Genomic DNA, 44,053 nt, shown 5'->3' with positions numbered 1-44,053 from the left:
GCCCAGGGGTCGGCGGCGCCGCGCTGCCGGCGGTGCGTGGCGGGCCCGGCCTGCGGCCCGGACGGCGGCCCCGACTGCGGCCCGGACTGCGGCCCCGACCGGGGCCCGGCCGGCGGCTGGGCCGGGACGGCGGGTGCGGTGGCGGCCGTACGGTGACCCGCGCGGCGGGCCTCGATCATCGCGACGGCCCGCTCGGGCAGCCACGCCGAGGCGGTCCCGCTCTCGTCGCCGCCCTCGAAGAGGTGCGGGGCCAGCTGCGCCTGGAGGTCGGCGGGGGTCGGCCGCTGCGTGGCGTCCATCTGCATGCAGGAGTCGATGAGCGGGCGGAGCTCGTCGGGCAGCCCGTCCAGGTTCGGCCCCTCGCGCAGCAGCATGAACACCGTCTCCACCGGGTTCGCCCCGTGGTACGGCGGATGCCCGGTCGCGGCGAAGACGAGGGTGGAGCCCAGCGAGAACACGTCACTGGCGCCCTTGACGCTGCGCGAGTCCTTCGCCTGTTCGGGAGACATGTACGCGGGTGTGCCGACGGCGACGTTCGTCATCGTCAGGCGGGTGTTCGACACCCCGCTCGCGATGCCGAAGTCGATCACGCGCGGGCCGTCCTCGACGACGAGCACGTTCGACGGCTTCAGGTCGCGGTGGACCAGGCCGGCGCCGTGGATGGACTGCAGCGCCTCGGCGATGCCGGCCGCGAGCCACCGTACGGCCTGGGCGGGCATCGGCCCGCACTCGTTGATGATCTCCTCCAGGGAGGGAGCCGGGACGTACGCGGTCGCCAGCCACGGCACGGCGGCCCGCGGATCGGCGTCGACGACGGCGGCCGTGTAGAAGCCGGAGACGGCGCGCGCCGCCTCCACCTCCCGGGTGAACCGCACCCGGAACAGCTGGTCCTCGGCGAGCTCGGTGCGCACCGTCTTGATCGCGACCCGGCGTCCGGATGCCGACCGTGCGAGATAGACCAGCCCCATGCCGCCGGCGCCGAGCCGTCCCAGCACCTCGAAGGGGCCGATCCGTCTCGGGTCGTGCTGCGTCAGCTGCTCCACCACTCGCCTCCACACCTCCCCGTACGGGCCCCTGCCGGACCCGCTCCATCACCCAGCACGCTCGATTCTGTCAGGCCCGCGCCGGGTCCGGCCCCGGCTCCCGTCCTCGTTTCACGCGCCGCTCTTCACGCGGGGCTCCGAGAGCAGCCCGAAGACGGCCCCCTGGTTGTCGGCGACGACCGCGATCCGCCCGTACGGCGTGTCGAACGGGTCCGCGGTGACGCGCCCGCCGAGCCGCTGCACGGTGGCGACGCTCTGGTCGCAGTCGGGGACGGCGAAGTAGGCCAGGAAGTGGGCCGGCATGATCTCCGGGAACGCCTCGGTGATCAAGGTGCGGCCGAGGACGGCGGTGTCCGAGCCGGGGGCGCTGCCGGGCGGCGACCAGACGCGGTAGGCGATGCCGGTCTCGGCGTCGTCCTGGTCCTCCGGGACGTAGCCGAAGACCTTGGCGTAGAAGGCGTCCACGGCGTCGCGGGCGCGGGTGTAGACCTCGGACCAGCAGTACGTGTACGGCTCCTGCTGGGCGTCGAAACCGTGGTGGGTGCCGGGCTGCCAGAGGCCGAAGACGGCCCCGCCCGGGTCGGCGGCCAGCGCGGCCGTGCCGTACGGGCCGACGGGCTGCGGGTCCATCACCATCTGGCCGCCCGCGGCGCGGATGCGCTGCGCGCAGGCGTACGCGTCGGAGGTGTACAGGTAGATGCCCCAGACGGTCGGCATGCGGCCGTCGGGCTTGGGGGCGAGGGCGGCGACGTTGCGGCCGCGGCTGTAGGCCTGGGTGTAGTGGCCGTACGAGGGGCCTGCGCTGTCCCCGAAGGTCCACCCGAAGAGCTCACCGTAGAAGCGCTTTCCGGCCTCGACGTCGGGGAGCGAGGCGTCGACCCAGCAGGGCGAGCCTTCCGCGAATGCGGCCATGGGGCGGGTTCCCTTCCGTTGCCCGCACGCGGTGCGGTTTCGTGCTGGTTCGGTGCGGTTTCGTGTGTATCAGACATGATCCGCCCGAAAACTTGTCCACACCCTGTTGATAAGACTATTCGGGGGATACGCCACGATACGTGTGCACCTGCGCGGGGCGCGCGGGCGGGGCGGCGTACGGGCGGGGGCGGGGGGCGGGGCCGGGGCTGAGCGCGGGCGGGCCCTGCGGCGGGGGCGGTGCGGCGCGGCCGGAATTCGACGGCGGGGCCTTCCGGCGGGCGCTTCCCACCAGGTCGGCGGGTGCGTAACCCCATTTGCAGGCGGCCGAATAGCGCGCCGATCCCCCCTCGGTAAGCTGACGGCATGACAGGACAAGTACGCACCGTCGACGGGCGTGTCGCCGGCCGGCGCGGCCAGGCGACGCGGCAGAAGCTGCTCGACTGCCTCGGCGAGATGCTCAGCTCCTCGCCGTACCGCGACGTCAAAGTGATCGATGTCGCCCGCAAGGCCGGCACCTCCCCCGCGACCTTCTACCAGTACTTCCCGGACGTCGAAGGCGCCGTCCTGGAGATCGCCGAGCAAATGGCCACGGAGGGCGCGCAGTTGACGGCGCTCGTCGAGGGCCGCAACTGGGTCGGCAAAGCCGGCTGGGCGGCCGCCGAGGAACTCGTAGAGGGGTTCCTGGAGTTCTGGCGGCGCAACGACGCCATCCTGCGGGTGGTCGACCTGGGCGCGGCCGAGGGCGACAAGCGGTTCTACAAGATCCGCATGAAGATCCTGAACTCCGTGACCAACTCCCTTACGGAGTCCATGAAGGAGCTCCAGGCCAAGGGCAAGGTCGACAAGGACCTCAGCCCGGCGGCGATGGCCGGTTCGCTGGTCGCGATGCTCGCCGCGGTCGCCTCGCACCAGAAGGGCTTCCAGACCTGGGGCGTCAAGCAGGCCGAGCTGAAGCCGAACCTGGCGCTGCTCGTGCACCTGGGCGTCACGGGGAAGAAGCCCACCAAGTGACGGCGGACCCTCACCGAGGGTCCGCCGGCCTTGGCCGTCTTGGCCGCCATACTCGCTTCGCTCGCCTTGCCCGCCTGACCCGCGTTGCCCGCGTTGCCCGCCTGACCCGCGTTGCCCGCCTGACCCGCCCGACCCGCGTTGCCCGATTTACCCGCCTGCCCGTTCGGCCCGCCCTGTGATCAGCGTCGCTCCAGGCGGAACAGCCTGATCTCGCGCTCGATGCGCGCCTGGTACGTCGCGTAGGGCGGCCAGAACTTCAGCACCGCCCGCCATGCCTCCGCGCGCTCGGCCCCCTCCAGCAGCCGGGCCCGTACGGCGATGTCCCGTCCCTGCCAGTTCACGTCCGCTTCCGGATGCTTGAGCAGGTTCCCGGTCCAGGCCGGGTGGCCGGGGCGGCCGAAGTTGGAGCCGATCAGCAGCCAGCTCTCGCCTCCGTCCCGCGGCATGCACGCGAGCGGGGTGGTGCGGGGTTCACCCGTCCTGGCGCCCTTCGCCGTGAGGATCACCCCGGGCAGCATCCGGGCGCTGAGCAGGACCTTTCCACGGGTCAGGCGGTGTACCGCCTTGTCCATGGCGGGGATGAAGTGCGGTGCGATCTTGGCGAACAGCATGGTCGAGGAGACCTTCTGCATGAGCCTGACGCCGGGAGCCATCAGAGCGCCACCTTCTCGTTGCCGGAGGCCGGGGTGAACAGCCCGGACCGCTGCGCGGCGTGCGCGCGGAGCCGGTGGACGGGGCCGAAGAGCAGTTCGTCGGCGGCCGCCCGCTTGAAGTACAGGTGGGCGTCGTGCTCCCAGGTGAATCCGATGCCGCCGTGCAGCTGGACGGCCTCGCCCGCGGTGATCCGCAGGGCCTCCAGGGCCTGGGCGAGGGCGAGCGCGCCCTGGCCGGGGTCCCAGGCGGCGTAGTAGGCGGCGGAGCGTGCCGCCTGGACGTGGACGTAGAGGTCGGCGAGGCGGTGCTTGACCGCCTGGAAGGAGCCGATGGCCCGGCCGAACTGCTCGCGCTCCCTGACGTACTCGACGGTGCGGGCCAGCGCCCGGTCGGCCGCCCCGACCGCCTCGGCGGCGAGGACGGCTGCGGCGGTGCGGCCCGTGGCGGCGAGGGCGGGGAGCGGGTCGGTTCCGTCGCCGCCACGCCCTTCCCCCAGCAACTCGGCTGGCACGTCACGCAGTTGGACGCGTCCTTGCGGGCGGGTCTCGTCGAGGGTGGGCTGCCGGGAGCGCACGAGGCCGGGCGCGTCCTCCCGTACGAGGAACAGCAGGGTGCGGCTGCGGGCGAAGCCGCCGGTGTGAGCGGCGACGAGGAGCAGGTCCGCGGAGTGACCGTCGAGCACCTGGGCGACTTCGCCGTAGAGCCGCCAGGCGGGGGCTCCGGGGATGCCGGGGATTCCGGGGGTGGTCGCGGGGTCCGGGACCGCCGCGCGGGCCTGCACCCCGCCGGCGCGGCCCCCGCCGGCCCAGTCCCCGGGGGTGTTCTCGCCGGTCAGCCCGAGGGCGGTGGCCAGGGCGGGTCCCGGGACGGCGAGCGCCGCCGTCAGCTCACCGGCGGCGAGCGGGGGCAGCAGGGCCGCCCGCTGGCCGGGGGTGCCGAGGGCGGCGATCAGCGGGGCGGCGAGTGCGGCGGTGGCCAGCAGGGGCGAGGGCAGCAGCACCCGGCCGGTCTCCTCGCAGGCCAGCGCCAGGTCGGCGGGGCCGCAGCCGACGCCGCCGTACTCCTCGGCGACGGCGATGCCGGGCAGGCCGAGCTGCCCGGCGAGCTGCCGCCAGAGTTCGCGGTCGTGTCCGGTGGCGGTGCGGGCGGCGGCCTTGACCTCGTCCGGACCGCAGCGTTTGCCCAGGATCTCGCGCAGGGTGCGGCGCATCTCGTCCTGCTCCGCGGTGAAGGCGGCGTCCATCGTCGGGCTCCTCCCCGTATCTGACGGGGCGTCATGTTAGGGCGGGCGGGGCGAGAAGCACAGGGGGCGGGGAGGGTGGCGTCGATCGAGGGAGGGGCGGGGCGGCGTCGAACGGTGGGCCGGGAAGGCCTCGGCCGTGGTCTAGCATCTGACACTCCGTCAGTTGTACCGTCCCCTCATGCCTGGACCCACTTCCGGACCCGCCTCCGGCCCCCTGTCCCGTGGCCCCGAGTCCCGCCCGCGCCGCCGGGTCGCGGTGGTCGGCGTCGCCCTCTCGGACTGCGGGCGGGTCGACGGCCCGACCCCCTACGCCCTGCACGCGCAGGCCGCCCGGCGGGCGCTGGCCGACTCCGGCCTGGACCGCTCCGTCATCGACGGCTTCGCCTCGGCCGGCCTCGGCGTCCTCGCCCCGGTGGAGGTGGCCGAGTACCTCGGGCTGCGGCCCACCTGGGTCGACTCCACCTCGGTCGGCGGCTCGACCTGGGAGGTCATGGCGGCCCACGCGGCCGACGCCATCGCGGCCGGGCACGCCAACGCCGTGCTGCTGGTCTACGGATCCACCGCACGGGCCGACATCAAGGCACGGCGCCGCACCTCGAACCTCTCCTTCGGGGCCCGGGGACCGCTCCAGTTCGAGGTTCCGTACGGGCACACGCTGATCTCCAAGTACGCGATGGCCGCACGCCGGCACATGCACGAGTACGGGACCACCCTGGAGCAGCTGGCCTCGGTGGCCGTCCAGGCCCGGGCGAACGCGGCGACGAACCCGGACGCGATGTTCCGCGAGCCGCTGACGGTGGACGAGGTCCTGTCATCGGAGATGATCGCGGACCCGTTCACCAAGCTGCACTGCTGCATCCGCTCGGACGGCGGCTGCGCGGTGCTGCTGGCGGCGGAGGACTACGTACCGGACACGGCGAAGGAGCCGGTCTGGATCCTGGGCTCGGGCACGTCCGTCTCGCACACCACGATGTCGGAGTGGGAGGACTTCACCGTCTCCCCGGCGGCGGTCTCGGGCCGGCTGGCCTTCGAGCGGGCCGGCCTGACCCCGGCGGACGTGGACCTCGCGGAGATCTACGACGCCTTCACGTACATGACCCTGGTGACCCTGGAGGACCTCGGCTTCTGCCCGAAGGGCGAGGGCGGGGCCTACGTGGAGAAGGGCCGCCTGCTGCGGGAGGGCGAGCTGCCCGTCAACACGGACGGCGGCGGCCTGTCGGCCTGCCACCCGGGCATGCGCGGCCTGTTCCTCCTGGTCGAAGCCGTACGCCAACTCCGCGGCGAGGCGGGCCCGGGCCAGGTCCTCAAACCGGGCGGCCACCTCCCCCGGGTAGCCCTGGCCTCGGGCACGGGAGGCTGGTTCTGCTCCTCGGGGACGGTGATCCTGGGGCGGGGGTAGGGGGCGGGGTCGCGGCGGGTCCGAATCAGGGAGGGTTTGGGGCTTTCCCGTCAGTCTCATCGTCCTTCCGCGTCGGGCCGGTCCCTCAAGGGCGCTCCTACGTCGCGTCGCTTCGCGATGGCCTTCGGCCACCCTTGACCGACCGCCCCGCCACGGAAAAACGAAGACCGACGGGAAACCCCCAAAAGAACGGTCACGGGGCAGGAGCCAAGAGGAGCGGCCCCGTCAGCGATGCCCGACCCCTCCCCGCCTGGGCGGGCCCGAGATCCGGGCCCACAACCACCAAATCCAGGGCCGGGGGAGGCCTGACCACACCAGACAGCGAAATGACGGGCGTCAGGGCGTGGTTGACGAGGTCACCGGGAGGGTGACGTCGGCAGGATGCGCCATGACGGTTCCAGGGGGAGGGCGTGGCCGGTGATCGACTGGGCGTCGTCCTGTACCCGGGCGCGGGTGTGCAGGGCGGGCAGGTGTGCCTCGGTGTAGTGCCGGTGGGCGTCCGGGCCGGTCCACAGGGTGGTGACGAGGTAGCGGGCCGGATCGAGGCGGGTGACCGTTCCGGCGAGCAGGCCGCCGGACGCGGCCATGCCCGGTCCCCACACCGTGCGCTGCACTTCGAGGAAGTGCTCCTCGCGGCCCGGAAACAGTCGGCAGTCGGCCACCCGCAGCAGACCGGCGGCCGCCAGGCCGCCGGGCAGGTCACCGTCCAGGTCGAGGACGGTCTCCCCGGCCGCGATGTCGATGCCGGAGTAGGTCTCCCCCTGGCGAAGTCCCGCTACGACGGTGTCGTGGCGGTCTCGCATGAAGCGCGCGTAGGTGTCCGCGTCGGTCCACAGGCCCAGGACGCGGGCGTGACCGGTGCGCGGATCCCAGCCGCCCACCTGCCCGACGAGCCCGGGCTGGTCACCGATCGCCGACCAGCCGCCCTGCGCCGCCGAGAAGCCCTCCCGCATGCCTTCCGGAACATCGCAACCGATCCACTTCCCCCACATACCCGGCCCCCCTCGGTATTCGATCTTTCGGTCATCGTCTCCCACGGCCGCGCCGGCGCAGGAGTGCGCCCCGGCGCGCGCCCGGCGCGCCGTCCCGTCCCCCGCGTCGGCGGCTGTCTCGTTATGGCTCCTGCGGTCACCCCTCGTGCATCATTGACGCGGGTAGCTCTTCACCTGTGACCGAAATCGTTCTGCTTCAACACACCTTCTGGTTGCGGAGGTTCGGGATGGCGGTACGGACACGCGTCCACCTCGTGCTGGTGCACGGTCTGTTCTCCTCGGCGAAGGTGTGGAAGGCCTTTCGGGAACTCGTCGACTCCGATCCGGACCTCTGCGACTGGGTCAGCGTCCACCCCTTCCAGTACGACTCCCCGCTCGTGCGGCTCCGGCCCGACCGCCGGGTGGCCGAGACCGATGACGTCGCCGACCAGCTCGGGACGTTCCTGGAGACCGAACTCGCCGACGCCGAGCGGATCGTGCTGGTCACCCACAGCCAGGGCGGCCTGGTCGTGCAGCGGTTCCTCGCCCGGAAGCTGTGGAACGGCGAGGGCGGCGACCTGGCCCGCATCAAGCACTTCACGATGTTCGCCTGCCCCAACACCGGTTCCGGCTTCTTCCTCACCGTCCGCAAGGCCCTCAAACTCTGGCGCAACCCGCAGGAGAAGCAGCTGCGGCCCTTCGACCGCGCGGTGACCGAAGCCCAGCGCACCGTCCTGAGCGCGGTCGTCCACGGCCGCGAGTACAGCGACCAGGAGTGCCCCATACCCGTACGCGCCTACGGGGGCTCCGCCGACGACGTCGTCCCGCCGGTCGTGGCCCGCGGGGTCTTCCCCAAGGGTGGGGTGGTCACCGCCGACCACTTCTCCATCGTCCAGCCCGAGGACCGTTCCGCCGCCTCCTACATGGCCGTGCGCAGCGCCCTGCTGGAGGTCGCCCGGGGGACCTCCCCGGAGGAGGAGCCCGGTGCGGCCGTCTCCGGCATCGCGCTGCCGCCCGCCCGTTCCCGTACTCCGGCCGAGACGTCGGGGCGGCCCCTGCTGCCGGCGCCCGGCGCCGGCGAGGCGGATCTGGCGCCCTTTCCGCCCCCGCCGTACGGGAAGCTGGAGGAGGGCCAGTTCAAGGGGCAGGACCGGCAGAGCCTGGTCGCGTCCCTGCTGTCGGGGCGGTCCGCCCAGCAGGTGAACGTGCTGGCGGGGCTGGGCGGGTCCGGGAAGAGCCGGCTGGCCCTGGAGGTCGCCGACCGCGCCCAGCGGGCCGGGCACCGCGTGTGGTGGGTGTCGATGCCCGAGCTGAGCCTGCGCATGCGGATGATGGCCCATGACCTCGGCGCCCCCTCGATCACGGTCGAGCGGGCCTGGCTGCTCGGCAGCGCCATGGACCTGGTGTGGAAGCTGCTGAACGACTGCCCGGACCCCTGGCTGCTGATCTTCGACAACGCCGACGACCCGGCCCGGCTCGGTCCCCGTGACGGCCTGGTCTCCGACGGGACGGGCTGGCTGCGCAAGCCGCAGAACGCCAACGGCACGGTCCTGGTCACCAGCCGGGTGCGCCGCCGCCAGACCTGGGGCGACTGGAGCACCGTCCACCAGGTCCTGCCGTTGCACGAGGACGACGGCGCGTCCCTGCTGCTGGAGCGCACCGGCGGGCTGGGCGGTACGAACGAGGACGCCCGCAGGCTGTCGCGGGAGCTGGGCGGGCTGCCCCTCGCGCTGCGGCACGCCGCGGACGTGATCAAGGCCGTCAACGAGAGCCACGTCTCCCTGGACACCGACATCCGGGACTTCGAGACCTTCCGCCGGACCTTCGCCGCGCGGGTCGGGACCTCCGCGGACCAGGCCGGGCCGGACCTCAGCGAGCTGCTGGGCCGGGAGATCGTGGACCAGGTCTGCGGGATCGCCCTGGACCTGCTGCGGCGCCGCAAGCTGGGCCAGTCGGCGACCCTGCTGAAGGTCCTCGCCTGCCTGAGCATCGCCCCGATCCCCTACCGCTGCCTGCTCGGCGGCCCCGCGCTCGGCCAGTCCCCGCTGTTCCCCGGCGCCACCCCGGCCCGGACCGCCGCCGCGCTGGCGGGCCTGGAGGACTTCGGCCTGGTCGACGCCTACGAGCGCGAGGGCGTCGCGGAACGCGACCTGGCCCACGTACTGACCCTGCACCCCGTCGTGCACGGCGTCCTGCGCGAGAACGAAGAGGTACGGGACCGGTCCGCGGACTACTACGGCCTCGCCGTGCGGATGGTGCTCTCGGCCACCCACCTGCGCAATCCGGACCACCCCGCCAACTGGCCGCTGTGGTCGGCGCTCGCCCCGCACGCGCTGGAGGTCGCCCGGGCCTGTCTGCTCGGCGACCTCAAACCGTCCGACCGCAGCGTACGGACGGCGGCCCTGGAGCTGGCCCGGCTGACCGCCCGCTACCTGATCGCGATGGGCCTGCTGGTGCCCGCGTACGACCTCGTCCACTCGCTGATCGAGGGGTGCTCCTCCTTCGGCTTCGACCGCGACGACCGGGAGATCCTCGGCCTGCGCCACGAGCAGGGCCGCATCCGCCTCGACCGCGAGCAGCTGACGCTCGCCGAGGAGGAGCTGCGGCTGGTGGTCGAGGCGCGCACCCGCATCCTGGGCGAGAACGACGCCGACACCCTCGCCAGCCGGCACAAGCTCGCCCGCGCGATCAACGAGCAGAAGGGGGACAAGGAGAAGAAGGAGAAGGTCGAGCTCATGCTGCGCTCGATCGTCGAGGCGGAGAACCAGGTGCGCGGCCCCGAGAACTACGACACGCTCGTGGTCCGGCACACCCTGGCCCGGGCGATGCTCGCCCTCGACCGGTACGAGGAGGCCGAGGCGGAGACCCGGCAGATCCTGGACATCAGCCGCCGCAACCACTGGCCGCCCTCCACACCCGAGATCCTGCGGGTGGGGGAGACGCTGACGCACGCCCTGCTGGGCCAGGCCCGCGAGGACGAGGCGGAGCAGGTCATCCGGGAGGCGCTGCGGGACGCGTCCCAGCCCGCGGACTCCAACCTCGTGATGCGCTTCCGGTTCACCCACGTCCTCGTCCTCCTGGGCATCCGGGGGCGTACGCCCGAAGCGGTGAACAAGCTGAGGGCACTGGTGCACGACCTCGACCGGGTGGTGGCTTCGGAGCACCCGCTCTCCGTGCAGGCCAAGGGGCTGCTGGAGAAGCTGGAGCGGGAGATGCCCGGCTGAAACCTCTTTGATTCGGGGGCAGTTGTGCGGAATTCCACCGACCGTTGGGCACTTGCGCATAGCCTGACGGTGCTTCACCCTGTGTGACGCGTCCCACACCGAAATGCGCGGAGGTCCGCCGATGAACGCTCTCCCCACCGAGACGAACAACGACCAGTCCCTGCAGTGGGGTGCTCCGGGGAGCGACCTGGAGGAGATGCAGGCGGAGGTCGGCAGGCGGATCGCGATGGAGGCGCTGGAGGCCGGACGCCAGGCGCTCGAACTCGACGCCAAGACCGCGTTCCGGGCCACCAGCGGGGCGCATCCCGGATAGCCGCACCGCTTGTTCTCTCTTCTCTCTGTTCTCTGTTCTCTGTTCTCGACGACCGGGGGGCGAACGAATGACGTCAGCGCAATCCACGGACGACCTGTTACCGGGACCACCGCACGATCCGTTCTTCCGCGCCGTCACCGCTCCGGCGTTCTCCCACGACCTGCTCGCCGGCCTCGCCGCCGGCCGGTACGCGGCGGTGCGGGTGCCCGGCTTCCTGTCCCGGGAGCGGTGCGAAGAGGTGCTCGGCGCCCTGAAGGCGCAGGTGTTCGACTCCTACGGCAGGGCGCGCATCCATCCGCCGGTCATGCGGTTCGGCGTCGGCGTCAGCGACCACATGGCGGACGGCGGGGTCGCCGACAGCTACTGGAAGGCCCTGGAAGGGCATCACGAGGCCTGGGAGGGCCTGGGCCTGTCCTTCGATCCGTTCCGCACCTGCCGGGAGGGGCTCGCCGCGCACTGGCCGCCCGGTGTGGAGATCGGCCGCCGGGGCGGCAGGGAGATGGGCGCCGGGGTGGCCCGGGAACCCAACCAGGGCTTCCAGGTCCATTTCGACGACGCGCTGCGCGAGTACGCGGGCGACCTCCTCGACACCCCCCTGATCGGCCAGTTCGCCTTCAACCTCTACCTCAGTGTGCCGCCCGCCGGCGGCGAGACGGTCCTGTGGCGGCACCGCTGGCAGCCCGAGGACGAGGCGCACCGGATTCCCACCGCCTCCTACGGGTACGACGAGGCGGTGGTGCGCGGCGCCGAGTCCATCGAGCTCACCCCGGAGGTCGGCGAGGCGCTGCTCATCGACCCCCGCTTCTTCCACGCGGTACGGCCCAGCCGCGGGGACCGCAGAATCGCACTGGGATTCGCGGTGGGCGTCGCCGCGTCCGGGCAGCTGCTCACCTGGGCCTGAGCGGCCCGCCGAACTGGCCCTATGAGCCATAAATACGTCAACCTGCTTACGACTGACGATTTTTGACGGGCCGTCGGCCGGGGGCTACGTTCGGGGAATGGACCTCTTGCGCTACGTGGCCTTCAGCACCGACCCGCTGGGCGGTAACCCGGCGGGTGTGGTGCTGGACGCCACCGGCATCGACGAGCCGACGATGGCCGCCACGGCGGCGGAGGTCGGCTATTCGGAGACGGCCTTCGTCGTCCCCCGCCAGGACGGCGCGCTCGACATCCGCTACTTCAGCCCGCAGACCGAGGTGCCCTTCTGCGGGCACGCCACCATCGCCACCGCGGTCGCCCACGCCCGGCGGCACGGCGTGGGCCGGCTGCTGCTGCACACCCAGGCGGGGCCGGTCCCGGTGACCACGTCGGCGGGCCCGGACGGCACCGTCGTGGCGACGCTGGTGAGCGTGGAGCCCCGTACGGAGGCCATCGCCGGGGCCGACCTGGACGAGCTCCTGGCCGCGCTGCGCTGGTCCGCCGCCGACCTCGACCCCGCCCTGCCGCCCCGGGCCGCGTACGCCGGCGCCTGGCATCCGGTGATCGCGGCAGCGAGCCGGTCCCGGCTCTCCGACCTCGACTACGACATGGCCGCCCTCGGCGACCTGATGGCGCGCCGGGACTGGGCCACGGTGGCCCTGGTCCACCGCGAGTCGGAGTCCGTCTTCCACGCCCGCAACCCCTTCCCGCCCGGGGGCGTGGTCGAGGACCCGGCGACGGGTGCGGCGGCCGCAGCCCTCGGCGGGTACCTGCGCGCCCTCGGGCTGGTCGCCGTGCCCGCGCTGCTGACCTTGCACCAAGGGGTGGACATGGGGCGGCCGAGCCTGATCAGGGTGGGCGTGCCGGCGGATCCGGCGGCCGGCATCGAGGTGACCGGCACGGCGGTCCCGATCGCCTGACGACCGGGCGGCAGGGGCGGCCGGGCGGCAGGACCGCCGGGTCTACGGCGCGTCGCCGTCGCGCGGCGGGGCGACCTCCACGACGATCTCGATCTCCACGGGCGCGTCGAGCGGCAGGATCTCCACCCCGACCGCGCTGCGGGCGTGTCGGCCCGCGTCGCCGAACACCTCCACGAACAGCTCGCTCGCCCCGTCCACGACCCCGGCCTGCCGGGTGAACCCGGGCGCCGAGGACACGTACCCGACCACCTTCACCACCCGCACCACGGATTCCAGCGGGGCCACCGAGTCGACGGCCGCCAGTGCCGCCAGCGCGCACTGCCTGCCGAGCTCCTTGGCCCGCTCGGGCGCGACCTCCGCGCCCACCCGGCCGGTCAGGGTCAGCTCGCCGTCCGTCAGGGGGATCTGTCCCGCGACGAACACGTACCTTCCGCTGCGCACGGCCGGTACGTAAGCCCCCTTGGGCGGGCTCACCTCCGGCAGCCGCAGCCCGAGTCCGGCAAGCCTCTTGCGTACGTCGTCGCTCACGGCGCCCCCTGGTGGCCTCGTCCCGGCGGCCCATGCTGCCACCGTGCCGGCCGCGCCGTGGGCGACTCCGCGCTTCGCCGACGCCACGGCGGCCGGTCTGGTAAGCGGCGGTGCCCGCCCACCGGTCCAGCGGCCCCCGCGCCGGAACTCCGTGCGTATCCATGGGGGCGCGATCTAGCCTGGTGCGCATGACCAGCGACTTCCACGCCACCCTGCACTCGCTCCGGGTGTGGGACACCCCGCTTCCCGGGTTCGATCCCGCGGCCGCTCCCGACGGGCCGGTGGACCTGTTCCGGGAGTGGTTCGTCCAGGCCGCCCGGACGGGGCAGGCCGAGCCGCACACGATGAGCCTGGCGACGGTGGACGCCGAGGGGCGGCCCGACGTACGCGTCCTGATGCTGCACGACGCCGACGGGCGGGGCTGGCACTTCGCCTCGCACGCCACCAGCGCCAAGGGGCGCCAGCTGGCGGAGCACCCGCAGGCGGCGCTGTGCTTCTACTGGCCCGCGGTGGGGCGGCAGGTGCGGATCCGGGGCCCGGTCACCGCGTGCGGGCCCGAGGAGAGCCGGGCCGACCTGGCGGTGCGCTCGCGCGGGGCGCTGGCGGCCGCGCTGACGGGGCACCAGAGCGAGGTCCTGGGCTCGGCGCAGGAGCTGGCGCGGGCCTCGGCGGCGGCGTGGGAGCGGGCCGGGGCCGAGCCGGACGCGCCCGCGCCGACCTGGACCCGGTACGTACTCGACCCCGTCGAGGCGGAGTTCTTCCAGGGCGACGCCGCCCGCCGCCACATCCGCCTGCGCTACCGGCGCACCGCGGGCGGGGCCTGGGCGCGCGAACTGCTCTGGCCGTAGCGCAGGTCCTACGCGGGCCGGAAGACGGCCACCCACACGCCCTCGGCCGCCTCCCGGAAGGTGACCTCCAGGGGCATGCCGATGCGCAGGCCGCCGTCCGGGCAGTCGACGACCTCGGTCATCATCCGGGGCCCCTCGGCGAGGTCGGCCACGGCGGCCACGTACGGGACGCGCGTGCCGAAGGGCGGGAGGTCGTTGCGGTGGATCACCGACCAGGTGTAGAGGGTCGCGCGGCCGCTCGCCCGCTCCCAGGCCACCCGGTCCTCGCCGGCCCAGCAGAAGGGGCAGAACTCGCGGGGGTAGTGGTGGGCGCGCCCGCAGTCGGCGCAGCGGCGCAGCAGCAGGCGGCCCTCGGCCGCGGCGTCCCAGTAGGGCCGGGTGAACTCGTCCGTCTCCGGGAGGTCGTGGCGCAGGGTGCTCACGGGAAGATTCCGATCGACGCGTCGAGGGACCAGGTCTGCCCGGCCATGGCGAAGAGGGCGACGAGCGAGATCAGCGCCATCATGGCGTTCTGCCCCTGCTCGGCCCAGTCGTGGATCATCAGGACCAGGTAGAGCAGGTTCAGCAGCAGCCCGCCGATCAGGGCCACCGGTGTCAGGAACCCGAGCACCAGGCCCAGCCCCAGGGCGAGTTCGGCGTAGACGACGACGTACGCCATGAGCCGGGGGCGCGGCTGGACGACCGTCGCGAAGCCGGTCTTGACGAAGGGCCAGCGGTGCTTGCCGGCGACGTCGGCGGCCCACGCTATGCCGGTCCCGCGCTCGAACCAGCCCTTCTTGTCCTTGTGCCGCCAGCTCTCCAGCCACCACAGGCCGAGCCCGATACGCAGTACGGCCAGCCATTCGGCGCCGCTGAGCCAGATGGTCCGCATCCCTCACCCAATCCGCTGAACTGACGGTACGTCAGTTCAGCGGATCGGCGGCGATCCCGCAAGGCCTCCCGCACGCCCTCCCACACGGCCCCGCCCCCCCTACGCCTCCCCGAACACCCGCCCGTACCCCGCGACTTCACCCGTCCCCGCCCCCGCCGCCCGCAGGGCCGCCCACAGCAGCACCTGGTTCGCGGTCAGCACCGGCCTGCCGAGGGTGGTCTCCAGGGCCCCGATCGCCCCCACCGCGCGGAAGCCGTTGCCGCCGATGACCACCGCCTCGGCCGCGTCCGGCACGTGCGCCGCCACCCAGTCGTGCAGGGCCCCGGGCCCGATCAGCGTCTGGCCGCTGGGCAGGCCGCACGGGGCGGCGTACGCGACCTCGAACCCGCAGTCCTCGTAGTAGCCCCGCCCCAGCTCGCTGAGGGTGTCGTCGAACCACGGCGGGTCCACGAGGGCGATCCTCCCGGCACCCAGAACCCGCAGCGCCTCGGCGGCGGCCGCGCAGGTGGCGACCACCGGCAGCCCGTGGGCCCGCTCCCCCAGCCGGGCCAGCATGTGCGCCTCGCCGCGCGGCCCGATGACGTACGCGGAGCTCGTGAAGGCGAAGGCGAGCGCCGCCACGGGCGCGGCGGCCAGCAGGGCGGCGGCCTCGTCCACGTGCGGGGGCTCCGCGAAGGCCCGTACGGGGGCCAGCGGGATGGTCGCGTCCATCGCGCCCCCGCGCCCCATCGCCCCGAACGGCACCCGCGCCGCGTGCAGGCCCACATCGGCCGGGGCCATGGCGCGCAGCTCCGACTCGGGGCCGACGTCGGCGTGCGGGGTGAGGATTCCGAGGCGGACGCGTACGTCCCACCCGTCGGGCTGCCACATCGCGCGTTCCTCTCGGGGCGGGGCGGGGCCTCCACTGTGACAGCGCGGCGGCCCACGACGGCCGCAGCAACGCCGGTCACGCCCGGACGGGCCCGCCGCGCGACGACGGACGGCGCGGCTACGGCCGGTCCACCGCGACCGCCCCACAGCGACGGCTCCACAGCGCCCACTCCACAGCGACCGCCCCGCCGCGCCGCGCCGGACCCACCGTGATCGATCCGCAATCGATTCCCTCCTCGTCCGAGACCCATCAACGCTGAGTGTCGATACGCTCACTCCTCATGTCCGAGCCCGACCTGACCAGCACCCAGCCCCGTCCCGTGTACGTGATCGGCGCGGGTCCCGGCGGCCTCGCCGTCGCCGCCGCGCTGCGCGCCCGGGGGGTGCGGGCCGTGGTCGTCGAGAAGTCCGGCTCCGTCGGAGCGTCCTGGCGGGGCCACTACGAGCGGCTGCGCCTGCACACCACCCGGCGCCTCTCCGCGCTGCCCGGGCTGGCGATCCCGCGGCGCTTCGGGCGCTGGGTCGCCCGGGCGGACGTGGTGCGCTACCTGGAGAAGTACGCCGAGTTCCACGAGCTGGAGCTGGTCACGGGCGTCGAGGTGACCCGGATCGAGCCCGCCGCCGACGGGGAGGGCTGGACCCTGCACGCCTCGGGCGGGCGGATGCTGGCCGCCGGGGCGGTGGTCGTGGCGACCGGCTACAACCACACCCCCGCCCTGCCCGACTGGCCGGGCCGGGACACGTACACCGGGCAGCTGCTGCACGCGGCCGCGTACCGCGAGCCGAAGCCGTACGCCGGGCAGGACGTCCTCGTCGTCGGCGTCGGCAACACCGGGGCCGAGATAGCCGTGGACCTCGTCGAGGGCGGGGCGGCCCGGGTGCGGCTCGCCGTGCGCACCGCCCCGCACATCGTGCGCCGCTCGACGGCCGGGTGGCCGGCGCAGCGCACGGGGATCCTGGTGCGCAGGCTGCCGGTGCGGGTCGTGGACCGGCTGGGGGCGCTGGTCGCGCGGGTCTCCGTACCCGACCTGTCCGCGTACGGGCTGCCGCGGCCGACGACCGGCCTGTACAGCCGGGTGCGGCAGGGGGCGGTGCCGGTGCAGGACGTGGGGCTGATCGACGCGGTGCGCGGGGGTCGGGTGGAGCCGGTGGCCGCGGTCGCCTCCTTCGACGGGGACGAGGTGGTGCTGGCGGACGGTACGCGGATCACCCCGGACGCGGTGATCGCGGCGACGGGCTACCGCCGGGCGCTGGAGGGGCTGGTGGGCCACCTCGGCGTACTCGACGGGCGCGGGCGCCCCCTCGTCCACGGGTCCCGCACCCCGGACCGGGCTCCGGGCCTCTACTTCACCGGGTACACGAACCCGATCAGCGGGATGCTCCGAGAACTGGCCCTGGACGCGGAAAGGATCGCCCGCGCCCTCTCCCGCCGCCAGCGCGCCCGCTCGCGCACCCGCACCCCCTCCCGCGCCTAGGCCGAAACGGGTCTGGACCACCCCCGGACGGCTCTGCCACCGTTCAGGCACATCACCTCCACCACCTTTCCTGCGCAGCCCTGTTCCTGACGGCGCGTCAGTTCAGTAATCTGACTACGCGTCAGCTATGGATTTCATCGAGGTTCATCGAGCAGGAGCGGGCGGAACGATGCTTGGATCTACTCACGGCACCCTCACCACCGACTTCCGCGCACGTGTCGAGGCCTGCGGGGAGACCCCCAGGACGGCCGTCCACTCCACGGCGGCGCCGTCCGTCGAGGACGCGGCCGCGCTGGACGTCAGCGGACGGCCCCTGCACTCCGATGTGCCCGACCTGGACCGGTTCTTCCGGCCCGAGTCCGTGGCCGTCATCGGCGCCTCCGACGCCGACGGCAGACCGAACACGGGCATCACGCGGCAGCTCATCGCCTGGGCGGAGCGGGTCGGCGCCCGCCTCCACCCGGTGCACCCCACCCGCGCCACCGTGTTCGGGCTGCCCTGCCACGCCTCGGTCGCCGAGCTGCCCGAACAGGTGGACCTCGCCGTCCTCCTCGTCTCGGACCCGCTCCCCGTCATCGAGCAACTGGCCGACACGAAGGTGAAGTTCGCGGTGGCCTTCGCCTCCGGCTTCGCCGAGACCGGAGACGCGGGCGCCGCCGCGCAGGCCCGCCTCGCCGCGGCCGTGAAACGCTCGGGGCTGCGTCTGCTGGGCCCCAACACCAACCTCAACGCCTTCGAGGAGTTCCGCGAGGACCTCGACGGCCCGGCCATCGCCCTCATCACCCAGTCCGGCCACCAGGGCCGCCCCGTCTACACCCTCCAGGAGCTGGGGATCCGGCTCTCCCACTGGGCGCCGACGGGCAACGAGGCCGACCTGGAGACCTCCGACTTCATCTCCTACTTCGCCGAGCAGCCCGAGGTCGGGGCCATCGCCTGCTACGTGGAGGGCCTCAAGGACGGCCGTCAGTTCCTCCTCGCCGCCGACCGGGCCGCCCGCAACGGGGTCCCCGTCGTCGCCGTCAAGGTCGGCCGCACCGAGACCGGCGCCCGGATGGCCGCCTCCCACACCGGGAAGCTCACCGGGGCCGACACCGTCGTGGACGCCGCGATGCGGCAGTTCGGCGTGATCCGCGTCGACGGGCTCGACGAGCTGCAGGACACCGCCGCCCTCCTCGCCCGCGCCCGGGCCCCGCTGGCCGACGGGGTGGTCGTCTACTCCATCTCCGGCGGCACCGGCGCCCACTTCTCCGACCTGGCCACGGAGGCGGGCCTGACCCTCCCCGCCCTCTCGGAGGCCAAGCAGCGGGAACTCCACCAGTGGATCCCCGACTACCTCAACGTCGCCAACCCCGTGGACAACGGCGGCCACCCCGTCGGCGACTGGCGCGGCCGCAAGATCATCGACGCGATCCTCGCCGATCCCTCGGTGGGCGTCCTGATCTGCCCGATCACCGGCCCGTTCCCCCCGATGAGCGACAAGCTCGCCCAGGACCTGGTGGACGCGGCGGAGGCCACCGACAAACTGATCTGCGTGATCTGGGGCTCCCCGGTCGGCACCGAGGAGGCCTACCGCACCACCCTCCTCGGCTCCTCCCGCGTGGCCACGTTCCGTACGTTCGGCAACTGCATCACCGCCGTCCGCGCGTACCTCGGCCACCACCGCTTCACCGCCTCCTACCGCTCCCCCTTCGACGAGGCCCCCCGCACCCCCTCCCCCTCGTACCGCAAGGCGCAGGCCCTGATGCGGCCGGGCCAGCAGCTCAGCGAGCACGCGGCCAAGCAGCTGCTGCGCGCGTACGGGATACGGGTCCCCCGCGAGCAGCTCGTCACCAGCGCGGCCGCCGCCGTCCGGGCGGCGGGGCTGGTCGGCTACCCGGTGGTCATGAAGGCCTCGGGCCCCCAGCTCGCCCACAAGACCGAACTCGGCCTGGTCAAGATCGGTCTGACCTCCGCGAGCCAGATCCGCGACGCGTACCGGGAGCTCACCGACATAGCCCGCTACGAGAACGTCCCGCTGGACGGCATCCTGGTCTGCCAGATGGTCGAGCGCGGCGTCGAGATGGTCGTCGGCGTCACCCAGGACGACCTCTTCGGCCCCACCGTCACCGTCGGCCTCGGGGGTGTCCTGGTGGAGGTGCTGCGCGACGCGGCGGTCCGGGTCCCGCCCTTCGGGGAGGACCAGGCCCGCCACATGCTGACCGAACTGCGCGGCCACGCCCTCCTGGAGGGCGTCAGGGGCGCACCGCCGGCCGACGTCGACGCGCTGGTGGAGGTCGTCCTCCGGGTCCAGCGGATGGCGCTGGAACTGGGCGACGTCCTCTCGGAACTGGACATCAACCCCCTGATGGTCCTCCCCCGGGGCCAGGGCGCGGTGGCCCTGGACGCCCTGGCCATCTGCCGGTGACCTGGCCGGTCGTTTACGGGTGCGGCGCCGCTCCCGGGGGGGCTCCGCCCCCGGACCCCCGCGCCTCAATCGCCGGCGAGGCTGAATCCAACCCCCCACTCCCGAAGGGACCCCATGTCCGACGAGATCCTCCACCGCCGGGAAGCCGGCGTCTCGTGGATCATCCTCAACCGGCCCGAGGCGATGAACGCCGTCACCTGGGACCAGCGCGAACGCGTCATCGCGCTGCTCGCCGAGGCCTCCGCCGACCCCGGGGTCCGGGCCGTCGTGATCACCGCCACCGGCAAGGGCTTCTGCGCGGGCGCCGACCTCCGCGGCTCCCCCTCCACCCCGGCGGGGGACCGCGTCGCGGGCGACGTGGCCCGCATGATCCGGCTGGGCGCCCAGCGCCTGATCACCGCGGTCCTCGACTGCGAGAAGCCCGTCATCGCCGCCGTCAACGGCACCGCCGCCGGCATCGGCGCCCACCTCGCCCTCGCCTGCGACCTGGTCATCGCCGCCGAAGAGGCCCGCTTCATCGAGGTGTTCGTCCGCCGCGGCCTCGTCCCCGACGGCGGCGGCGCGTACCTCCTGCCCCGCCTCCTCGGCCCGCAGAAGGCCAAGGAGCTGATGTTCTTCGGGGACGCCGTCCCGGCGGCGGAGGCGGCCCGGCTCGGCCTCGTCAACAAGGTGGTCCCGGCCGACGGGCTGGAGGCCGCCGCCCGGGCCTGGGCGGAGCGCCTCGCCCAGGGCCCGACCCGCGCCCTGGCCCTGACCAAGCAGCTCGTCAACGCCTCCCTGGACGGGGACCGGGCGACCGCGCTGGCCGCCGAGGCCACCGCCCAGGAGCTGAACATGACCACCGCCGACGCGAACGAGGGCGTGGCCAGCTTCGTGGAACGCCGCACACCCAAGTACGTCGGCCGCTAGCCACGGCCCGGCCGGCCCCGCGTCACATCTGCGGGTCCGGCGTCAGCAGCGCGAACACCGCCCCGCCCAGGTCCGAGGCCCAGGCGATCCGGCCGACCTGCGGCACGTCCGCCGCCGGCATCAGCACCTCGCCGCCGCCCCCCTCGATCGCCGTGATGGTGGCGTCGACGTCCGCGACGTTGAAGTAGGGCACCCAGCGCGGCACGATGGTCGAGGCGCCGCCCGCGCCCTCGCCCTGCGGGGCGACCCCGCCGAAGGAACCCTCCTGCTGGTCGCCGTCGGCGATGCTGAGCACCCGGTACAGCATGCCGGGGGCCTGCATCTCGGCGTGCCGCCACCCGAAGAGGGAGCGGTAGAAGGCGACGGCCGCGACCGGGTCGGGAACGTGCAGCTCCACCCACACCAGGGAGTTCACGTCGGAGGCGAGCCCGAGCCCGGCGGTCTTGCCGGGCTGCCAGCAGGCGAACTCCGCGCCCTGCGGGTCGGTGTACTGCGCCAGCCAGCCCTCCCCCATGACGTCCATGGGCTCCATCCGCACCCGCCCGCCCCCGGCGCGGACGGCCTCGGAGGTGGCCCGGACGTCGGCGCTCTGGAAGTGCACCATCCAGGCGGACGGCGCGCCCTCCTCGGTGAGCGGGCCGAGCGCGGCGACCGTCTTGCCCTGGAGCTGGAAGAAGCCGTACCCGCCCGCCTCGGGCCCGGCGGAGACGAAGTGCCAGCCGAAGACCCGGGCGTAGAAGGCGGCGGCCGCGTCGGTGTCGGGGCTTCCGAGGTCGAGCCAGTTGGGCGATCCGGTACGGAAGGCGGTGCCGAGCATGGTGTCCTCCTGGAGGTACGGGGTTACGGGGTCCGTTCCGCCCGACACGATGCCGAGCCGCCGCCCACGGAGGTCCGTACGGGCCGTGGGGGACGGCCCGTTTCACCCGTACGGCGGATCGGGGATGGCGGGGACCCCCGGAAGCGGTCGAGGACCGGCCCCGCACCCCTTCCCATCTGACGCACCGTCAGGTTCAATCGTGGGTGTGATGGGACACGCAGGGATGGCGGCCACCGTCGTCCGATACCTCAGGTCGGTCGGCTCCCCCACCTCCGCGGGGCCGGAGCCCGACCCCGTCGACGCCCTGCCCCGACCCGACCTTCGGGCCGTCGGGGAGGACGAGCGGGCGCCGGTCAGCCCCGCCGAATTCCGGGCCGTCCTGGGGAACTTCGCCAGCGGGGTCACGATCATCACCGCCCCGCCCGCACGGGACGCGGCGGCCGGGGATCCCGGCGAGGGCCCGGCCGGCTTCGCCTGCCAGTCCTTCGCCTCCCTCTCCCTCGACCCGCCCCTGGTCACCTTCATGGTGGCCCGTACGTCGACCACCTGGCCCCGGATCGCCCGCGCCGGGGTGTTCTGCGTCAACATCCTGGGCGCCGAACAGGGCGAGCTGTGCCGGGCGTTCGCGGTCAGCGGCGCCGACAAGTTCGCGGGGGTCTCCCACCGGCCCGCCCCGGCCACCGGGTCCCCGCAGCTGGAGGACGTGCCCGCCTGGATCGACTGCCGGATCCAGGCCGTCCACACCGGCGGGGACCACCTCATCGTCGTGGGCCGCGTCGAGGCCATGGGCGCGGCCGGCGAGGGCGACCCGCTCCTCTTCCACAAGGGCCGCTTCGGCCGCCTGGCCGACTGAGGCCCCGGCCCCCGACGCGGACCGGCCCCGACCTCCTCGGGTCAGGGCCGGTTTCCCCACGGGACGGTCAGAACGTGAGCACCCCCCGGGCCACCCGCCCGTGCCGGGCGTCGTCCACGGCCTTCGCGAAGTCCTCGACCGGGTACCGCTCCGTGACGAGCTCGTCCAGCAGCAGCCGGCCCTGCCGGTAGAGCTCGGCGTACAGCGCGATGTCGCGCTGCGGACGCGAGGACCCGTACCGGCACCCCATGATCGTCTTGTCCAGGTACAGGGACGAGACGAGGAACGACGCCTCCTCCTTGAAGCCCGGCACGCCCAGCAGGACGGCCTGCCCGTGCCGGTCGAGGAGGTCGATCGCCTGCCGGATCAGTTTGACGCTGCCCACGCACTCGAAGGCGTGGTCCGCGCCCGTCGGCAGGATCTCGCGGACGGCCGCCGGGGTGTCCGCCACGGCCGAGGCATCGATGAAGTGCGTGGCGCCGAACTGCCGGGCCACCGCCTCCTTCGCGGGGTTGGCGTCCACCGCCACGATGGTGGTGGCCCCCGCGATCCGCGCGCCCTGCAGGACGTTGAGCCCGATCCCGCCGGTGCCGATGACGACCACCGACTCGCCCCGGTCCACCTTCGCCCGGTTCAGGACAGCCCCCACGCCCGTGAGGACCCCGCATCCGATCAGCGCGGCCGAGGTGAGCGGGATGTCGTCGGGGATCTTCACCGCCTGGACGGCCTTGACGATCGTGCGCTCCGCGAAGGCCGAGTTGGAGGCGAACTGGAACAGCGGCTTCCCGCCGCGCGAGAACGGCTGCCCCGGCATCCCGATCGCCTTGCGGCACATCGTCGGCCGGCCCCGGTCGCAGTCGGCGCACGCCCCGCAGTTGGCGAGCGTAGACAGCGAGACGTGGTCCCCGGCCGTCACGTGCGTGACCCCGGCTCCGACCGCCTCCACCACCCCGGCGCCCTCGTGCCCGAGCACCACCGGCGGCGGGAACGGGATCGTCCCGTCCATCACCGAGAGGTCGCTGTGGCACAGTCCGGCCGCCGAGACCGCGACCAGCACCTCCCCCGGCCCGGGATCCCGGATCTCCAGATCGTCGACCACCTGGGCCTGCTTGCCGTCGAACACGACGCCTCTCACCTGGGCTCCTTAGGCAGGCCGAGCACGCGCTCGGCGATGATGTTCCGCTGGATCTCGTCCGAGCCGCCGTAGATCGTGTCGGCCCGGGTGAACAGGAACAGGCGCTGCTCCTCGTCGAGCCCGTGTTCGTACGGTGCCTCGTGCGCCCAGGGTCCCGGCCCGGCCGTGGCCGCCGCCCCGCGGACGGCCACCGCCAGTTCCCCGAGCCGCCGGTGCCAGCCGCCCCACAGCAGCTTGGCCACGCTGGGCGCGCCCGGATCCCCCGCCGCGCCCAGGGTGCGCAGGGCGTTCCAGCGCATGGTGCGCAGCTCGGCCCACTGCCGTACGAGGCGGTCGCGCAGGACGGGGTCCGGGGCGCCGGAGGCCGCGTAGGCGTGGACGACCCGTTCCAGTTCGGCGGCGAAGCCGATCTGCTGGACGAGGGTGGAGACGCCGCGTTCCAGGGCGAGGAGGCCCATGGCGACGGTCCAGCCGTTGCCCTCGCCGCCGACGGTCCCGTCGGCCACGGCCCCGTCGAAGAAGACCTCGTTGAACTCGGCCGTGCCCGACATCTGCCGGATCGGGCGGACCTCGACGCGGCCCGGCTGGTCCATCCGTACGAGGAGGAAGGACAGGCCGTGGTGGCGCCGCGAGCCGGGTTCGGTGCGGGCCAGGACGAAGCACCAGTCGGCGTCCTGCGCGAGGGAGGTCCAGATCTTCTGCCCGGTGACGCGCGGCAGTCCGTCTGCGGGGTCGCGTACGGCGGTGGTGCGCACCCCGGCGAGGTCCGATCCGGCGCCCGGCTCGCTGTAGCCCTGGCACCACAGTTCCTCGCCCCGGGCGATGGCGGGCAGGTGGCGGCCCTGCTGCTCGGGGGTGCCGTAGGCGATGAGGGTGGGCGCGAGGAGGTTCTCGCCGATGTGGCCGACGCGGCCGGGCGCGCGCAGCGCCGCGTACTCCTCCGCCCACACCACCTGGCCGGTGAGGGAGAGCCGCCGCTGCCCGTAGGCGCCGTCGGGGACCTCCCAGCCCTGGCCGATCCAGCCGCCGCGGCCGAGTTCCCGCTCCCAGTCGCGGCGGGCGGCGACGCCCTCGTGCTCGCTGCCGGGTCCGCCGAGGCCGCGGGCGTCGGCGTACGGGCCCACGAGGTGGCCGGTGAGCCATGCGCGGGCCCGGGCGCGCAGTTCCTCGTCCCCGGCTCCGAAGCTGAAGTCCACGCCGCTCCCTACGCGTTGGGGCGGTCCTTGGCGGCCGCCGCCCTGGCCATGGCTTCCAGCTGCGCGAGCATGGGCATCGGGTCGGTGCCCACCGTCCCGGGCAGGAAGTCGGCGATCTTCTCGGGGGTCCAGGCGCCGTCGGCGGCGTAGGCGGCGCGCAGTTCGCGCGGCTGCGCCCAGACGGCGATCTTGGGGCCGGCGATCGTGTAGACCTGCCCGGTGATGCCCTCGTCCTTGGCGCGGTCGCTGAGGAGGTAGGTGACGAGGGCGGCGACGACCTCGGGTTCGCCGATCTCCTTGAGTTCCATGGGCACGTTGGCGGACATCCGGGTGCGGGCGACGGGCGCGACGGCGTTGGCCGTCACCCCGTACTTGTTGAGGCCGAGGGCGGCGCTGCGGACGAGGGAGATGATCCCGCCCTTGGCGGCGCTGTAGTTGGCCTGCGCGACGGAGCCCTGGTGGTTGCCGCTGGTGAAGCCGATGAGGGTGCCGGTGCCCTGTTTGCGCATGACGGCGGACGCGGCCCGGAAGACGGTGAAGGTGCCCTTGAGGTGGGTGGCGACGACGGGGTCCCACTCCTCCTCGGACATGTTGAAGAGCATCCGCTCGCGCAGGATGCCCGCGACGCACACGACCCCGTCGATGCGCCCGTACTCGGCGAGGGCGGTGTCGACGATGCGCTGTCCGCCCGCCATGGTGGAGATGTCGTCGGCGACGGCCACGGCCTGCCCTCCGGCGGCGGTGATCTCCTTCACCACGGTTTCGGCGACCTCGCTGGTGGGCTCGCCGCCCTCGATGCCGACGCCGTAGTCGTTGACGACGACCCGGGCGCCCTCGGCGGCGGCGGCGAGTGCCACGGCCCGCCCGATGCCCCGGCCCGCGCCGGTGACGGCGACGACCTTGCCTGCCAAGAAGTTCCCCACGTCTGGCCCCTTCCCGCGTTTTCTGACGGTCCGTTAGATTCTATGACCAGTCAGATCCCTTCGCACAAGCCCCTGTTGCCTTCCGCCCCGCACTTCCCGCCACAAGGAGCTGATGGAAGCCATGAGCCTGCCCGCCGAGTTCCACGAGATCGCCAAACGCGTCAACAACTGGGGACGCTGGGGCGCCGACGACGAGATCGGCACCCTGAACCTGATCACCGACGAGGTCGTCCGGGCGGCCGCCGCGGAGATCCGTACGGGGCGGCGGGTACCGCTCGCGCTGCCCCTGAAGGAGGACGGGGTGCAGGCCGGCCTGATCCCCGGGCGGATCAACCCGCTGCACACGATGGTGCAGATCAACCAGGAGATCTTCGGCCCGGGCACGGTCGCGTGCAGCGACGACGCCGTGACGATGGGCCTGCAGTCGGCCACCCACTGGGACGCGCTGACCCACGTCTCCCACTCGGGCCGGATCTACAACGGCCGCCCGGCGTCTACGATCACCGCCCACGCGCGCGCCGAGTTCAGCGGCATCGAGAAGGCCGGCCCGATCGTCTCGCGCGGGGTGCTGCTCGACGTGGCCCGCGCCAAGGGCCTGGACCGGCTGCCGGGGGGCCACGCCGTCACCCCGGAGGACCTGGCGCAGGCGGAGGAGTTCGCCGGGGTCACCGTCCGCGCGGGCGACATCGTCCTCGTCCGCACCGGCCAGATCCAGGTCTACCTGGCGGGCGACAAGCACGGCTACGGCTTCCCGTCGCCCGGCCTCTCGGTGCACACCCCGGAGTGGTTCCACGCCCGCGACGTCGCGGCGGTCGCGAACGACACCCTGACCTTCGAGATCTTCCCGCCGGAGATCGAGAACCTCTGGCTCCCGGTGCACGCCCTCGACCTGGTCGAGATGGGCATGCACCAGGGCCAGAACTGGAACCTGGAGGAGTTGTCCACAGCCTGTGCGGAGGCCGGCCGCCACGCCTTCCTGCTCTCCGCGATGCCGGAACCCTTCGTCGGCGGCACGGGCACCCCGGTCGCGCCGGTGGCCGTCCTCTGACCCCGTGTACGACCGGCCGTCAGCCGAGCAGGTGGCTGATGCCGCCTTGTCCGTCCGTGCCGTTCCAGATCGCGGCCCCCACCCAGACCGGGTACCAGAACGCCCACTTGGGCAGGACCAGGACGGCGATGAACCAGACGACGGGCAGGGCGGCGAACAGCAGGCAACACCAGCCGCCCCGGCGGGAAGCGGGCGGCGGCGTCGTCGAGTCGGTAGGCACCTCGCGAACCTAGGCGGCGCCCACCCTTCCCGCATGAGTACCCGTACTCACGGCCCCGCGCGGGGCGGGGTCACCGCAGGCTGAACCAGACCACCTTGACGCAGTCCCCCTGGGCCACCGCCGCCCATTCGTCCGCGTACGCGCCGACCAGCGCGAGCCCGCGCCCGCCGGGGGCCATCAGCGGTATCCCGGTGCCGCCCGACGGCCACCGCTCGGGCGCGCAGTCGTAGACGTAGACGGTGACACGGCCGTCCAGCAGCATCACCTCGACGGTGATCTCCCGCGTATCGGTGTGCCGGTGCGCGTTGGTCACCACCTCGGAGGTACAGAGCCGCACCCGCTCCCGCAGCCCGTCCCCCCAACCGGCCCCGCGCAACAGGGACACCACCCAGTCCCGAGCGATCCCCGGAGTCTCCGCCCGACTCGGCGCGGTCATCCGATAGCTGAGCCCGGACGATCCCTCTGCGGGGGTCGGGTCGCTGGTGCGCTCTTCCATCCCGGTCCTCTCCCAACACGGTTCGGGTCCGCGCTGCTGCTTGCCGTCCGTGGCATCGGCCGCTCGGTGACACTCCCTCAAGGCGTGTGCCAGCGGCTGCACTTCGGACTGGCGACTCGCGACGCGGTGTGCGAGGAAGACAGTAGCGGCTACGTATCAAGCTTGAGACCGCTTCACCTAAAATATGGGACTGGTAGACCCTGTACCTGACCTCGGGCCACACTGTGACCCGACAGGAGGGGAGCCGATGCCACCGAGGAAGGCACCGACGGCGCGCCAGCGCCGCTTGGGTTCCGAACTGAGGAAGATCCGCGAGCAGGCCGGGATTTCACTCACCGACGCGGCGGCGCAGCTGAGCACCGACCGGACCACCATGAGCAGCATCGAGAGCGGCCGCTTCGGCGTGAGCAGCGAGCGCGTCCGGACGTGGTCCAGCCACTACGGCTGCCCCGACGCCGACTACGTCGACGCTCTCGCGGCCATCGCCGACGAACGCGGACGCGGCTGGTGGGACGAGTACCGCGACGAACTTTCCGCTGGAGCGCTCGACCTCGCCGAGCTTGAGCACCACGCCGTCACGCTTCGCGCCGTGCAGATCATGCACATGCCCGGACTGCTCCAGACCGAGGACTACGCACGGGCCGTGTTCGAGGAGGCCGTGCCGGCCCTACGCCCGCCCGCACTCCGCCGCAGGCTGTCGCACCGGATGCGGCGGCGCGACGTAATCGACCGCGCGGACGCGCCCTCCTTCACCTTCCTGATCCACGAAGCGGCACTTCGCATGAGGTTCGGAAGCCGGGAGATCACCGTCAGCCAGCTCGACTACCTCCTCAAGCAGTCGGAGCGGGACAACGTCACCGTCCGGGTGATCCCGTTCGAAGTGGGCGGCTTCCCGAACGCCGGAAGTTCGACACTCTATGCACACGGCCCGGTGCCGCAGCTCGACACCGTGCAGACGGACACTCCCACCGGTCCGGCGTTCCTCGATGCCGAAACGAGGCTCGCCAACTACCGGGCCGTCCTGGACCGGACTGAGGAGAGGTCCTACGACCCCGAACGGTCTCGCGATTTCATTCGCAAGATGGCGCAACAAGTGTGAAGGCGTGAAAACAGTGGAAATTCAGTGGCGCAAGTCCTCGAAGTCGACGGACGCCGAGGGTAACTGCCTGGAAGTCGCGGTTCAGGATGGCGAGATCCTGATGCGCGAGAGCGACGATCCCAGCGTGGTCATCCGGACCTCCCGGGCGAAGCTCAGGGCCTTCATCGACGGAGCAGCCGCCGGCGAGTTCGACGACCTCGCCTGACGCTCCGACACACCCCCGGCCTCCTGTCCGCCACGGACAGGAGGCCGTTCCATGCCCGCGAGGTTGCGAGTACAACTGGTTGGCATATGCCGTCTCACCCGTTAGACGTCAAACGGTTGATACGGATACGTAGCCAACGCTAACGTCGAAGCGCGACGCCCCGGATCGGCCCGGCGCGACGCAATTCCCCCGGCTCATGCGCCAGTTGGGGGAGTCAACCGCCGCCCCGTCCCGCCGCTCGTCACGGCTCGAAGGGGCGGCGGCCCGCCGCGACGGCAGGAGTGCACGCATGCCCATCACGCGACCGTCCGCACCCGCCCCCGGGCCACCCGCGCGGAGCGGGGCCCGGGACCACACGGTGTCGATCCGGACCGGCTACTGGTTCGAGGCGGTCTGCCACAAGGACGCCTACGACGGGCCCCCCGAACTGCTCTACCGCGTCATGCTGGACACCCCCGAGCACGCCGTCCGGCTGATCCGCCTCCAGATCCGGACCACCCACCCCTTCGCCCTGACCCCCGCCGAAGTCGCGCGGGCCCTCGACTGGGCCGACGGCGGCGGCCGCGTCCAGGCCCTCGCCGCCCTCCACCGCGGCGAGCCCGCCGGCTTCAGCATCGTCCTGCGCGACGGCCTGCGCCCCGAATGGCGCGTCCGGCCCGTGGAACACCTGTCCCTCACCCCCACGCACCCGTGTCACGCGGCCCCCGCTCAGCCGTCCGTCGCACACGGATGACCCGTACCGGCAAAAGTGATCCAGCAGGTGCCGTGGTCGGAGTCGAGGAGGTACCAGACCCTGCCGCCCCCGGTGACCTCGATCTGCCACTGCTGGCAGACCTGTCCGCGATGGGTTCCGTGCGCCAGTCGACCCTTCAGGCGGTGGTGCCGAGGTGTCTCGGTGGCTGGGCAGGGCTGCGTCCGCATGACGATCCACGCACGGTAGGTGTTCTCACGCGCCTGCCGGGCGAGGCACTCCCAGCCCTTGGCCGCGGCGGCGTCGGCGAAACGCACCTCCCACTGGCCCTCGGGCGCCGGCGGTGCCGCGCGGTCGCCGCGACCCGCGCTCATGCGCCCCCCGGGTCGGGCACCGGACCGTAGTCCGCGTCGTGGTCCGTGGTCAGCGCTGCCAGCAGTTCGGGGTCGGAGTAGACCTCGGCGGTGTGCTGCCACGAGACGAGGACCTGGGCGACGGAGGCGCTGTTGCCGATGGAGTCGGCGGCGCGCATGGTGTCGACCAGGTCGACCGCGAAGGCGTGCACATCGGCCTCGGGCAGGAACCTCACCCACGGGAACGCGTCCGGCAGTATGTCGAGCAGCAGTTCCATGCTGCCCGGCTGCCGTCTCGCCATGGCCACCAACATCCGGGTGGCGGCCGACACCACAGTCTGGTCCTGCTCGGCGCGGGCGGCCGTGGTGAGGACCAGATCCTCCCCGTCCCTGCGGTGCAGCACCAGTCGCGGCGAGTCCTTGAGGCGCGCCAGCGTCTGCTTGTTCTTGTTCACGAGCTCGGAGAAGTTCACGGCCGCGTTTTCGGTGGTCATGACTTTGAAATTACTTTGAAAGTAGCGGCCCCCACCATCACCCAGGAGGGGGAAACGACACCCCAGCGCGGGGGAAGGCGGAGTGGCGATGAACGGCAGGGCGTACGGGTTCATGACCGCCGGGGAGATGTCGCCGGAGGACCTCGTACGGGTGCTCGGGGAGGCCTTCGGGGTGGGGGAGGGCGGCGTCGACGTCGCGCCCCGCGGGGAGGTCGAGGGGCGGAACTGGGAGGCCCCCGTCACGGCCGACCACCACCGCTTCGACCGGGGCGACATCGCCTGCGTGCTCAGCGTCTACGCCGTCCCCGCCCTCCCGGACCCGCCCACCGACGAGGCCCTCGGGCGGGCCCTGGCCCGGGGCCTGGGAACGACCGTGCTGCTGGACTGGGGGTCCTGCCCCTCGATCCACCGCGTCCTGACCCCCGGCGGCGGCGCCACCTTCGCGCGCGTCGACGACCCGGAGTACGAGGACCCGCAGGACGAGAACAGCGCGACGGCCGGCTTCCGGGTGACCGCCACGCAGGCCGGGGTGGCGGCCTTCCCCCGGGCCGCCGTGCGGGGGCTGCCCGAGGTGGTGCGGGACGTACCGCTCGCCCCCGGGGGGACCGACCCGCGGCTGTGGGCCTGGGCGGACCTGGTCTGCCGGATGGAGGCCGGGTGGCCGCCCGTGCGGTGGTACGGGATCGAGCGGTACCGGGAGGACCTCCGGTCCCGGGACGCGCTGGAGGGCGCCCACGGCCTCCGGCCCCAGCTCGCGGAACTCGACGCCCGCTTCAGGGCCGTGACCCTGCCGGACGGTGGCGAGGAGATCGGCGCCGATCCGGCGGCCACCGCCTGGTACTGGCACCGGCGCCCCGCCGTGCTGCCCTGGCGGGTGCTGCCGCCCGCCGACCCGGAGGCCGCCGACCGGCTGTGGGAGTGGGTCCGGGAGGGCGCCGGGGCGCGGGGCGGCACCGACATGGCGGGGCTCGACCTCGGCGGGGCGGTCCTGGACGGCGCCGACTTCGCGGAGTCCTGGTTCGCGGGGACCCGGCTCGCCGGCGCCCGCCTGGTCGGCACCGAGTTCTACCGCGCCCACCTCGCCGGGGCCGACCTCAGCGGCGCCGATGCCACCGGGGCCTGCTTCGTACGGGCCGACCTGGACGGGGCCGACCTGCGCGGAGCCGTCCTGGACGGGGCCGACCTGGTCCGGGCGGAGCTCTACGGGGCCGACGCGCGCGGGGCCCGGTTCCGCGGCGCCCGCATCCTGGGGGCCTCGCTGCTGGACACCGACCTGCGCGGGGCGGACCTCAGCGGCGCGGAGCTGCGGGAGAACACCTTCGACGTGCTCCTGGACGACCGCACCCGTGTGGCGGGCCTGACGGGAACGGTCTTCGGCCCGGCCCGCCTGGAAGACCCGGCCGGCACCCACCACCCCCTGGCCGGCCCCGACTTGGAGCACTGGTTCCGCTCCCGCGGAGCCACCGTGAGCGTCATCGCCCCGCTCGGCCGGCCCCGGCCGGCGGCCCACGAGGAAGGCGCCGGTGTCAATGCCGAAGGGCACAAGGACCGTACGCGTTCTGGGTGTTGACTCGTCATGAGCCGTCGGCGGGGGGTCGTGGATACGATCTTGAAGGCGGCCGTCCGGGACAGGGCTTCGGCCGCCTCGGACCAAGTGGAACGGACGCAACGTGAGCCTTCGCCAGATCGAGCACAAGCAGCGCGGCTTCCTCATAGTCAACTCCCACCCCGAAGGGGCCGCGCGGACCGTGCGCCGCATGTGGGAGGGCGTCGAGGCCCGCACCGACGGCCGCAGGCCGGTCGCGCTCGTCCTCGGCCACTCCGCCGGCTACGGGCTCGCCACCCTCCTGACCGGACTGCGCCGGCACGGCATCCGCGGCATCGGGGTCGCCTTCGAGGGCGCCGACAACGGCCGCCGCACCGCGACCGCGGGCTGGTACCGCACCGCGGAAGCCGCCAGGCTCGCCGCCGAAGACGGCCACGACATCCGGTTCGTGAACACGGACGCCTTCTCCACGGATGCCAAGACGCACGTCCTGGACCTGCTGGAACAGCACTACGGACCCGTCGACCACCTCATCTACAGCCTCGCCGCACCCCGCCGCACCGACCCCGCCACGGGCACGGTCCACCACTCGGTGATCAAGCCGCTCGGCGCCGCCTACGAGGCACCGGCGCTGGACTTCTCCGGGGCGGACCCGAAGGTGACCCGGGCCCGGATCGAGGCCGGGACCGAGGACGAAGCGCGGGCGACGGTCGCGGTGATGGGCGGCGACGACTGGGCCCTGTGGGTGCGCGCCCTGGCCGCCCGCCGGCTCCTCGCGGACGGGTTCACCACCGCCGCCCTCACCTACGTCGGGTCGGAGGTGACCGCGCCCGTGTACCGGCAGGGCACCATCGGCGCGGCCAAGGAGCACCTGGAGCGGACGGCCCACGAGCTGAACGCCTCACCCGCGCTCAAGGAGAAGGACGGCCGCGCGTTCACGGTCGTGGCCGGAGCCGCCGTCACCCAGGCCTCCAGCGCGATCCCCTCCATCGCCCTGTACACCGCCTTCCTCCGCACCGCCCTGGGCGAGCACGGATTCCGCAGCACGGCCGAGCAGGCGGTGGACCTGTGGGACCAGCTGGAGGGCCGCACCCCACTGGCCCTGGACGAGGCCGGGCGGATCCGGCTGGACGGCTGGGAACTGGACGACCGGGTCCAGGACCGCGTCCGGGAGCTGTGGGCGGATCCCGAGCGCGGGCTCGAAACGGCCCGGGCCGGTGCGGACTGGTTCATGGGCCAGGTCCGCGAACTGTACGGCTGGGGCGTCGACGGCGTGACCTACGGCGAGCCGGCCGAAACCGACGTCCCCTGGCCCGCCCCGCGCTAGGCCGATGCCCTACGGGGCGTCCCGTTCCGCCGCCTCCGCCGTCTCGGCGATCCGCTTGATGCGGGCCAGGCGGCGGTCCCAGTCGGTGGCCAGGGCGGCCATCCAGCGTGCGGTCGCCCCCAGTGCGGCCGGCCGGACCTCGTACCGCACCTCGCGCCCCACCCGCCCCCCGGTCACCAGCCCGGCGGCCTCCAGCACGGCGAGGTGCTTGACCACCGCCTGCCTCGAGACGGGGACGCCCTCGGCCAGCGTGGTCGCGGTGGCCTCGCCCCGCGCGGCGAGGAGGTCGAGCAACAGGCGCCGCGTGGGGTCGGCCAGCGCGGCGAGGACGGCGTCGACCGCCTCGGCCGCGCCGTCCGCGCCGGGGTGTGCGTCCGTCACGCGGAGGACTCCTCGACCCGCTTCTTGAAGGCGTCCAGCACCTGCGGCCAGCCGCCGGTGTTGTCCTCCAGCGCCTTGCCGCGCAGTTCCTCGGACCCGGCGATCCCCGCGAAGCCGCTCTCGACGACGCGCAGCCGGGTCTTGTCACCCTCCTGCGTCAGCGTGAACTCCACGAGGGTGGTGTTGTCCCCGCTCAGTTCCTGGCCGGGGTAGGCGCTGGCCCAGCGGTACGCGACGTACGTCGGCGGCTCGACCTTCTCCACGCGCACCGGGAAGTCCCCGTACTCGGCGTTCTTCGCGACCACGGACTCGCCCTCCTGGGCGACGGTCCCGGCGACGCGCTCCGGTTCGGCCACCCAGAAACCGGGCTCGGTCACCAGCGACCAGACCCGCTCCAGGGGCGCTTCGATCAGGGTTTCGCGTTCGATCCGGTCCTGAACCATGACGAGCCTCCTTCGTGGACACCATCAATGCAACTCCAGAGTTGCACGTCCCCGCTCATGACGCAACCCCACGGTTGCACATCCGCCGCCAGGGCCCTCCCCCAGCGGTCAGGCGGTACCGATCTCCCCGCCCTTGACGCCCGCCACGAACGCGGCGAACGCACCAGCCGGGAAATGCAGGACCGGACCACTCGGGTCCTTGGAGTCGCGGACAGGGACCACGCCGCGCGAGACGACGAGGTTGGCGGCGACCTCGATGCACTGACCGCCGTTGTTGCTGTATGAGGACGTGAACCAGCAGGGGGTTTCGGTCGTCACGGGGTGCCCTTTCGCAGCTGGTTGATCATGGCGACAGATGCCGACTGTGAGTGCGCTTCCGCCTGTAGCTGATGGTAGGTCGTCAGTATGGGGAGCACGGCAGTGCTTTCCCGCTCCAGGTGGCCTCGTTGCGCGGACTCCGCGTACGACATGAGCGAGCGGTCCGGCAGCGTCAGCACCGTCACCGGCAGGTCGAACGGCCGCCGAACCCCCATGTCGAACGGAGCGACCTGGAGCACCGTGTTCGGCAGCTCGGCGAACTCGACCAGCCGCGCGAACTGCGCGTCCATGACGGCGGGTCCACCGATGGGCCGACGGATGCAGCTCTCGTCCAGCACCACGAAGATCAACGGCCGGGACGACCGGACGAGCACGGCCTGCCGCTCCGCGACGAGCGTGACCCGCTCGTTCGCCTGGTCGTCCGTGATCGCCCCCCGCCTGACGGCGCTCTCGGCGAGCACGGAAGCGTACTCGGGCGTCTGGAGCAGACCCGGTACGACGCCCACTTCGTACAGCCGTGCAGTCCCACTACAGCGCCCACGGCAGACGGCGCACGGCCCTGCTCGTCCACGCCGACGGTTCCTGGGCTCGGGCCACCGGGGAATGGGTCGACCCGCCGACGGTGCACCAGGGCGGTCCCCGCAGGCTCTGGGATGCCGTCGAGCGGATCCGGACCCGGCTCAACGCCGAGGGCGGCCTGCCGGTCCACGGGGCCGAGGCACGCGTCACGCCGGACGGAGTCGTACATCTGTCCCGGGGGCAGTGGCGCGCCTCGATGGGCGGGGACTAGCGCGGCCCGTCCCACAGACCCCGCCCGGGCGCCGACGGACGGAGTCCGGCGCAGCGCCGCGAAGCCGGGGAGGCCCGCCAGGGCCGAGCCGTGCGAGCGGCGCGTCAAGAAGAGGTGACCTGCGGGTGGCGGCGTGCGGTCGTGCGCGCCCCGAGCGCGGCACGGCAGCCGCCACCCCACGACCCGCACTCGTCAAGGCAGGACCCTTGGCGTCCCCTCGCGACGAATCGTTCACCACCAGGGTGATCAACACGTGACGAACCGTCAACACCTCGTTAGAGGTACACGCGCGGTTCCCGGCACGGAGCAAAGTTTTCGTCCGGGCGCGTCGCGCCCGACGGCTCCGCGCGGTCGATCTCGCACCAGATGCGTTTGCCCGCGCCCTCGCGCTGCCAGCCCCACCGGTCCGCGAGCCCGTCCACCAGCTCCAGCCCGCGCCCGCCGGTGTCGTCACCGGCGGCCTGCCGGCGGGACGGCGCGCGGCAGCTCGCGTCGGCGACCTCGACCCGCACTCCCGGCCCCCCGAGCAGCATCCGCAGCACGGCCGGACAGCCCGTGTGCACGACCGCGTTCGTGACCAGCTCGGAGATCAGCAGGATGAGGGTCTCGGCGAGCGGCTCGTCATCCCCTATCCCGGACCCCGCCAGCCTGGACCGGGCCCACCGGCGGGCCCGGCCGACCTCGGCGGGGTCCGGTCCTACCTCCAGCTGTACCTGAAGCACCTGCACCGCTCACACCATCCGAACCGGCGGACACTTCGCCTCGCGACAGGATGGGATCACCGACCGTGATCCCCTTGCCGAGCAGCATGGTTGACATACAGTCACCACAACAAGCGCTTCGGGCATATTCCAGCGCGAAGGAGTAGGCGTGGTGCATACTGTGCGACGCTCACGCCGCTCAACCGCTCGCATTCGTGGGAGCGTACCGGAGCACACCCCTGCCTCCGGCCCGCATCGGGGCAGGCGAAGGACACAAACCGATATCAACTCTCCGTAATCGGACATGCGTCCCGCGTCGCCCCTCCCGTGCCCCGGCCCCGCGCCCCGTGCCCCGCCGCCGTCACAGCCTGCTACGGCGCCGCCTCCTCCAGCAGCCGCTCCGCCAGCAGTTCCCGCGCCCCGGCCGCCGTGCGCCACTGCTCCGCCCGGACCCACGCCCGCTTCAGGTGCAGGTGCACGTCCGCCTCCCAGGTGAAGCCCATCCCGCCGTACACCTGGAGGCAGTCCCGCGCGCCGCGCACCGCCGCCTCGTCGGCGAGCAGCTTGGCCGCCGCGATCTCGGCGCCGTCCCCCGTGACGGCCGCCGCGTAGACGGCCGTACGGGCCAGCTCGGCCCGCACCAGCATCCGCGCGCACAGGTGCTTGACCGCCTGGAACGCCCCGATCGGCTGCCCGAACTGCTCGCGCTCCCCCGCGTACCGCACCGCCAGCTCCACCGTCCGCAGCGCGCTCCCCGCCTGGAGGGCCGCCGTCAGCAGCGCCCCCTCCTCCCGGTAGGTGCCGAGATCCCCTGCGTGCCCGCCGGCCCGCCACAGCGGCGTCAGCGGGTCCACGGAACGCACCGGCTCCCCCGCCGGAACGGCCCCGCCCCCGCCCCCGAGCACCGCGTCGGCCTCCCCCAGGTGCGTGACCAGCGGCCCCTCCAGGTCGAAGGCGGTGACCACGGCGGTCCCCTCCGCCGCCCCCGGGACCACCCCGGCGGCCAGATGGGTGGCCACCAGCGGCCCCGGCAGCAGCGCCCGCCCGGCCTCCTCGAAGACGAGGACCGCCTCGGGCAGGCCCAGCCCGACCCCGCCCTCCGCCTCCGGCAGGCGCAGCGCGAAGAAGCCCGCCGCGCCCAGCTCCCGCCACAGGGCCCGGTCCAGGGTTCCCCCGCCGTCCACCGACGCCCTCAGGGCCTCGCGGCCGTACCGCCCGGCGAGCAGGTCCCGGACGCCCGCCCGCAGGTCCCGCTGTTCCTCGGTCGGCTGGAAGTCCATGGCGTCACCGCCCCTTCGGGAGGCCGAGGATCCGCTCGGCGACGATGTTCCGCTGGATCTGCGAGGTGCCCGCCGCGATCGTGTACGAGAGGGACGAGAGCCGGTCCAGGACCCACTCCTCCTCCAGGGCGAGGGAGCCCGCGCCGAGCACCTCGGCCGCCGCGTCGTACAGCTCCTGCCGCGCGTGCGAGTACGCCAGCTTGAAGACGCTGCCGCCCGCGCCCGGGACGCCGTCCGAGCGCTGTGACTCGCTCACGTTCCACTGCGTCAGCCTCCACAGGGCCCCGAACTCCCCGTAGAGCCGACCGAGGGTGTGACGTAGGACGGGATCGTCCCAGCGCCCGTTGGCCTTCGCGGCCCGGGCCAGTCCCGCGAGCGTCCGGCGGCAGGCGACGACCTCGCCGACGAAGGCGGTGCCCCGCTCGAAGGACAGGGTCACCATCGTGACCCGCCAGCCGTCGTTCTCCGCCCCGACCCGGTTCGCGACCGGGATCCGCACCTCGTCGAGGAACACCTCCGCGAACTCGGCCGATCCGGCGAGCGTGCGCAGCGGCCGTACGGTGACCCCCGGCGCGTCCATCGGCATGGCCAGCCAGGAGATCCCCCGGTGCTTGGGGGCGGCGGGACCGGTGCGTACGAGCAGCTCGCACCAGTCGGCGACCTCCGCGTGCGAGGTCCAGATCTTCGAGCCGCTGACCACGTACGCGTCCCCGTCGCGCACCGCCCGCGTGCGCAGGGAGGCCAGGTCGGAGCCCGCGTCGGGCTCGCTGAAGCCCTGGCACCACACCTCGTCCCCGCGCAGCACGGGCGGCAGCCAGCGGGCGCGCTGCTCTGCGGTGCCCTCGGCGGCGATGGTGGGGCCGGCGTGCAGCAGGCCGACGAAGTTCGCGCCCACGTACGGGGCTCCCGCGCGCTCGGTCTCCTCCAGGAAGATCAGGTGCTGCGTCGGCGTGGCGCCGCGCCCGCCCGCGTCCACCGGCCAGTGCAGGCCCGCGTACCCGGCGTCGTACAGCCTGCGCTGCCAGCCGAGGTCGTACGCACGCCGCCCGGGCCAGTCGTCCGGGGAGGGCTTGGCGGGCAGCTCGGGCAGGGTCTTGCCGAGCCATTCGCGCAGGCGGGCCCGGAACTCCTCTTCCTCCTCGGTGTAGGTCAGGTCCATCAGACGAGGTCCAGGCCGAGCATCCGGATGGCGTTGCCGCGCATCAGCTTGTGGACGGTCTCCGCGTCCAGGCCCTTCACGTGGTCGAGGGCGACCTCCTTGGTGTGCGGGAAGGTCGAGTCCACGTGCGGGTAGTCGGTCTCGAAGGTGGCGTTGTCGCGGCCGACGACGTCCAGCGAGGCGATGCCGTGCTTGTCGCGGAAGAAGCAGCAGTAGATCTGCCGGTAGTAGTACGTGGACGGCGGCTCGGGGATCAGGTCGCGGACCCCGCCCCAGGCGCGGTGCTCGCGCCACACGTCGTCGGCGCGTTCCAGGGCGTACGGGATCCAGCCCATCTGGCCCTCGCTGTAGGCGAGCGTGAGCGTCGGGAACTTCACCAGGACGCCGCTGAAGAGGAAGTCCATCATCGAGGCCATCGCGTTGTTGAAGCTCAGCGAGGCCTGGACGGCGGGCGGGGCGTCGGGGGACGCGGCGGGCATCTGGGAGCTGGACCCGATGTGCATGTTGACGACCGTGCCGGTCTCCTGGCAGACGGCGAAGAACGGGTCCCAGTAGCCGGAGTGGATCGACGGCAGCCCCAGGTACGTCGGGATCTCGGAGAAGGTCACCGCGCGCACCCCGCGGGCGGCGTTGCGGCGGATCTCGGCGACGGCGAGGTCGATGTCCCACAGCGGGATGATGCACAGCGGGATGAGGCGGCCGCCGCTGTCGCCGCACCACTCCTCGACCATCCAGTCGTTGTACGCGCGCACGCAGGCCAGGGCCACCTCCTTGTCGTGGGCCTCCGCGAAGGTCTGCCCGCAGAAGCGAGGGAAGGTCGGGAAGCACAGGGAGGCCTCGACGTGGTTGAGGTCCATGTCGGCGAGGCGTGCCTTGGGGTCCCAGCAGCCGCGGCGCATCTCCTCGCGGGTGATGCCCTCCAGGGTCATGTCGTCACGGTCGAAGCCGACGGCGGCGATGTTGCGCTTGTACGGGAACTTGAGGTCCTCGTAGATCCACCAGTCGGTCGGCGGGCCGTCGGGGTCCATGGAGATGACGTACTTGCCGCCGGTGTAGACGAGTTCGCCGATGCCCGCGGTGAGGGCCTTGGGGCCGCGGTCCCGGTACTTGGCCGGCAGCCACACGTCGAACAGGTGGGCCGGTTCGATCACGTGGTCGTCGACGCTGATGATCCGAGGCAGTTCCGCATCCATGGTCAGTCTCCCCAATCCCAATCTGATGGATCGTCAGAAACAAGCTAGCTCCGCCACCCCTGGACCGACAAGCGTCCGAGCCCTACGCTCTGCGCTTGATCTGACTCACCGTCAGAACTGTCGGTTACCTTGCCCAGGGGAGGTCCGGGATGACGGACACCGAGACGGACGCGGCCGCCACCGCCGCCGGAACAGCGGCCACCGAACTGAGCCGCTCCGCCACCCTGTGGGAGCTGGTCGCCCGCCGGGCCGCCCTCACCCCGGACGCACCCGTCCTCGTCGAGGCCGCCGAGGACCCGGCCGACGACCGCACCCTGACCTTCGCCGGACTGCGCGAGCGCGCCGAACGCGCCGCCGCGGGCCTGTACGGCATGGGCGTGCGCCCCGGCACGGTCGTCGCCTGGCAGCTGCCGACCCGCATCGAGACGGTGCTGCTCTCGCTCGCCCTCGCCCGCCTCGGCGCCGTCCAGTCGCCCGTGATCCCCTTCTACCGCGACCGCGAGACCGGCTTCGCGCTGCGCGAGGCCAAGGCGGAGTTCTTCGCCGTCCCCGGCGTCTGGCGCGGCTTCGACCACACCGCGATGGCCGCCCGGCTCGGCGCGCGCGGGGTCTTCGAGGCGTACGGGGACCTCCCCGACGGCGACCCGGCCGTCCTGCCCCCGCCGCCCGCCGACGGGACCTCCGTGCGCTGGATCTACTGGACCTCCGGCACCACCTCCGACCCCAAGGGCGTCCTGCACACCGACCGCTCGCTGATCGCGGGCGGCTCCTGCCTCGCCCACGCCCTGAAGCTGACCCCCGCCGACACCGGCTCGATGGCGTTCCCGTACGCGCACATAGGCGGCCCCGACTACCTGGTGATGCTGCTCCTGTACGGGTTCCCCGCGGTGCTCTTCGAGAAGTTCGCGCTGCCGGACGCCCTGGCCGGGTACCGCCGCCACGGGGTCACCGTCGCGGGCGGCTCCACCGCCTTCTACTCGATGTTCCTCGCCGAGCAGCGCAAGGACCCCGGTACGCGGCTCATCCCGAGCCTGCGCCTGCTGGCGGGCGGCGGCGCCCCCAAGCCCCCGGAGCTGTACCACGCGGTGGTCCGCGAGCTGGGCTGCCAGCTCACCCACGGCTACGGCATGACCGAGGTCCCCATGATCACCATGGGCTCCCCCGACGACACCCCGGAGAACCTCGCCACCACCGAGGGCCGCCCCCCGCGGGGCATGTCCATCCGCATCACCACCCCGGACGGCGCCCCGCTGCCCGCCGGCACGGACGGCGAGGTGCGGCTGCGCGGCGAGGCCGTCTGCCGGGGCTACCTGAACCGCGCGGACACCGCCGCGGAGGCCTTCGACGCCGACGGCTACCTGATCACCGGCGACCTCGGCCACCTCACCCCGTCCGGCCACCTCGTCCTCACGGGCCGCAGCAAGGACGTGATCATCCGCAAGGGGGAGAACATCTCGGCGAAGGAGATCGAGGACCTCCTCCACCAGCTCCCGGCCGTCGGCGACGTCGCCGTCATCGGCCTGCCCGACCCCGAGCGCGGCGAGCGCGTCTGCGCCGTGGTCGAGCAGCCGGCGGGCGCGGCCCCGCTGACCCTGGCCCGGGTGACCGCGTACCTGCGCTCCCAGGGGCTGTCGCCGCACAAGCTTCCCGAGCAGCTGGAGCTCGTGGAGGCGCTGCCCCGCAACGACGCCCTGCGCAAGGTGCTCAAGTACCGCCTGCGGGAGCGTTATTCACGGCCCTGAGCACGGCTCGACGGCTCCACGACAGCTCCTCGACGGCGCCTCGACGGCCCCTCGGCAGCCCCTCGGCAGCCCCTCGGCAACCCTGCGGCACCCCCCTCGACGGCCCTTCCGCGACCCCCGCTGGCACCAAGCTGTCAGGCCCCTTGGTGCCGGTCCTGAAGCCTTCCCCGGGCCTTCCCGGCCTAGCAGGATGGTGCTCACCGGAAGGGCGGCGGGAAAAGAAAAACCCGAAGCTCCTCCGGTCACCACCACCAGAGACTCGTCGAAAGCCCGGGGGGCACAGTCATGTCGAAATCCACCAGAACGCACGGCACCTGCGCCGCCGCCGGCGATGTCATCGGGTGGGACTGACCACATGCTCCTCGTCCGGATGCCCCTGCGCAGCAACACCGGCGCACCGGGGACCGAGAGCGGGGCGAGCCTCCTCCAGGACGCCCTGTGGGCCCACGCCGGCCCGCAGCACGCACTCGAACACGTCCGGGTCCGTCCACAGCCGCAGGGCATGCACGTCGCCCTGTTCGTCCGGGCGGAGAACAACGCCGCCGCCGAGGAGAAGGCGTACGGCCTGCTCTCCCTCGTCCTCAGGACGGGCGCGGCCCGCGGCTACTGCCGCCCCGGCCCCCTGATGTCCAGCTGATCCACCCGCACGGCCCCCGGGCCGTCCGCTCCACCCGCTCCACCCGCCCGGCCTTCCGACCGCTGTTCCTGCAGGGCAGCTGTCGCTCCACCGGCGACCAGGCCGCCGCGCCGTCCTCCCCCACCCGGGGCTCCGGACGAAGGCGCCGCCGCCCACTCGACTTCGCAACACCGTCTGAACCCACTTCCCCGGCCCTGACGCCTCGGGCCGCCATGTCCTCTTGGAGACACCACCATGACCACGCGTCGCTCCTCCCGCATGCTCACCATCGCCCTCACCACCTTCGTCGCCGCGCCGATGCTGGCCGTCGCCCTGCCGGCGGTCTCGGCCCAGGCCGAGTCCCAGACCGTCGCCTCGATCGCCCGGGGCGAGGTCGGCGGCACCTGCGGCGACTACAACTGCCAGTACCCCGGCGCCTGGTGCGCCGAGTTCACCGAGTGGGTGTGGAACAAGGCCGGCGCGAACGTCTCCGGCATCACCCCGGCGGCCGTCAGCATCTACCAGTACGGCAAGAACAAGGGGACGCTGCACGGCAGCCCGCAGGTCGGCGACGCGGTCCTCTACGACAAGGACGGCAGCCTCAACGACGGGGACGCCGACCACGTCAACATCGTCGTCGCGGTCGACGGGGACAGCATCCAGACCGTCGGCGGCAACGAGAGCGGCGGCGTGCGCTTCCGCAGCTGGTTCAACTGGAAGACCAACTCCAGCCCGGTGGGCGCCGGCCGGGCCCTGGCCTTCGTCGGCCCGTCCGGTCTGTCGGAGACGCCCACGGCTCCGGTCAGCAAGGCCGGTGACATCTTCCACGCCACGCGTCTGGCCGACGGCAACTGGGAGGGCTTCGCCCCGCTGAACGGCTTCGGCGGCGCCGCCTTCTTCAACGCCTCGCAGGAGTCGATCGCCGCGACCCCCGACGGCTCGACCCAGACCCTCGCCACCGGCAACGACGGCAACCTCTACCACACCGCCCGCTTCTCGGACCGTTCCTGGACCGGCTGGGAGGCCCTCCCGGGCTTCGGCGGCGCGGCCAACTTCGGCGCCAAGGACCAGGCCATCACCGGTATGGCCAGCGGCGACGCACAGCTCATGGCCATCGGCAACGACAGCAAGATCTACCACAACGCCCGCTTCAAGAACGGCTCCTGGCAGGGCTGGACCCCCGTCGGCACCTGGCAGGCCAAGAAGATCGCCACCGCCGGCCTCGCCGACGGCACCATGCAGACCCTCATCGTCGGCAACGACGGCAACATCTACCACGCCATCCGCGCCACCGACGGCACCTGGTCCAGCTGGAACGCCGTCGCGGGCCTCGGCACCGCCGCCACCTTCCAGGCCGGCAACATCGCCATCGCCGCCCTCCCCAACGGCAGCACCCAGCTCCTCGCCACCGGCAACGACGGCTTCGTCTACCACAACATCCGCAACGCCGACGGCACCTACCAGGGCTGGGCCAAGGTCGACGGCTACGGCGGCGCCCCCAACTTCGCCGCCACCAGCCTCGCCATCACCGGAATGCCCAACGGCGACACCCAGATGATCGCCGTCGGCAACGACGGCAAGACCTACCACGCCGCCCGCTACGCCAGCGGCTCCTGGCAGGGCTGGTGGGCCACCGGCATGGGCGCCCAGAAGGTCGCCATCGCCGGCCTCCCCGACGGCAGCGCCCAGATGCTCGCCACCCGCAACTGAGTCCCCGGGGCCGGCCCACCCGCCCGGTGGGCCGGCCCCCGCCGCGCCGCCCTTCCGCCCTTCCCGCCAGCAGCCGTAGCAGAGAGAGACCCTCGCGATGTCCCGTAGCGCCGCCCGCCGCCCCCGCCTCGCCGCCATCACCGCCACCGCGCTCGCCGCCGTCGCCCTGTCGACGATCGGAGCCGGCTCCGCGCAGGCCGCCTCGGTCTCCACCTGGGACCGGGTCGCCCACTGCGAGAGCACCGACAACTGGAGCATCAACACCGGCAACGGCTACTACGGCGGTCTCCAGATACTCAAGAGCACCTGGGACTCCTTCGGCGGGCGGGCCTACGCCGCCTACCCCCACCAGGCCACCAAGAAGCAGCAGATCCTGATCGCCGAGAAGATCCTGGCCGGCCAGGGCGCCGGCGCCTGGGGCAGCTGCGGCGCGGCCGCCAACCTGGGCTCGGACCACTCGGACCCGTACCCCGGCGACACCACCCCGCCGGCACCGGTCAGCAAGGCCGGCGACATCTACCACGCCACCCGGGTCGCCGACGGGAGCTGGAGCTCGTTCCAGGCGCTGAACGGCTTCGGCAGCGCGCCCTTCTTCAACGCCTCGCAGGAGTCGATCGCCGCGACCCCCGACGGCTCGACGCAGACCCTCGCCACCGGCAACGACGGCAACCTCTACCACACGGCCCGTTTCAGCAACGGCCAGTGGACGGGCTGGGAGGCCCTCCCGGGCTTCGGCGGCGCGGCCAACTTCGGCGCCAAGGACCAGGCCATCACCGGTATGGCCAGCGGCGACGCACAGCTCAT

The 44,053-nt window shown here is 73.0% G+C and carries 46 protein-coding genes and 1 pseudogene; 22 read left to right on the top strand and 25 right to left on the bottom strand.

Features of this window, described 5'->3' with window-relative positions:
- Window positions 1–1,046, bottom strand: a 1,046-nt coding sequence (locus ACFV0Q_RS07485) for a serine/threonine-protein kinase (RefSeq protein WP_385001873.1), incomplete at its 3' end; no start/stop codon positions are given.
- Window positions 1,047–1,154: 108 nt separating this feature from the next.
- A complete protein-coding gene (locus ACFV0Q_RS07480; protein ID WP_385001870.1) occupies window positions 1,155–1,955 on the bottom strand; it encodes a VOC family protein in 801 nt (266 codons plus the stop codon).
- Between the two features lie 363 nt (window positions 1,956–2,318).
- Here ACFV0Q_RS07480 and ACFV0Q_RS07475 point away from each other — a divergent pair, with 363 nt between their 5' ends.
- Complete coding sequence (locus tag ACFV0Q_RS07475) at window positions 2,319–2,966, top strand: TetR family transcriptional regulator (protein WP_385001867.1); 648 nt, start codon at window positions 2,319–2,321, stop codon at window positions 2,964–2,966.
- A gap of 179 nt (window positions 2,967–3,145) precedes the next feature.
- Here ACFV0Q_RS07475 and ACFV0Q_RS07470 read toward each other — a convergent pair whose 3' ends face one another.
- Together ACFV0Q_RS07470 and ACFV0Q_RS07465 are read right to left on the bottom strand one after the other, a co-directional pair.
- Complete coding sequence (locus ACFV0Q_RS07470) at window positions 3,146–3,619, bottom strand: nitroreductase family deazaflavin-dependent oxidoreductase (protein ID WP_385001864.1); 474 nt, start codon at window positions 3,617–3,619, stop codon at window positions 3,146–3,148.
- Window positions 3,619–4,863, bottom strand: coding sequence for an acyl-CoA dehydrogenase family protein (locus ACFV0Q_RS07465; protein WP_385001861.1), 1,245 nt, complete (start codon window positions 4,861–4,863; stop codon window positions 3,619–3,621). Before ACFV0Q_RS07465 ends, ACFV0Q_RS07470 begins: the two co-directional genes overlap by 1 nt.
- Window positions 4,864–5,041: 178 nt before the next feature.
- Between ACFV0Q_RS07465 and ACFV0Q_RS07460 the strand changes: the two genes are divergently transcribed.
- Window positions 5,042–6,262: an acetyl-CoA acetyltransferase gene (locus ACFV0Q_RS07460; RefSeq protein ID WP_385001858.1), complete on the top strand. Its 1,221-nt coding sequence runs from the start codon at window positions 5,042–5,044 to the stop codon at window positions 6,260–6,262.
- 356 nt (window positions 6,263–6,618) lie between these two features.
- Here ACFV0Q_RS07460 and ACFV0Q_RS07455 read toward each other — a convergent pair whose 3' ends face one another.
- Window positions 6,619–7,254, bottom strand: coding sequence for a DUF4937 domain-containing protein (locus ACFV0Q_RS07455; RefSeq protein ID WP_385001855.1), 636 nt, complete (start codon window positions 7,252–7,254; stop codon window positions 6,619–6,621).
- A 227-nt stretch (window positions 7,255–7,481) separates the two neighbouring features.
- Between ACFV0Q_RS07455 and ACFV0Q_RS07450 the strand changes: the two genes are divergently transcribed.
- The 4 genes from ACFV0Q_RS07450 to ACFV0Q_RS07435 all read left to right on the top strand — a co-directional run bounded on the left by ACFV0Q_RS07450 (window position 7,482) and on the right by ACFV0Q_RS07435 (window position 12,608).
- Window positions 7,482–10,457, top strand: a complete 2,976-nt coding sequence (locus ACFV0Q_RS07450) for an alpha/beta fold hydrolase (protein WP_385001851.1) — start codon at window positions 7,482–7,484, stop codon at window positions 10,455–10,457.
- Window positions 10,458–10,578: 121 nt separating this feature from the next.
- The gene (locus tag ACFV0Q_RS07445) at window positions 10,579–10,770 is read left to right on the top strand and encodes a hypothetical protein (RefSeq protein WP_385001848.1); all 192 of its coding nucleotides are present in this window, start codon (window positions 10,579–10,581) and stop codon (window positions 10,768–10,770) included.
- Window positions 10,771–10,837: 67 nt separating this feature from the next.
- Window positions 10,838–11,671, top strand: coding sequence for a proline hydroxylase (locus ACFV0Q_RS07440; RefSeq protein ID WP_385001845.1), 834 nt, complete (start codon window positions 10,838–10,840; stop codon window positions 11,669–11,671).
- Window positions 11,672–11,768: 97 nt separating this feature from the next.
- Window positions 11,769–12,608, top strand: a complete 840-nt coding sequence (locus tag ACFV0Q_RS07435; RefSeq protein ID WP_385001841.1) for a PhzF family phenazine biosynthesis protein — start codon at window positions 11,769–11,771, stop codon at window positions 12,606–12,608.
- A 42-nt stretch (window positions 12,609–12,650) separates the two neighbouring features.
- On the opposite strand, the gene ACFV0Q_RS07430 is transcribed toward ACFV0Q_RS07435, so the two are convergent.
- Window positions 12,651–13,136 (bottom strand): RidA family protein, encoded by a 486-nt coding sequence (locus ACFV0Q_RS07430; RefSeq protein ID WP_385001838.1) that lies wholly within the window; start codon window positions 13,134–13,136, stop codon window positions 12,651–12,653.
- A 188-nt stretch (window positions 13,137–13,324) separates the two neighbouring features.
- Here ACFV0Q_RS07430 and ACFV0Q_RS07425 point away from each other — a divergent pair, with 188 nt between their 5' ends.
- Window positions 13,325–13,984, top strand: coding sequence for a pyridoxal 5'-phosphate synthase (locus tag ACFV0Q_RS07425; protein ID WP_385001835.1), 660 nt, complete (start codon window positions 13,325–13,327; stop codon window positions 13,982–13,984).
- Between the two features lie 8 nt (window positions 13,985–13,992).
- On the opposite strand, the gene ACFV0Q_RS07420 is transcribed toward ACFV0Q_RS07425, so the two are convergent.
- The 3 genes from ACFV0Q_RS07420 to ACFV0Q_RS07410 form a co-directional block, all read right to left on the bottom strand.
- The gene (locus ACFV0Q_RS07420) at window positions 13,993–14,406 is read right to left on the bottom strand and encodes a Zn-ribbon domain-containing OB-fold protein (protein WP_385001832.1); all 414 of its coding nucleotides are present in this window, start codon (window positions 14,404–14,406) and stop codon (window positions 13,993–13,995) included.
- Window positions 14,403–14,855 carry a DoxX family protein gene (locus ACFV0Q_RS07415; RefSeq protein ID WP_385001829.1) on the bottom strand — a complete coding sequence of 151 codons (453 nt, stop codon included), beginning with the start codon at window positions 14,853–14,855 and terminating at the stop codon, window positions 14,403–14,405. The genes ACFV0Q_RS07420 and ACFV0Q_RS07415 overlap by 4 nt, the downstream gene beginning before the upstream one ends.
- Window positions 14,856–14,954: 99 nt before the next feature.
- On the bottom strand, window positions 14,955–15,725 hold the full coding sequence (locus ACFV0Q_RS07410) for a maleate cis-trans isomerase (protein WP_385001826.1): 771 nt from the start codon (window positions 15,723–15,725) through the stop codon (window positions 14,955–14,957).
- Between the two features lie 281 nt (window positions 15,726–16,006).
- Between ACFV0Q_RS07410 and ACFV0Q_RS07405 the strand changes: the two genes are divergently transcribed.
- The 3 genes from ACFV0Q_RS07405 to ACFV0Q_RS07395 all read left to right on the top strand — a co-directional run bounded on the left by ACFV0Q_RS07405 (window position 16,007) and on the right by ACFV0Q_RS07395 (window position 20,513).
- Window positions 16,007–17,200 (top strand): flavin-containing monooxygenase, encoded by a 1,194-nt coding sequence (locus ACFV0Q_RS07405; RefSeq protein ID WP_385001823.1) that lies wholly within the window; start codon window positions 16,007–16,009, stop codon window positions 17,198–17,200.
- A gap of 169 nt (window positions 17,201–17,369) precedes the next feature.
- The gene (locus ACFV0Q_RS07400) at window positions 17,370–19,604 is read left to right on the top strand and encodes an acetate--CoA ligase family protein (RefSeq protein WP_385001820.1); all 2,235 of its coding nucleotides are present in this window, start codon (window positions 17,370–17,372) and stop codon (window positions 19,602–19,604) included.
- Window positions 19,605–19,718: 114 nt separating this feature from the next.
- On the top strand, window positions 19,719–20,513 hold the full coding sequence (locus tag ACFV0Q_RS07395) for an enoyl-CoA hydratase/isomerase family protein (protein WP_385001817.1): 795 nt from the start codon (window positions 19,719–19,721) through the stop codon (window positions 20,511–20,513).
- A 22-nt stretch (window positions 20,514–20,535) separates the two neighbouring features.
- Here ACFV0Q_RS07395 and ACFV0Q_RS07390 read toward each other — a convergent pair whose 3' ends face one another.
- Window positions 20,536–21,330, bottom strand: coding sequence for a VOC family protein (locus tag ACFV0Q_RS07390; RefSeq protein WP_385001815.1), 795 nt, complete (start codon window positions 21,328–21,330; stop codon window positions 20,536–20,538).
- A gap of 208 nt (window positions 21,331–21,538) precedes the next feature.
- Here ACFV0Q_RS07390 and ACFV0Q_RS07385 point away from each other — a divergent pair, with 208 nt between their 5' ends.
- Window positions 21,539–22,183, top strand: coding sequence for a flavin reductase family protein (locus tag ACFV0Q_RS07385; protein ID WP_385001812.1), 645 nt, complete (start codon window positions 21,539–21,541; stop codon window positions 22,181–22,183).
- Between the two features lie 67 nt (window positions 22,184–22,250).
- On the opposite strand, the gene ACFV0Q_RS07380 is transcribed toward ACFV0Q_RS07385, so the two are convergent.
- From ACFV0Q_RS07380 to ACFV0Q_RS07370, 3 genes are read right to left on the bottom strand one after another with little or no spacing between them, the layout of a single operon-like run.
- Window positions 22,251–23,318 carry a Zn-dependent alcohol dehydrogenase gene (locus ACFV0Q_RS07380; RefSeq protein WP_385001809.1) on the bottom strand — a complete coding sequence of 356 codons (1,068 nt, stop codon included), beginning with the start codon at window positions 23,316–23,318 and terminating at the stop codon, window positions 22,251–22,253.
- Window positions 23,315–24,514: an acyl-CoA dehydrogenase family protein gene (locus ACFV0Q_RS07375; protein WP_385001807.1), complete on the bottom strand. Its 1,200-nt coding sequence runs from the start codon at window positions 24,512–24,514 to the stop codon at window positions 23,315–23,317. The genes ACFV0Q_RS07380 and ACFV0Q_RS07375 overlap by 4 nt, the downstream gene beginning before the upstream one ends.
- 8 nt (window positions 24,515–24,522) lie before the next feature.
- Window positions 24,523–25,437, bottom strand: a complete 915-nt coding sequence (locus ACFV0Q_RS07370) for an SDR family NAD(P)-dependent oxidoreductase (protein WP_385001804.1) — start codon at window positions 25,435–25,437, stop codon at window positions 24,523–24,525.
- 121 nt (window positions 25,438–25,558) lie between these two features.
- Here ACFV0Q_RS07370 and ACFV0Q_RS07365 point away from each other — a divergent pair, with 121 nt between their 5' ends.
- The gene (locus ACFV0Q_RS07365; RefSeq protein WP_385001884.1) at window positions 25,559–26,485 is read left to right on the top strand and encodes a cyclase family protein; all 927 of its coding nucleotides are present in this window, start codon (window positions 25,559–25,561) and stop codon (window positions 26,483–26,485) included.
- A 19-nt stretch (window positions 26,486–26,504) separates the two neighbouring features.
- Here the strand turns inward: ACFV0Q_RS07365 and ACFV0Q_RS07360 are convergent, their stop codons facing one another.
- A complete protein-coding gene (locus tag ACFV0Q_RS07360; protein ID WP_385001801.1) occupies window positions 26,505–26,705 on the bottom strand; it encodes a hypothetical protein in 201 nt (66 codons plus the stop codon).
- Window positions 26,706–26,775: 70 nt separating this feature from the next.
- A complete protein-coding gene (locus tag ACFV0Q_RS07355) occupies window positions 26,776–27,141 on the bottom strand; it encodes an ATP-binding protein (RefSeq protein ID WP_385001881.1) in 366 nt (121 codons plus the stop codon).
- Window positions 27,142–27,448: 307 nt separating this feature from the next.
- Here ACFV0Q_RS07355 and ACFV0Q_RS07350 point away from each other — a divergent pair, with 307 nt between their 5' ends.
- From ACFV0Q_RS07350 to ACFV0Q_RS07340, 3 genes are all read left to right on the top strand, one after another.
- The gene (locus ACFV0Q_RS07350) at window positions 27,449–28,300 is read left to right on the top strand and encodes a helix-turn-helix domain-containing protein (RefSeq protein WP_385001879.1); all 852 of its coding nucleotides are present in this window, start codon (window positions 27,449–27,451) and stop codon (window positions 28,298–28,300) included.
- A gap of 13 nt (window positions 28,301–28,313) precedes the next feature.
- On the top strand, window positions 28,314–28,505 hold the full coding sequence (locus tag ACFV0Q_RS07345; RefSeq protein ID WP_385001876.1) for a DUF397 domain-containing protein: 192 nt from the start codon (window positions 28,314–28,316) through the stop codon (window positions 28,503–28,505).
- A gap of 289 nt (window positions 28,506–28,794) precedes the next feature.
- On the top strand, window positions 28,795–29,238 hold the full coding sequence (locus tag ACFV0Q_RS07340) for a hypothetical protein (protein WP_385001798.1): 444 nt from the start codon (window positions 28,795–28,797) through the stop codon (window positions 29,236–29,238).
- Here ACFV0Q_RS07340 and ACFV0Q_RS07335 read toward each other — a convergent pair.
- Window positions 29,214–29,570: a hypothetical protein gene (locus ACFV0Q_RS07335; protein WP_385001795.1), complete on the bottom strand. Its 357-nt coding sequence runs from the start codon at window positions 29,568–29,570 to the stop codon at window positions 29,214–29,216. The two genes, ACFV0Q_RS07340 and ACFV0Q_RS07335, sit on opposite strands and share 25 nt — an antisense overlap.
- On the bottom strand, window positions 29,567–30,043 hold the full coding sequence (locus ACFV0Q_RS07330) for a hypothetical protein (RefSeq protein ID WP_385001792.1): 477 nt from the start codon (window positions 30,041–30,043) through the stop codon (window positions 29,567–29,569). Before ACFV0Q_RS07330 ends, ACFV0Q_RS07335 begins: the two co-directional genes overlap by 4 nt.
- 88 nt (window positions 30,044–30,131) lie before the next feature.
- Between ACFV0Q_RS07330 and ACFV0Q_RS07325 the strand changes: the two genes are divergently transcribed.
- Window positions 30,132–31,613: a pentapeptide repeat-containing protein gene (locus ACFV0Q_RS07325; protein ID WP_385001789.1), complete on the top strand. Its 1,482-nt coding sequence runs from the start codon at window positions 30,132–30,134 to the stop codon at window positions 31,611–31,613.
- Between the two features lie 100 nt (window positions 31,614–31,713).
- Window positions 31,714–32,916, top strand: coding sequence for an enoyl-[acyl-carrier-protein] reductase FabV (locus tag ACFV0Q_RS07320; RefSeq protein ID WP_385001786.1), 1,203 nt, complete (start codon window positions 31,714–31,716; stop codon window positions 32,914–32,916).
- A gap of 9 nt (window positions 32,917–32,925) precedes the next feature.
- On the opposite strand, the gene ACFV0Q_RS07315 is transcribed toward ACFV0Q_RS07320, so the two are convergent.
- The 4 genes and pseudogenes from ACFV0Q_RS07315 to ACFV0Q_RS07300 all read right to left on the bottom strand — a co-directional run.
- A complete protein-coding gene (locus tag ACFV0Q_RS07315; RefSeq protein ID WP_385001783.1) occupies window positions 32,926–33,297 on the bottom strand; it encodes an ArsR/SmtB family transcription factor in 372 nt (123 codons plus the stop codon).
- Window positions 33,294–33,740 carry an SRPBCC domain-containing protein gene (locus ACFV0Q_RS07310; protein ID WP_385001780.1) on the bottom strand — a complete coding sequence of 149 codons (447 nt, stop codon included), beginning with the start codon at window positions 33,738–33,740 and terminating at the stop codon, window positions 33,294–33,296. The genes ACFV0Q_RS07315 and ACFV0Q_RS07310 overlap by 4 nt, the downstream gene beginning before the upstream one ends.
- A gap of 108 nt (window positions 33,741–33,848) precedes the next feature.
- Complete coding sequence (locus tag ACFV0Q_RS07305) at window positions 33,849–34,058, bottom strand: DUF397 domain-containing protein (protein ID WP_385001777.1); 210 nt, start codon at window positions 34,056–34,058, stop codon at window positions 33,849–33,851.
- Window positions 34,055–34,576, bottom strand: a pseudogene (locus ACFV0Q_RS07300) (DUF5753 domain-containing protein); the annotation flags it as partial. The gene ACFV0Q_RS07305 and the pseudogene ACFV0Q_RS07300, both read right to left, overlap by 4 nt.
- On the opposite strand from ACFV0Q_RS07300, the gene ACFV0Q_RS07295 reads away from it, so the two are divergent.
- The gene (locus tag ACFV0Q_RS07295) at window positions 34,576–34,848 is read left to right on the top strand and encodes a hypothetical protein (RefSeq protein ID WP_385001774.1); all 273 of its coding nucleotides are present in this window, start codon (window positions 34,576–34,578) and stop codon (window positions 34,846–34,848) included. The pseudogene ACFV0Q_RS07300 and the gene ACFV0Q_RS07295 overlap by 1 nt on opposite strands.
- Before the next feature lie 275 nt (window positions 34,849–35,123).
- Here the strand turns inward: ACFV0Q_RS07295 and ACFV0Q_RS07290 are convergent, their stop codons facing one another.
- The 4 genes from ACFV0Q_RS07290 to ACFV0Q_RS07275 all read right to left on the bottom strand — a co-directional run bounded on the left by ACFV0Q_RS07290 (window position 35,124) and on the right by ACFV0Q_RS07275 (window position 39,181).
- Entirely contained in the window at window positions 35,124–35,576 is a 453-nt protein-coding gene (locus tag ACFV0Q_RS07290; protein WP_385001772.1) for an ATP-binding protein, read from the bottom strand.
- Between the two features lie 344 nt (window positions 35,577–35,920).
- A complete protein-coding gene (locus ACFV0Q_RS07285; RefSeq protein ID WP_385001769.1) occupies window positions 35,921–36,829 on the bottom strand; it encodes an acyl-CoA dehydrogenase family protein in 909 nt (302 codons plus the stop codon).
- Between the two features lie 4 nt (window positions 36,830–36,833).
- A complete protein-coding gene (locus ACFV0Q_RS07280) occupies window positions 36,834–37,988 on the bottom strand; it encodes an acyl-CoA dehydrogenase (RefSeq protein ID WP_385001766.1) in 1,155 nt (384 codons plus the stop codon).
- Window positions 37,988–39,181 (bottom strand): amidohydrolase family protein, encoded by a 1,194-nt coding sequence (locus ACFV0Q_RS07275; RefSeq protein ID WP_385001763.1) that lies wholly within the window; start codon window positions 39,179–39,181, stop codon window positions 37,988–37,990. Before ACFV0Q_RS07275 ends, ACFV0Q_RS07280 begins: the two co-directional genes overlap by 1 nt.
- 149 nt (window positions 39,182–39,330) lie before the next feature.
- On the opposite strand from ACFV0Q_RS07275, the gene ACFV0Q_RS07270 reads away from it, so the two are divergent.
- The 4 genes from ACFV0Q_RS07270 to ACFV0Q_RS07255 all read left to right on the top strand — a co-directional run.
- The gene (locus tag ACFV0Q_RS07270; RefSeq protein WP_385001760.1) at window positions 39,331–40,923 is read left to right on the top strand and encodes a class I adenylate-forming enzyme family protein; all 1,593 of its coding nucleotides are present in this window, start codon (window positions 39,331–39,333) and stop codon (window positions 40,921–40,923) included.
- A 355-nt stretch (window positions 40,924–41,278) separates the two neighbouring features.
- The gene (locus ACFV0Q_RS07265; protein ID WP_385001757.1) at window positions 41,279–41,560 is read left to right on the top strand and encodes a hypothetical protein; all 282 of its coding nucleotides are present in this window, start codon (window positions 41,279–41,281) and stop codon (window positions 41,558–41,560) included.
- Window positions 41,561–41,794: 234 nt separating this feature from the next.
- Entirely contained in the window at window positions 41,795–43,249 is a 1,455-nt protein-coding gene (locus ACFV0Q_RS07260) for a CHAP domain-containing protein (RefSeq protein ID WP_385001754.1), read from the top strand.
- 97 nt (window positions 43,250–43,346) lie between these two features.
- The coding region (locus tag ACFV0Q_RS07255) for a transglycosylase family protein (protein ID WP_385001751.1) at window positions 43,347–44,053 on the top strand (707 nt) is incomplete at its 3' end.

The sequence above is a fragment of the Streptomyces sp. NPDC059564 genome (genome assembly GCF_042735575.1).
Taxonomy (GTDB): domain Bacteria; phylum Actinomycetota; class Actinomycetes; order Streptomycetales; family Streptomycetaceae; genus Streptomyces.
Note: the sequence above shows the minus strand (reverse complement) of the source record. Positions and strands in the feature narration are given on the sequence as shown.

Excerpts from the sequence above, each read along its gene's own strand:
- ACFV0Q_RS07480 (WP_385001870.1), bottom strand. The coding sequence starts at position 1,955 with ATGGCCGCATTCGCGGAAGGCTCGCCCTGCTGGGTCGACGCCTCGCTC.
- ACFV0Q_RS07475 (WP_385001867.1), top strand. The coding sequence starts at position 2,319 with ATGACAGGACAAGTACGCACCGTCGACGGGCGTGTCGCCGGCCGGCGC.
- ACFV0Q_RS07470 (WP_385001864.1), bottom strand. The coding sequence starts at position 3,619 with ATGGCTCCCGGCGTCAGGCTCATGCAGAAGGTCTCCTCGACCATGCTG.
- ACFV0Q_RS07465 (WP_385001861.1), bottom strand. The coding sequence starts at position 4,863 with ATGGACGCCGCCTTCACCGCGGAGCAGGACGAGATGCGCCGCACCCTG.
- ACFV0Q_RS07460 (WP_385001858.1), top strand. The coding sequence starts at position 5,042 with ATGCCTGGACCCACTTCCGGACCCGCCTCCGGCCCCCTGTCCCGTGGC.
- ACFV0Q_RS07455 (WP_385001855.1), bottom strand. The coding sequence starts at position 7,254 with ATGTGGGGGAAGTGGATCGGTTGCGATGTTCCGGAAGGCATGCGGGAG.
- ACFV0Q_RS07450 (WP_385001851.1), top strand. The coding sequence starts at position 7,482 with ATGGCGGTACGGACACGCGTCCACCTCGTGCTGGTGCACGGTCTGTTC.
- ACFV0Q_RS07445 (WP_385001848.1), top strand. The coding sequence starts at position 10,579 with ATGAACGCTCTCCCCACCGAGACGAACAACGACCAGTCCCTGCAGTGG.
- ACFV0Q_RS07440 (WP_385001845.1), top strand. The coding sequence starts at position 10,838 with ATGACGTCAGCGCAATCCACGGACGACCTGTTACCGGGACCACCGCAC.
- ACFV0Q_RS07435 (WP_385001841.1), top strand. The coding sequence starts at position 11,769 with ATGGACCTCTTGCGCTACGTGGCCTTCAGCACCGACCCGCTGGGCGGT.
- ACFV0Q_RS07425 (WP_385001835.1), top strand. The coding sequence starts at position 13,325 with ATGACCAGCGACTTCCACGCCACCCTGCACTCGCTCCGGGTGTGGGAC.
- ACFV0Q_RS07415 (WP_385001829.1), bottom strand. The coding sequence starts at position 14,855 with ATGCGGACCATCTGGCTCAGCGGCGCCGAATGGCTGGCCGTACTGCGT.
- ACFV0Q_RS07410 (WP_385001826.1), bottom strand. The coding sequence starts at position 15,725 with ATGTGGCAGCCCGACGGGTGGGACGTACGCGTCCGCCTCGGAATCCTC.
- ACFV0Q_RS07405 (WP_385001823.1), top strand. The coding sequence starts at position 16,007 with ATGTCCGAGCCCGACCTGACCAGCACCCAGCCCCGTCCCGTGTACGTG.
- ACFV0Q_RS07400 (WP_385001820.1), top strand. The coding sequence starts at position 17,370 with ATGCTTGGATCTACTCACGGCACCCTCACCACCGACTTCCGCGCACGT.
- ACFV0Q_RS07395 (WP_385001817.1), top strand. The coding sequence starts at position 19,719 with ATGTCCGACGAGATCCTCCACCGCCGGGAAGCCGGCGTCTCGTGGATC.
- ACFV0Q_RS07390 (WP_385001815.1), bottom strand. The coding sequence starts at position 21,330 with ATGCTCGGCACCGCCTTCCGTACCGGATCGCCCAACTGGCTCGACCTC.
- ACFV0Q_RS07385 (WP_385001812.1), top strand. The coding sequence starts at position 21,539 with ATGGGACACGCAGGGATGGCGGCCACCGTCGTCCGATACCTCAGGTCG.
- ACFV0Q_RS07365 (WP_385001884.1), top strand. The coding sequence starts at position 25,559 with ATGAGCCTGCCCGCCGAGTTCCACGAGATCGCCAAACGCGTCAACAAC.
- ACFV0Q_RS07355 (WP_385001881.1), bottom strand. The coding sequence starts at position 27,141 with ATGACCGCGCCGAGTCGGGCGGAGACTCCGGGGATCGCTCGGGACTGG.
- ACFV0Q_RS07350 (WP_385001879.1), top strand. The coding sequence starts at position 27,449 with ATGCCACCGAGGAAGGCACCGACGGCGCGCCAGCGCCGCTTGGGTTCC.
- ACFV0Q_RS07340 (WP_385001798.1), top strand. The coding sequence starts at position 28,795 with ATGCCCATCACGCGACCGTCCGCACCCGCCCCCGGGCCACCCGCGCGG.
- ACFV0Q_RS07335 (WP_385001795.1), bottom strand. The coding sequence starts at position 29,570 with ATGAGCGCGGGTCGCGGCGACCGCGCGGCACCGCCGGCGCCCGAGGGC.
- ACFV0Q_RS07330 (WP_385001792.1), bottom strand. The coding sequence starts at position 30,043 with ATGACCACCGAAAACGCGGCCGTGAACTTCTCCGAGCTCGTGAACAAG.
- ACFV0Q_RS07325 (WP_385001789.1), top strand. The coding sequence starts at position 30,132 with ATGAACGGCAGGGCGTACGGGTTCATGACCGCCGGGGAGATGTCGCCG.
- ACFV0Q_RS07310 (WP_385001780.1), bottom strand. The coding sequence starts at position 33,740 with ATGGTTCAGGACCGGATCGAACGCGAAACCCTGATCGAAGCGCCCCTG.
- ACFV0Q_RS07285 (WP_385001769.1), bottom strand. The coding sequence starts at position 36,829 with ATGGACTTCCAGCCGACCGAGGAACAGCGGGACCTGCGGGCGGGCGTC.
- ACFV0Q_RS07280 (WP_385001766.1), bottom strand. The coding sequence starts at position 37,988 with ATGGACCTGACCTACACCGAGGAGGAAGAGGAGTTCCGGGCCCGCCTG.
- ACFV0Q_RS07275 (WP_385001763.1), bottom strand. The coding sequence starts at position 39,181 with ATGGATGCGGAACTGCCTCGGATCATCAGCGTCGACGACCACGTGATC.
- ACFV0Q_RS07270 (WP_385001760.1), top strand. The coding sequence starts at position 39,331 with ATGACGGACACCGAGACGGACGCGGCCGCCACCGCCGCCGGAACAGCG.
- ACFV0Q_RS07265 (WP_385001757.1), top strand. The coding sequence starts at position 41,279 with ATGCTCCTCGTCCGGATGCCCCTGCGCAGCAACACCGGCGCACCGGGG.
- ACFV0Q_RS07260 (WP_385001754.1), top strand. The coding sequence starts at position 41,795 with ATGACCACGCGTCGCTCCTCCCGCATGCTCACCATCGCCCTCACCACC.